This is a genomic window from Anaerovibrio sp. RM50, assembly GCF_000622005.1.
Lineage (GTDB): Bacteria > Bacillota > Negativicutes > Selenomonadales > Selenomonadaceae > Anaerovibrio.
Genome location: NZ_KK211383.1, coordinates 230,686 through 282,301 on the forward strand (window position 1 = coordinate 230,686; position 51,616 = coordinate 282,301).

Here is a 51,616-nt window from a genome sequence, read left to right on the forward strand (position 1 = left end):
GTGTCCCCTTTGCACTTTCCCAAGATTTGTACATGATGTCCCCATGGAATACGGAAAATTATTTCCATCTCAAAATCGTCAACAAGTTGTTGACGATTTAACGCAGTTGGATAAAGCTCATAAAAATATCGCATATACTTAAGATTCGTAGGAGAAAATGACTTCACATCAGGAAATAAATTCTTTAAATCTCCACTTACAGTATTGTAAAAGTCACTACCATACCCATTCTTCTGGCTTAACTGAACAATATCTCTTCCTACTGACCAATAAAATTGCAACATTTCACTATTGACTTTTACCGCAGCCCTAATTTGACTTGCTTTAAACAGCTTTGAAACATCTGTAATCCAATTCTTATATTCATTATCTATTTTCAATAAATTACTCATTGCAAAATTATACTTCCCCATATTTCTGCCAATTATTGGCAATAGTCACCGCAGCATATATAGCATCCAGCATACTCTCTTCATTGGCCCGCCCCTCGCCGGCCTTGCCATAGGCAGTGCCATGGTCAACGGATGTACGGATAACTGGCAAACCTATAGTGCAGTTAATACCACTCATGGAGGTGTACTGCTTGGTAACTGGGTTCATGGCAAATCCGCATAGTTTAAGAGGAATATGGCCCTGATCGTGGTACATTACGACCACCACATCCGACTCGCCGCCCATGCTTTTTACAAATACTGTATCCGGCGGAACTGGTCCAGTTACGTCATAGCCTTGCTCTCTGGCTTCATTAATAGCCGGGATTATTTCGTCAGCCTCTTCATGTCCAAATAATCCATCCTCGGAACAATGAGGATTCAGCCCAGCCACGGCAATGCGGGGATTTTCAAAGCCCAACAGCTTCATTCCCTTATCAGCTAGCTTAATTACCTCTACCACCCGGTCTTTCTTTACCCGTTCACATGCTTCCTTCAATGAAACATGAGTAGATACATGAATGACACAAAGCTTTCGGTCACTACGAATGCCGCTGGCCAAAAGCATAGCATATTTGGGAGTATTGGTGTACTCGGCAAAAATTTCTGTATGGCCACTGTATTTGTGTCCCCCCATGTGGAGAGATTCCTTATTTATAGGAGCCGTAGCTACAGCATCCACCTGTCTTGCCTTCGCCAGTTCAATTCCTTTGATAATGTACTGGAAAGAGGCATCCCCACAAAGAGCAGAGTTTTTCTTGTATTCCCAGCCATTTGGTTCCAGAAGGCCCAAATTTATAAAGTCAATTGTCCCAAGTAAGCCTTTAGCTTCCTTGGGTTCTTTTATTTCATTTAGTTCCAAATTCAAATTGCAAAAATCCAAGGCATCTTCAAGAGCAGCTCTGTCACCAATGACTATAGGGATACATTGACGATACACTTCTTCCCGCGTCAGTGACTTAACTATGACTTCTGCACCTATTCCGGCTGGATCACCCATGGTAATAGCTACTTTTTTACGGTCACCAAGCATGATACGCTCTCTAATTTCCGTGGTAGAAATACCCTTGGTATATGGAACATAAACTACATCCACGCCAACCTGGGCCAGTTCCTTTTCAAATTTATTCCAACGCTCAGTTCCCTTCCAGTCATCACCAATGAAAATAACATCAAAGTGATACTTTTCCCACAGCTTCATCTTATCCCGAAAACGGGTTATTATGGCTTCATCCACATCAGCAACTGCTTCGAGAATACGACGGCGACCATCCTCATTTATAATTGGTCGGCGATGCTTATAGCTCTCCACCACATCATCACCATGTACGCCAACAATTAGGTGCTCACATTGACTTTTGGCAGTCTCTATCATATTCAAGTGGCCTGTGTGAAAAAGGTCATAAACGCCATCGGTGTAACCTACTTTATATTTCTTTGCCATTTTCTGCCATTCCCTCCTGCTCTGACAATAATGTCAATTTGGAAATAGGATGAATTTTACGTTTATTTTCCGGCGGCAACTCCATGTAGTTGCCATACTTTACTGTCAAATAACCGTCATAGTCTGCCGCCCCAGGTAATTTCAATTTATCAAATTCATATTCAGCCAAATCATCATACCAGCGACGCTCATAGCCGAAGAAGCCTTCCCCCTTCGGAGTAGGGAATGTAAGTATCCGAACCAGTTCAGTTTGGCCATATTGACGACATTGATCAATAAAACTACTAAAGCTGGCTACCAAGTACTCCATGGGAACTAAATCCATCAAGCGAAAGCAGAGCCGTTGCCACCAGTGCTTGGCGGTGTCCTTGCCAATTCTGGACCAAAAAAACTTTCTGTAAATATAGCACCGCAAAAAGTGCCATTGTCTGGCGAAAGCACCATCAGGCACATTGTCAAATGGCATCAGATCAATGGATATTCCCATACCGTAGGGCATCTTTTCCTGATTAAGGCGAATGAACTCTGTGCCACACCGCCGCAGCTTACCATATCCCCAGCGATAGCCATTTGTATCCCGTAAATCCTGTATATAATACTTTTCAGGATCAAGTTCTGTTCTACATGCTTCCCGAAACTTCTCGTATTCTTCCCTCAAAAATCCAATATCCGCATCGTCATCCCAAGGAATATAGCCTTTATGCCGAATAGCTCCCAGCATTGTACCGCCAACCATGTTGTATCGAATATTGCATTTTTTACATATTCTATCTACTTCAGCAATCAATTCCATCTGTGTTTCCTGCAATCTTTTCAGTTCTGCCGGCGACATATGGTATGCCTGCTGTTCCATCACGATAAACCCTCACAATCACCAAATAATAAACTATTCCCCATAATATCTATCGAAAGGCTCCGCCTTAATATAAAGCTATAAATGCCTTGCCTTATACAATTCTATCATTCCCCAGCGTAATCCTGCAAAAACAAGATATTTCTTTCCAGCTGCGCCAAATTTTGGGCAAAAGAAAACTGCTGCACGCCTCTCGTGCAGCAGTATCACCACTCAATATAACCAAGTTCCCTCTACTTTCTGTATTTAACCGCCATGTTACTCGTCATTTCACTGACGCTAAAACACCAAACCGTCGCTGTTATACATAGTATAACAGCGACGGTGCAACATGAAAAGCATTTTCTTTTAATTTAGACTATTCCTTTATCTCCCAATAACCGCCACGAGCAGCACCATGCCTTATGAGGATACCTTGCTCACGTAAAACTTTTATATTCTTTTCAACCGCTCTTGATGTAATATTAAGCTTTTTAGCTATAGATATTGCTGAATTAGTTCCATCTACTTTTATTAGTGTAAGTATCTCTTTTTGAGTATCATTTAATGATTTTTCTCCGAACTTCTCCGAACTTCTCCGAACTTTATCCGAATTTTCTACAACATTATTACCTTCATAGTAGTTCAAATTATATAACGTAAGCAAGAAATCCTTATTATCCGCCACAAATTTCGGCATCAAATCTTCCCGTGAATTTTCCTGAAAATCATAGTCTTCAAGAATTTTCTTAAATCCACTGCCGCGGCGTTCCATAAGCTTTAGTCTACTAAATATATCCGCAAGAACCGGGTTACGTCTTTTTGAAGATATGTTTCTTAAATCTTTCCCTTCTAACGATGATCCGTCCACCATCCCACCAGGGGAATAAATCTCCAACCTGTCATCAAACATGTCAATATGGACTTCACTGCCAATTATCAAATAATCCCTATGGATAAGCGCATTAACAATTCCCTCTGTAATGGCACGTTCAGGATAATCAGGATATTCAATTCTTCTTGTAGCGGCTTTTCTCCATGCTTTCCTATTATTACGCATAATAAACTTAAGGCCATCCTGAAACAACGAAACAAGACCTCCTGAATATTCTTCATCATCCAAAGCATCCATGAGGCCAGATGCTTTTGTAAGTCCATTCCATCTTGTACAAAATACCCTGGAATGTCTAATCGGCGACTCATCTGCAAGCAGTGCTCCTGCGTTAGTAAGTTTCCCATTGCCATCAATAATTCCAAAGGACTCATAATCCGTGTTCTCAAAAGATTTGCCAGTTCTCTGCTTATATACAGAACGAAGCTTGGTAAAAGCCATATCTTCAAACTTATATTGTGACGGAAGGCTATCGTAACTCTGACCACTACCTCGTATCACTAATTCGCGTAGCTGCATTGGATTTGCTGGAACACTTTCATTGCCAATCCTCACAAAAGCTATTAACTGTCCTTCACCCGAATAATAATATGGAGTTTCATCACCAATCATTACTTCTACTACAAGAATTTCTTTCTCATCTATTACCTGAAATTCCAGCTTTATTTTGGGAATAGGATTCATGCGAGTTTTGATTATCTCACTAATAATCTCAGCATCTTTTCTGGCATCTTCCAAGCCTACTATTTCTTCATCATCCGCAATGCCAAATATGAGCTTCCCGCCGAAAGAATTAGCAAAAGCACTGACGCTCTTCAACCAACTTTTGGGCTTCTTAACTTCAAGTATCTGCTTTTTATCATATTCACTTGTCTCGCCGATCACTTCTCTTAATTGCATGATAACTACTTACCTCTCAGATTCAATAATATGTAATATTGTTACTGTCATACTACTGTACATGTTATTTTTCTCTATATGCTTGTTTGACTGCGTATTCGCTTGTCCGCTCGTTACCATAAATACAATTCTATCATCCTCCAGCGTAATCCTGCAAAAACATGATATTTCTTTTGGGCTGCGCCAAATTTGGGCAAAAGAAAACTGCTGCACATTTGTACAGCAGTTCTATAGCAATTCTTTTGTTTAACCATAAAAGATATCATTTTATAAATCTCAGTAAAAAATCTGCAATACCTATTATAGTAAATCCATTTTCATCGTATGTCTCGCTAATCGGCTTATTTATAACCAAGACCTTCTTAATCTGATCATTCAATTTTAAATATGGCCTTATTTCCCGGTCTCTGGTATCCGCATTAGAAATATCCGCAGTAACTTGAATGTAATATGCCCTGCGCCCCTTGGTGGCATAGAAGTCCACTTCATTGTTCTTCCTTATTGATTTATGATTTGCATCTTTTTCTACGGTATCAAACGCCCCTACATTTACAGAATAACCATGGTAACATAGTTCATTGTAAACAATGTTCTCAAGCATCTGTCCTTCATCTGGAAATGCAAAGTTTAATCTGGCATTACGCAGGCCAGTGTCACAAAAATAATACTTTCTTAAGGCTCCGATCTCTTTTCTTCCCTTCAAATCATATCTTTTTGCTTCTCTTATCAAAAATGCATCTTTGAAATAGCCTATATATTTTTCTACTGTAGCCTTATCTATTTTTTCATGCCTAACACTGGCAAATGTATTGGCAATTTTTTCAGCATTTAACAACGAACCTGTGGATGAACTTATAATATTGCACAATTCATCCAAGGCCTCTCCCTTATTCAGCTGGTTTCTCTCAACAATATCGCTGAAATATGTTGTAAAAAACAAGTTCTTTAAGTATTCTTTTCGTTCGTCTTCTATCTTCAATACAGCCAACGGCATACCGCCAAACTGCATGTAAGCATATATTGAATCTGTTGGCGAACCTCCTATGTAGCCATGATATTCCTCAAAAGATAAAGGGGACAAGTTTATATTAGTGGCCTTATCTCTAAACTCGGTGACAATATCAGAGGACAACATCTTTGAATTAGAACCTGTCACATAAAGGTCGATATTCTTTTCCCGTGAAAGTCCTAATACCACATCTACAAATGAAATAGTTTCCGAATCCTTAGCACCAGCAAGAACATGCACGCCACCAGTAAGATTAGGATTAACAATTGAGTAAACTTTCTGTATTTCATCAATAAAAACATAATAAGTATCTCTATCGGCACACTTTGCCCTAATATACGTTCCTAATTCCAAGGGATCACGATATCTGGCATTTTGGTCGTCATCAAGTTCTAATATAATTATTCTATTTTCAGGCACATTTTTAGATAGAAGATATTCCCTGAATATTTCTTTTAAAAGAAATGATTTTCCGCAACGCCTTATACCAGTTATTACCTTTGGGAAGCCGTTATTTTGTGAATTAATTAGTTGATTTAGATATTTGTCTCTCTTTATCATACAATCTCCTAAAATGTAGAATTCTACAGTTTTGCTGATTATATTTTATCATTATATCCTACATTAATTCAATAAAAATGTAGAAATCTACAGTTTTTGTGGTTTTCATGAAAAATTCTATCACCCTCCAGCGTAATCCTGCAAAAACAAGATATTTCTTTTGGGCTGCGCCAAATTTTGGGCAAAAATAAAACTGCCGCACATCGTGCAGCAGCTATCAGATTACCAATTATTAATATCCAGTTTTTCTGGGTAACTGCACAAAAAGCCTGCCAATAAACTGAAAGAACTTCTGTCAGATATCCTGTTTTTGCATAAAGACATCAGCTGCAAGTCCCGCCAATAATCCTCCCCCTGATTATTATCAACCACCAACAGCCTGTCCGAAATGTTTAGCAAACCCAATTCTTCCGCATGTTTCTCACACCAGGGAATATCATCTGAAAAAAGCAGGTACAAGGAAACTTCATGTGCCCGATCAAAAACACCTATCGTTTGCTTATAATACTCAGGTGCAACTGCCCAGCCCAAAGTAGCCATATCACCACGGCGAATATGAATTGCAGTTGGCTCACTGGCCATATTTATTCGTTCCTGCACCTGGCTATTACATATATCATCAAGAGGCGGGAACACTAAATCATTCTTTATGTCCTTTGTAATTTGATTATAAAAGCTATCCGTAAGCCAATACCCATGCCAATAGATATTTTCATTTATACCAACCTCCAGATTATCTCCCGTGGCAAAATCTTTTATGTCTCCACTAAAATTAATATTTGTAATCCCCTTTTCCCTTATCGCTCTCAAGGGAAGTCCATTCATTCTGAGCTGTTCAGGAATATCTAGGCCCTGCTGCCGCATATTAACCATATGCTCCCAAACATCAGGTGTGAACAATCGGCTTAAAAAGGGCAGATCCAAACCAAAAATACGCTCTAACTCGTAGCCATGATGCGGCACATCATTCCCCCAAAATTTGCCATCATCTATAACAATATTTACCTGAGGCAATAATTTACTATACCACCGATAAAAAATATACTGAAACAGTTGATTTCCCAATCCACCGTTCATGTAGATTATATGCACCAATAATCATTCCTCTCACATCCCAAAATACACAGGGCACGTGTCACCTAATTAATTCCGACCTATCAATACCTTCCTATTATTTTCGAATCACTAAAATCAGCAGCTTTCTTTTCCGGCAAAGTCAACAAATAGCCATCCACAAAGTCACTACCTTCCTTTAGCCCAATACCCTCAAACATTTTTTTCAAAACATTGAAGTGTTTACTAATCACTATAAGAATTCTCTTATCGGCCGGCAAAGAGAAAAAGACGTCAAAAATATTACCGCACTGTAAGTTAGTGGTCTCATCTTCACCGCTATCATAAAAGGTGCCAGATAGAAATGTTTCCACTTTGGAAGCCAACGTAGGGCTTCCAAATATTAATCTTTCAGGCTTTCTTAGCAACAACTTTAACAAATCAGCTCCATCAGCTAACTCCCGACAATTTTGGGCCAATTCAGACAAACTCCGCATTGAAGCAAATTCATTTTGCCAAGGAGTCTTGCATAAATAATGCCAAAAAAGGGTATCAAAGGTATCCTTGGTATCAAGTCTTAGTGCCCCTCCTGCATAATGAATAATAGCCTCACCGTTATACATATTCTGCAAACGGGCAAGATTTACCAATAAATTATACTCTATCGGCAAAAATAGGCATGATTTAGCACAAATACAGTTCAGAAAATCCTGATCAGGATATTCCAGATAAGCTTCATCCTGCAATAAAAAAGCAATCACATCGTCAGTTATATGTTGATGCTCCCTTAAAAATTTCATATCCATCAACATTACGCCGGAATTGAAGTATTTATCCTGCTGAACAAGCCCATTTTTAACCACTGGAGGTGCCAAATCTTGCGGCATCATGGCCATAACGCTATCAGGAACCGCAGCAACGATTGCATTCTCCATGTCCACATTCCACAACTTGGCAATATCCATGTGAACAATGGTATCCGCATCAAGATAAATAACCCGCTCTACATCAGAAGGCAAAAGTGCCCCCATTGCAAAACGGTAAAGCATTCCCTGGCCCCCTGGGGAATATATTTGCTCTAGTGGGGCTATAAAATCCCTAATTGATGGATTTAATAATATATTGTAAAAACGAATCTCCTGACCATAATGCTCTGTCAAAGCTATGAGCTTGCTTTTATTATCTTCAGTTAATGTATCATCATGTAAAATGTGTGCAACAATATGAGACTTGGTATTTTCATATAAAGAACATAGGGAAGTTCCAGCAAACTTGGTATAGTTTCCACTTATATCATTCAATGCGTAACACACATGAATTTCATTATTCATAATATCCTCTAAAAAAACTATTACAATACGCCATCAGCAATTTTTCTGCCATTATCAGGGCAATCAGTGATAATTATATCCACACCATATTCACAAAAACGCTTCATCTCTACCCGTGGATCAACAGTCCAAGTATTTACCTTTATGCCATGGGCGTGACATTTATCAATATATTCCTTGTCTATATGCTGGTAGTTCGGGTGAACCGCCTCTGCCTTCATCATTGTAGTATATCCAGGAACATCCACAAAATTCTGTCCCATCAAAAGGCCAATACGCGCCTCATGCACAGTCTCCTTCAACAGCTTAAGGCTATAATGATTAAATGAAGAATAAATAACCCTATCCTCCATTCCAAACTCCCTTACCAATGCTGCAGTCTTTTCCTCCAGCCCATCATAAAAGATAGCAGATGTCTTTAATTCTATGTTTAGCTCTTTACCCGTTGGAGCAAAAAACTCCAAGAACTCCCTTAAAGTAGGAATTTTCACATCACCATATTCCGGATGAGTCTTGGAAAAGGAAAACTCCCACAGTTCTTTTAGTGTAAAATCCTTCAGCCAACCAACGCCATCGCTGGTACGGTCAATTTTTTCATCATGGCAGATAACAATCTCCCCATCCCTTGTGAGCTGAACATCCAGTTCAACACCATCCGCCCCCATTGCAACGGCCTTTTCAAAGGCTGGCATAGTATTTTCAGGTGCATATTGCTTATCCCAGCCGGAAGCGCCCCTATGGGCATATATTTTTGTTTTACTCAATTACCTTGCCCTCCTCAATAGGTGTGGAAGAACGCCAGGCCAGGAATTTTTCCATAACCTCGGCGATAGCGATGGATTCAGCTCTTGTAAGCTTAAAGCCCCCCTTGGGATGGCCATTGATTGTGGAAACAAAATCACTAAGCTCATAGCGCAGCCCATCACCCAAATACTTGGTAAAGAACTTCTCATTTTGGTTAAAGTCCTCATAGCAAATTTCAAACTCCGTTGTCTTCCACCAAGGAGCCGGAACGAATATATAACCTCTGGTGCCGGAAATCAGCAAATGACCATCTGACTTTACCTTAATACCAGTCTTGGCTGTGGCCATACTGCTGCCATAATTAAAATATGCCTTGGCATAAAGGTCGATTCCATTTTCCGCCTTAAAACACTCAAAACGAACAGATTTGTAGTCCTTACCCAACAGCTTTATAATCGGCAGCAAAGTATAACTGCCAAATTCCGTAAAGCTGCCGCCATTTATGGGGTCAGTAAGCTCACGGGTATTCTTTTCCGTCATTATTCTGGTAAAGGCAGATTCCACATCACGAATTTCACCTATAACACCGCTCTGTATCATGGAAAGCAACCGAATAAACCCTGGGGTATAGGCAGTCTTTAAGGCTTCCATCAGAATAAGTCCCTTTTCTTCAGCTATTTTAAACAGTTCCTCCGCTTCAGCCTTATTTAAAGTTATAGGTTTTTCACATAAAACATGTTTGCCGTGAACCAGGGCATTCTTCGTATACTGATAATGAAATTGATGGGGCACACAGACATCCACCGCATCCACATGCTCATAGAATTCTTCCTCACTATCCGTGTAAAATTCACAATCCATTTCCTCAGCAAATTTTCTGGCACTTTCAATATGAGGATTGAATACTCCGGCAAACTCCATGCCACTTACATACTTGGCTTCCGGAATAAACCGCCGGGCAATACGGCCACTTCCAATGAGCCCCATACGAATAATTTTATTGTCGCTGAAACGCTTCATGGTACTGGAAACCCCCTTGGTCCGCTCCAGATACCGCACTTCGCAAAAATCCTTAAGATAATCAAATTTTCCGGTCCAATCTGAACCAAGGACAAAAATATCTACACCATACTTTTGTATATCCTCAACCTTTTGTCCCACATGGTCTTCCACTATCACTTCATCAGCAAAGCCTGTCTTCTTCACATTTTCAATACGGGTCATAAGGGAATCCACCACATTTAGCTTTCCTCTGGCCTCATCAAAGCTTTCGGTGGTAACCCCCACAATCAGATAATCCCCCAAGGCCTTTGCCCGTTGCAACAAACGATAGTGCCCCTCATGAAATAAATCATAAGTACCATATGTAATTACCTTAACCATAGCATCAACTCATTTCTCTACTTTGCCCTTATCTGTTCCATTACAAACTTGTATATCTTTTCTCCGGCTGTTCCATCAATATTTGCCGCAATGCTGGAATAGGCTGCCAGCTGCTGCTCTCTGTCAAACGGCTTACCATGTATTGTATCATTAAGTAAATCCTGCAAGGAATTAAAGGCATTCTCCATACAACCATACAAAAACCAGGCCGACATACGGTCATAGCCAATTTCCATCTGGAATTTACTTTCATCGTCAAAGGAAATCGATTCTTCCTCCCAAATATCATCATCCAAATTTACATGATACATCTTACGGGTAGGCCAATAAACAAACTTCAAATCCTTGCTGTTACATTCAAGACTTTCCCAAATAAAGCTGCCAATTCCCCACGTGTAAAGATAACCATTTGCCGCCTCAGTACTTGCCTCAAACGGCACATCCCACTTGGTTATTTCGCCAGTGGCCTTATTTAATTTCAAAAACTGATTGCCCCAATTCGGGACTATATATAGATAATCCTTGTTATAGGCCGGGGAACCAAGTGGCTGTATATCACATTCATAATGCAATCCCGGATGATAACAGGTAAATCCCTCAGGAAAATCGCAATATTTTTGTATGTTATTATTATTCGGGTCCCATTTCCAGATTTCCTGCCCCTGGGCAGCAAAGAGCCAAATATGCTCTCCATCAGGGAATAACACATTAAAACCACCCTGAGAACGCTTTGGCTCAAGCTCACGTACTTCAACAGAAAGAGTCTTGGGATCTATAATAAGTATTTTGGCACTGGTTATGGCCGAAATATACAACTTATCCTTGAAAACATAGGAACCGCCCGCCAGCCAAACATCGTTAAACTGCACGCTGGTTGTGCCCTTCAACCCCTCTATATATGAAACAGTATCATTATTGGTATCCAGACATACAAGGTCAGGATAACGCAACGGGAGCAAAAAAATCTTATCTCCCACCATACGTGAACCAGCAAACAGGCCCCCCTGATTTTCTTCTTCCCTCAATGGAATAGTTTTAATAATTTTGTGGTCCTGTATAACCAAGATATTCTGTATGCTTGAAGGGCACACATATACCTTATCATCCTTAACCCAAACTGTACTGTAATAACCACCATCCTGATCATCATGGAGACGGCAATATAATTCGTAGTTATAATCATGATTTGGTGAGTGAAGCAGGCAGTTGTTCCAGGTTATAATCCAATCCCCTATATAATGGGCAAATCCATTAACAGCCTTCCCCCGCCAATCCTCAGATCCCGGGAGCTCGTGTATCTGATTATCCAATGCAAAAATAGGCTTTCCCGCTACCCCAAACAGCGAAGTCACACTTGTACCAATATCGCCAATATACACGTCAGACCAGGCAATGGCCGTTTCAATAAGCGGTGTATCATCATAGATGCCAATATCGCGGCTAATAAAAAAGTTCAACAATTTCTCATATTCCGGAACTGCTGGCTGACGTATGGACTTTATAGTGGAGAAAAGCAAAGGATGGGGACGCCACAACAGGCAGGCATCTTTACGCTTAGCAAACATGTTAAATACATAGGCCATTTTTTGTAAAAAGGCCCCAGTATCTGCCATCAGTCCTCCCAAACTAGTATTGAAAAAATAAACCTTCTTCCCCCGCATCTTCTCCACCCACTCCTGAGGCGGTGCCGGTGGATTCTGACAATAATTAATCACTTTATCAAACTTAGGAGAGCCCAAAGGATAAATCTTGTGACGAATAGATTCGTCAAAAAAACCTATCAGGCGCTCCGCCTGAACAAAAATAGCCTCCACATTCTCATAGGCAGGAAGCATGGCCTGACTCTCGGCCATACCACCAGTGGTACTGTAATATGGAATATAATACAAATGCTTTGTGGCGTGTTTCAATTCCCGGGAACAATAATTACTGTCTATGGCCGCAACAAAATTGGCATCATCATATGGATTATGAATAAAAATTGCATCTGGCTGAAGCTCTTTAAGCCTCTCCAATGTATACTCATGCCAATCGAGAACCGGAACATAATCAGGGAACAAATCTGCTTCACAATGCTTTTCCCCAATCTCGCCATCAGAATTACGCTCATAATAAGGAATAGGCAACACATAGGCATTACAATTTTCTTTGTCTTCCACAGCTGCCTGCCACACGCTTTCCAAACTATCCCACATAGCTGCTTTGTATGGCAAGAAAAAGATTTCTTTTTTAATATGGACCTCATCCCGAAGATATTGCTGTACGCATTCTACTATCTCCTGACAAAGGCCCCGGCACTGGCCCAAATCATCAGAATCAAGCTGCTGCCAGTCAGTTTCCTCTATTATCTGCCCCAAGGAGCCAACCATATCATGGTACTGTTCATAACGTACAGCAGGCAGATCTTTCTCGCATTTGTCGTCAACACTCTGCAAAATATCCAGCACCATCTGGCGTTGTTCCCTATTTTGCCAGTCTATCTGCTGAAAAATCTGCAGCAAAGATGCAAGAAGCTCTATTAGTTCCTTTTGTACAGCCCGATCCATCATATACAACACGCCCTATCTAAGCTCTTAGCCGCTTTAATAACTCATCAGCCATATATTTCATTGCTTCATCATTTGGGTGCAGAGCCACACCGGCATGATTAACAATATATGGTTTACCGTCATCCCCATAGACAGTTGCCCCCATCCCCACACGATACTCGTTTCCTTGTATGGACTTAAGGGAAATATATTCAGCGGATACTAATGGGCATATTTTTTCCTTTATTTCGTCCAACAAATCATTTTTCCAAATATTTCCATAAACAAAAATACGTTTATCAGGGGAGGAGTTTTCACGGATGTAGCTCATCAATTCATAGAAATCATCGACCATCGCCTTCATATCCGTCAGTTCATTTGTATTTTCCCCCAGCTGGACAATTATAAATTCATACTTGCTAAAATCATATTTATCCAATAATTGCAAAGTTTCCTGACGGTCGTAGGATTGAATTTCCCAGATGGAAAACTGTGCTATTTCTGGCTCTATAGGAGTATCACCTCTAAAACCTTTTGCTATAAGATGCGCATAATCATTCTCTTTTCTTGAAGCGCCCATCCCCCATTCGCCATGCCAATAACTGCATTTTCCATGATAAGCTATTGAATTGCCAATAACCAAAAATTTTCTTGCTGCTTTTCCCGAAGTCAGCCCCCAAAAGTCGTTTATTTGCTGCTCCATCAGAAGATTAATATCATTCTTTTGCTGCCAGCATTTTGCCCATTCCACAGTCTTGGCGATAGCCTCGTCAATGTGCCACTTTGGCTGCCAATTTAATGCTGTCTTAAACTTCGAACAGTCCAGCTTCAGGAAATTCGCCTCATGGGGCCCTTCCACATGCACATCCTCCCAGGATGCTCCCTTGCCCCATTTTCTGCAAAACAGCGAAACAAGTGCGCCTGTGTTAACACAGTCACACTCATCAGGTCCCACATTATATGAATCCGCCAACTCCATGTTATCATATTGCATTTTAGCCAGAAGCAGGTATGCATATAAAGGCTCCAGCACATGCTGGTACGGTCTGGTGGAAAAAGAATTTCTCACCGAGATAGTTTCATCATTGTACATAGCCCGTACACAATCAGGAATAATGCGGTTTATCGAAAAATCACCGCCTCCAATAACATTGCCTGCCCGGGCAGTGGATATGGCTATTGCACGATTAGCAAAGAAGCTCTTTTTGTAGCTGGAGGTTACCAATTCAGAGCAGCTCTTGCTGTTGGAATAGGGGTCAAATCCGTTAAGGGGCTCATCCTCGCGATAGCCCCATGCCCATTCTTTATTCTCATAAACCTTGTCCGTGGTAATATTAACCACAGAACGCACACTTTCTGTCTGGCGAATACATTCCATCAGATTAACAGTGCCCATAACATTGGTGCTGTAGGTACCCACCGGGTCCTTATAGCTTAGAGTTACAATAGGCTGAGCCGCCAAATGAAATACAATCTCTGGCTGAAAATCCTGAAAGACCTTATGCAAGGTTTCCAAATCCCGCACATCGCCAACAACTGTCTTCACACGACCGCCAAAGTCCAGACTATCAAATACTCTTTTGCCTTCTTCTGTGGGAAAATCAATAGAATACCCCAGCACATCAGCCTCCAGCATTGAAAGAATTTTGCAGAGCCACATTCCCTTAAAACCAGTATGACCAGTTATTAATACCTTTTTATTTTTATAGAAATTATCCACTACGACACGACCTCCCATGAAAGATCCTAAAGCTCCAAGGATTCCACACAAACATAAAAGGATAAACTATCGATACCAGCTTCCTAAAGGAGTTCCGTAGGAAATACCAGAAATAAATTTTGCGGTAAAATTAATTTTAAAATTTCTTTTTCTTTCCATTCATAATTTTCAATCATTTCCGACAGGTGTAAATCTTGCGGTACACTTCGAAGCAACATTCCAGAAACACCTCCTGTCAAATTATACGGAGTATCCTTTATTGCATTCCAAATATCAATTCCAGAACGTGCCGAAAAAGAATCCGCCACAACATCCACCCCAGGGTAGTCACTGCTATTAGAATAAGTTAAGTTAATATTGAACTCCTTGTGAATACATAAAGCAGCAGCTTCTCTCTCCAAGCAATCCGGGATGAATTTTCTTCCAGGACTCACCAGCTTTACAAAGCCTTTAGGCGTTACATCATCATTTAACCCCACAATTGAAATTCTGCTGTCAAATGTTAAAAGAGCTTTCTTTACTTCTTCATCTATATCATCAGCAGCAATTATAACAAGCTCCCACTTCTGCAGGGTTTGATTTAGCAGACTGCCTACAGTATCCACAGCAGCATCAACATCCAGACTCAACGGCATAATAAAAGCCTTCTTCCATCCTCCTGCGGATATAGTTGTTGCAGAATATTTCATTACATTAGTCAACCAACCCACAGCATTTTTAGACATATACTGCCCCTGACTTCTATATGGAAAATGAGCTAATATGAAATCAAAAGATCTCGGGGAGGGCACTATGTGTTCCGCTCCATTATCTGCTTTTACTATTAATCCGTGCTGTCCCTGAATCAATCGTACATCTTGATTTCTGACAAAGCTCCCCCTAACCATAATCTTGGTCATAGCATTTTCGGTTTTTGATCGATTGCACAATCTATTTAGTAAAAATACATCTCTATCATGCTCTGTATCGACCAATTCATGCTCCATCCAATTTAAAGATATGACATCCTCTGTAATCTCTCCGATAATAGAACGGCAATCAGCACCATCCCTTGGAATTAAAAATTCATCTATATCAAAAGGCAAAATCCAATCAGCATCCAATTCATTGGCAGCTACTTTAACAAGATTAGTCATTACCTCAGCTTGAATATACTCAATTGAAGAAAATTGGTCAACAATTAATGATGGATATTCTGATTGTAATTCACCAAGTATTTTACCTGTTCAGATACAGCCTAAAAAAAAGAAGCAAAGGATTGATCCCCTAAACCATAAAATCAATAAAAAAGCACGTATCCAAAGGATACCTTACGCAAAGTTGATTTTCCGCCACTTCCTTAAACTGGTTGCGCATATCCAATGTGGCATTTGACCACTACAGATCTCAGTTCATTCATTTCGTTATAACCAAAGTACCATTTACATCCAACAAAGGAACCTTTGGTAATATGCATTTCATAGCTTTCTCATACTTATCAACAGCAACCTCTACACCCAAACATCTGCTGGTGTAATCATGTACAAAAATATACCCACCATGGACAAGACGTGGATAAAAGTATTTTAATCCTTCAAAAATAGAATCCTCTAAATCAACATCAAGTGACACAAAAACGAATTCATCTTCCAAGCCCTCCAGCGATTGAGGAAATACTCCTTTTTTAATAACAATGTTGTCTGGTTTAACCATCTTTTTTAAGACATTATCGACAGAAGTATCTTGGAATAAAGTATACAAATCATCATTTATATTTCCAACGGCCATTTCTCTTTTTGCTTCATCTACATCAAAACCTTGAAACGTGTCAAATAAATAGCACTTTCTGTCAGAAAATGCGTAATGTATATATTGAGCAAATTCACCGCGAAAAACGCCTAATTCCGCAACTGAACCGCTTAAATTCCGTTTTTTTATTTCTTTTACTACTAGTTCAAGAGATTTTAATCTTACGAAGTCATATTCTGAAATAGTGCTAAACAATTTTTTCTGTACATTTGAAAATGCATCAACGCAGTCATCTTGATCATCCGCACTCCACGATGTAGGTGGTGGAGGGGTAATCAGTTTACATTGTGATTGCAAACGTTGTGCTGCTTTATGCCCAATGATTTTCTCAACAAACGTATAATCCTTGTTTTTATCCTTCAGTAAAAAATTATGATGTAGGTATATGAGCTTGCTTATATCTATTCCTTCTCTTATGCATTCCTTTTCTATTTCTTCTGTTTCACATGGCGTAACCAAAATAGCATCATAATCCTTTTCTTTCATCTCGTGAGGACGATATACTTTTTTGTCCCTATATGTTCCTTTATTTGAATAGGTATCTATGTACCCTGCAACATGTGCTTCATCGATAAAATCATCAATATATGTAGCTGTAAATCTTCCTATCCCCCAAACATATACTTTACATAACATATTAAACCCAGTCTCCTTTAATGTTCCTTATAAAAATTTACATTATTATGTACTAAAAAATAAAAAAGAAATTCGTTTCCACAGTATCCTCTGTCATTTCCGCAAACGGAATTAATTCCCCATCATGTAATGTATAACAGGAATATCCCAATGATTTCATGTACTCAATTATCTCATTAGGATGATAAGCAAACCTTGCCGCATGTTTACGCAACATTTCACAATAAACGACAGGGTGGTATTTTTTAAGCACATCTGCCCCCCCCGATAGGACATTCTTTTCATTACCCTCCACATCTATTTTGATGAAGTTTACTCTGCCAATATTGTTTTCTTCTACATACTCATCCAAGGTTGTGACCTTACATTCAACCTTATCCATTTTCTTAACCCCGGTGTAATGACCGTCCACGCTTTCCTGCATATAGAAATCATCCATATTAGGCTGCATGGAAGCAGCCTCATTCTCTCCTGGTAAGAAAAAATCAAATGTTCCAACCTTATCTGACATCCCTAAATTCACAGGACATATTTTCTCTGGCAGTCCGTTTAATTCGAGATTATGCTTCATTTTGGCAAAGGTGTCCGGCAATGGTTCGAAGGCGTATATTTTACCTACTTCTGGCTGAGCCTTCAGTAAGGAAATACTAACCAAACCAACGTTAGCCCCAATATCCAACACCACATCACCAGGCTTGATTAATGAACTTATATAGTCAAAATCCTCCTGCTCAGGGTTTCCACCAAGGGCTAAAATCCCCTCTGCACGGCAAAAAGTTTGGGAAAAATCAAAAGCAAGCTTTATCCCGTCCCTGGTAAGTATAATATCATTTCTGTTAATTTCTACAGAACAATCATCACCGGAATCTTTTATGCTCTTTTGTAACTCTATAAGTGGCAAGAAATGCTCCCTTAGCATGCGCCAATATAGCTTCTTTTCAATTTTGCCTTCTTTATAGGCCTTGCGTAATTCAATAATAGTCATACTTTCACTCATTTCTTTCCTTCAGAAAGCTATATACCTTGCTAAATCCCTCTTTAACATCAAAATGGCATTTCCATCCCAGCTTCTTGAGTTTGGCTGAGCTAGGGCAATTTTCAATGTTATCCTTGTTTTCCACGTATTTACTGTCTGACCTCACGCCTTCATGTACTACCCGCAGATTAACATCCTGCCGAAGGTTTACCATTACCTCTGCCAGTTCATTCATGCTAATAAATTGGTCCGTATTGCACACATTGTAGGCATTTCCTGGTTCTCCCCGCAATAGTATCAGCAAATACGCTGCCACCCCATCGGCGATATAACAAAATGGCCGTTTTGCAGTGCCATCACTCCGCAGTACAATATCCTTTCCTTCACAAACATTTTTCATAAACGAAGAAAAAACTCTAGGATCATTTGATATATCCATCGTTGGCCCGTAAGTGTGCCCTATTCTGGCTATTGTCGTTGGAACACGATATTGCCTGAAATATGACGCACAAAGAGTTTCCCCCATGCGTTTACTTTCGCTATAACAGCTATGTGGCTCCAAAGGGTCAGTTGTTCCCATTTCCTGCTCAGAAAATTCACCTATTCCCTCCGGCATCCTACCATAAACATCACCAGAACTAAAATACAGAAATCTTTTCACCTTTTTGAGACGAGCCAATTCCAATAAATTATATGTACCAATAACATTTGGTGCCGCCACGTCCACAGGGTTGGTTCCATAATATTGGGGACTGGCAAGGCTGGCGGCATGGATAATATAATCTATATCCACATCTATACTAAGTGGCTCCAAAATATTATCCATACGTAGCTTAAAATAATCCCGCTCCAAATATTTCCCGAATCGTTCCTGACATTTATGCTGCTTGCGAGCCAATGCAATAATGTTAATATTGGCATCTTGAACTTCATTTAGCCAAATTAGGAAATAAACAACATAAGATGCCAACATACCAGTCGCACCTGATATTAATATGGTCTTTCCATACAATTCACGTAACGGAATATCACGCTGAAAAATGTCTTCCATATCAGTGGTGATATTTTTATCAGCCAAAACATCCTTAATCTCAATGTTTCCCATTTTGAAGCCCCCTAACATCATTCCTTAAATGAAAGCTTCTCAACCGGAAAACCATATAGTTCATCTTCTGGCTTATTCTGCAATGGCAAAGCACAATCATCACAAAGGGGATGGCCGGATCCACAAGTTTTTAGCTGCATAACACGAAAATCATATAATTTTTTCCCATGCCAAATATCATAAAGAGATTCCTCCATAATGTGACCAATATTTGTCATTCCGGGCCAATCCATGCAGCAAATAACCACTTTACCGTCTGCTTCAACTATGCAGTGTGTAAAAGGATAGCGACACACATTATTTCTTTTGCTTTTATTTTGTGTGTCTTCATACTTCTTTCTGGCTTTTTCTCCTTCATCCGTTCCACCATAAAGTTTATCAAGGGCTTTTTCCTCTGTTCCTGCCAAATCCCATGGAACATCCACAAGGGTCTCATCAGCTATATTTTCATACATTTTCTTGAATATATTATTTTCATCACCATGGGAATCCATTATTTTTGCACATATAAATGGCTTTTTAGCACCCTTTTCATCACGATATTTCCGTAAATACTCAATATTGTTTTTTACTGTTTCCGGGGTAACCGAAGTTTGTGTTATCCGTTTTTGATTTTCAGGTATTACAGAATAAATGGATGCCCTAAAATAATCTAATCCATATTCCACAAAGGTACGGGCTAAATCCGGCGTCAGCAATGAAGCATTTGTCGTAACTTCTGTGCATTCAGCGATATCCGCTTCTTGTGCAATTTTCAGCATATTGCCAATTTCAGAATGCAACAATGGCTCTCCACGAAAATAAAACTTTAATAACTTCAGTCGTTTCCCGGTTTTAGACTTCATTTCCTTTAAATCAGCAATAGTTTTTTCAAATACTTCCATGCTCATATTCATAAACGGTGTTGCACATTTTTTAAATTCTTCCGTACTCTGCCAACACATTAAACATTTGAAGTTACAAATATTGCTGGGTTCAATAGAGACACATAGTGGCATTTCAAGGGGAACTTTATCAAAGAGCTTTACCCTATTATTTATATATGCCTCAGAAAATGGTACTTCACCAACCACTTTTTTCTCGTTCTCGGTCACCATAAAGCCTCCACCTAATACCTGCTACACATCGAAAATACTTTCCGTTACGAATTCAATTTGCATTTTACTGCCCACTGAAAGTTTTACGTCCCTGAACATATCCTTAATTTCCTCATTTAGTTCATCCCATTTGTTATCCGGGTTAAGGGTTGGTAATGATGGATCTGCATAGCTTTCGTTGTACATGGTCTTAAATCCGTCAAAACCAGCCAATGCCACATCATTTACACCTAAACGTCCCAAAAATCTCAAAGCGCAAATTACTGCATTATCAAAATGCACCCAACCACGCTTTATAGCATGATTAAAGTTGACAATAAACTCTTTTTCCTTGGCCTTGGTATGTATATTGGAAAGAACAATCTTCTTTACCTGAGCAAAAGTCTCTGCATAGGCTTCTCTTGCATAGTCATACCTAATATGATTTACAAATAATACATAGTCATAATTGTACTTGGTATTAATTGCATTAACACCTATAACCACAGGCTGTTCCCTTGTAATGAAGTCTTTCACCTTATCTTCACAGTCATTTATGGATTTACCAGGTGCCAACAGCAGGATCTTTCTGCCCTTGAATTCTTTTTTAAGACCACTCATTACTGCTTCATCATCAATCTGGCGGTTTTGATTTTCCATATACCGCTGTTCCAGCAAATCATAGTCATAGTGACGACGTTCCTCAACACTAAGGGAAGAAATAACATTTCTCATATCACGGGCATTAGTGCGATGGTTTTTCCGCAAATAAGCGATATTATTTACATGGCACTGATACATACCAGCAATAAAATAAGGTGTAGAATATCCCCAGCTATATTGCTCCCTGATTCCATCAATATACATATCTATGGCATCAAGAATAGCGTTCATATCATAATTACCATGCTGCTTTTCGTTTAAATAATTAGCCACAAGCTCAGTAGTGGCGTTACCGGCACCACGGCCCATACCGGACAGGCTGGCATCAACCACCACACCACGACCGCTATTTTCCAAAAGCTCCACAAAGCGCATGGTTAAGGCGAAGGATAATTGCTTGTTGTTATGGGAATGGAATCCGAGCTGAATAGATTTGTCCAGCCGCTCATCCAGGAATTTTACAATATGCTCCAAATCAGTAAAATACATGGCACCAAAGGTATCCACTACTGATAAAGCAACAGGTTTAAAATTATTTGCACACTCAGCAAGTTCTTCCAATTCTTCATCAGAATAGCCAAGGGTGTTGGCAGCCTGCAAATACACCTGATAGCCCTTATCACGAATCTTTTGGCCCACTTCCATTCCTTCCTTGGCTTTACCACGGGGAAACACTACACGTACAGCATTAATAGACTTATGATCACATTCCGGCAGAGCAGTGGTATCATAACGATCCCAGTCAATCATGGCAACATACGTATAACGGTCGCTGTGGTCCAAAAGATACTGCTCCATATCACTTGGTACATGATAATAGGAACTGCCTTCCTCATGGGGAGCATCTTTAAGCCAACCACACTCGATTATGTCCACGTCAGCATCCTGCATTTTTTTGATGATACCTTTTAATGCTGGCACACCAAACTTTGAGCTATTAATATAAGCCCCATCCCGCAATGTACAATCCAATAACTTAATTTTTTTTGCCATGGTTATTCGCCCTCCCTGTTATTTATACTCTACTGCATATTTTGCCAACCCGTAAAGAGTCTCATCTTTTCCTACGCTAAACTCAATACCTGTATGGTAGTTTTTCAAAATCCTTTCTCGTATAAACGATATTTTTCTGGCTATCCCCCCAGAAAAAACAATCTTTGTGACGGTGCTCTCCTCCGGCATAATTCGTCTGGCAGCCATCATAAAGTTATCTGCCATCTGACGAAATAATGTCCCGAAGAGATTTCCAATATTGAAATCATATTCGCCTATATTATTAATACTTCCTCTGGTTCTATTGGTAATTGGATTTGCAAAAAAGCTTAAATCACATTCCATATCGGAAATATTACTTTGTTTAACATTATCCAAAATCCATTCCCATATTGTAACATCATCAACATCAGGGCAAAATCTGGTGGCTGTTTCCCTCACAAATCGGAAATATACATTCAATGCTCGTCCCGATGGCAGATGGGGAATCGTCTTTATATATTTTCCGGCGAAAAATGGACGAATCTGGTATTCACCAGAATAATCCAAACCATCAACCAGGCAACTCACCTGAGCCCCTGTCCCTAAATTAAAGGATATTTCATTTTTTTCCTTTAATCCGGCACCTAACAAGGCCGCCTGTTGATCTCCAACTGCTGGCAACGCATAAACATTGACGCCTTCAAAAACAAAGGTGATTCCTCCCGTACCTACCTCCGGAAATTGAATTTTGGTTCCAGCTGTCAAGGAAACCATTTTCTTATTCCAAGTACCTGTCTCCAAATCCATCAGCCCAGTGGCAGCAGCATTAGTCGGATGACAGTAACTTATTTTCCCGGATAAACCATATAAAATGTAATCTCCCAAAGTAAAGAACCGCAGAACACCTTTCTTTTTATCCCATGGCAAATTATGCTGCAAATATAAAAGATTTACATTAGGCAGACCAGCCCTTAACGGCATACCGCTTTTCATGATCTCATCACGATATTTTTCAGCAGACAACATCTGTAAACTGGTCATACCGTTTTTCCCGGCTAAGGGAACATTGCCAAACTCCATCTGCCAGGAAATATAATCCGTATACGGATTATCATCTTCATCTGTCAAAATAAATCCATGCATCTCGTTGGATATACACAAAACCACCTCATTATACCCCCGAGTCAGTTCACGAAACATAGATCTGACTGCATCCATAAGGTAATTGATTTGCGTTGGTACATGCCAATCATTTGTATTAACTTTTGGAGCCTGACGCTGTGTTTTTTTTACTAAATGTTCGTCCTCAAACAATGCACCTTTTAAGAAACTGGCACCACAATCAATGGTTATAATATTCATGAGTATCCTCCAGATACTGATGGAACATAGCACGCAGCTTTTCGTCAAGAGCCATTGGATATACCATCAAATGACTTGGCTTATCCAACATAGCGAAACTAAGAACATTGCCCTTTACTTTTTTATCCGTTTTTATTATGTCAAAAAGCTTATCCGGCTCTGCTATTTCTATTTCTGTTGTAATAAATGCCTTCTTTATCAGGGCCTTAACATCCAAATAATATTCCGCAGATATTAATCCTTCTTTAACAGCGATGTAATTCACAACATCTATGCCCCATATTACTGCAGTGCCATGAGGAATTCGATTATCAGTATAGGCTTCTAAAGCATGTCCGAATGTATGTCCATAATTCAATACCCGACGTAAATCCGATTCAAATTCATCAGCCTCAATAACCTTCTTTTTCTCAAAAAGTCCACGATGAATATACTCAGCAATTTTACTGCATGGAATATACTGATTTTCCCGCTTTAAGTCATTGTAAAACCTTTCATCACTGGTCAATGAGAACTTAAGCAGCTCACCCCAACCGTTAATATAATCACCTTTAGTCAGAGTATCCAAAAAACGCACATCAATAAAAATTTTCTTTGGTGGATAGAATACTCCAATCTGATTTTTTATATGCCGATAATTAATACCACATTTTCCTCCTATACAGGAGTCACACATGGAAAGTAACGTAGTTGGGAAAAAATACCAATCAACATTTCTCAAGAACAAATTGCTGGCTATAGTCGTCACATCCTGAGTAATACCACCGCCAAAACAAACAACCTTCCAATTTTTGCGGACACCCAGTTCTTGCAGAAAAGTAATGATTTTCATAACAGTGTTCATATTTTTTTCAGATTCCACAGCATCCATAAAAAATATTTGATTCTTGGGTAACTGCTTGAATCTGTCTTCATATAAATCATATACATTTTTATCAATAACATACGCTGTCGTATCGCTAAACTCCCCTAATTTATTGGAAAAGTCCTCCACGAACTCCACAGTATAGTCATATAAACTGGAATGAATATTGATAATATCCACTGCACTTCCCCCTATTCCTCACTTATTAATGGTATATACATATTCTCTTTCAGTTCCTCCCGCGGCAGGAACGGTGCCAAATCCTCCAATGGAGGCGATATCAGCCGCCCATCCGGCATTCTTTTGGTTGCCGACTTTGGTTCAAACTTCTGCTCAATAGATACAAAAACTTCACAAAGGACAATACCCTTCATATCTATAACCTGTTCAAGTTTTTCTTTAAGTTCTTCATTGGATTTTATGGCCACATACGACATTCCAAAGGCATTTGACAGCTTTTCAAAACTTGGAAAGCCCAAATCACCACTCTCCGGGCCGACGCCGATAAGCCCTTCATTGAACATATTATTCTGAGTCTGTCGTATCTGGTGATATCCTTGATTATTAATAACAAAAATCTTTATAGGTAAACCATTCGTTACAATAGTCTGTAATTCCTGCAAATTCATCATAATACTGCCATCACCGGCGATGCAGTATACAGCACCATTCCCCGTCCCCACAGATACACCGATTGCCGCCGGCAGATCATATCCCATAGAAGACACTGCACAATTTAATATAAAGCGGCTTTTTTCTTTAACAAACCATGTCTGGCTTCCTACCACACTTGCAGAACCATTGGCAACTACGGTAGTTGTACCTTCTGGCAATAGACGACTCAACAAATCCATAAATGCATAAACATTTACCTTATCTTTCTGCTTGTACTGGCCTTCGCTTACCACCGGATATTTCTTTTTCCATGTTCTGCACTGATTCTGCCACTCATCCGGAACCTCCATATCTGTTGTAATCAGCGCATTCAATTTTTCCAAAAACACCTTAGCGTCAGCACAAATCGGTAAATCAATACGTATTGTTGGCTTCTGTAGCTCTGCTTCATCTATATCCACCATCACAGTATAAGCTGCTCTGGCCCATGTTTTAACATTGTAGCCTACCTGCAAAATATTTAATCTGGTACCGATACACAGTAAAAAATCACTATTTTGCACAGCAAAATTTCCTGATCTGTCTCCCATAATACCACCCCGGCCGCAATAATCAGGATGATCTGTTGCAATAATATCCACACTATTCCAACAAGTAACTACAGGAATACGCAAAGTATTTATTAACTTGAATAGAGGCTCCATGGCCTTGGCAATACGAACACCGTTACCAACATAAAGAACAGGACGTTTCGCCGTTTTCAAGTGCTCAATAACAGATTGCATCACTTTATCCGAAGGCACAGTCTCCTTACAAGACAACTCAGATGGATTAAAGCCTTCCAATTCATCAGTTTCAATAATGGCGCCCTGAATGTCCAATGGAACATCCAACCAGCATGGCCCTGGACGGCCATTCCGGGCAATATACAACATTTTTTCAAGATAATAACGAATTTTCATCGCATCATCTATCATTTCTGCAAACTTCGTCATTCCTTTAACCGCAGAAACTATATCAAATTCCTGGCTCCCCAATGACCGCACGGGCAACTTGGTGTAGCGTGTTGTCATCTCCCGCTTCATCTGTCCTGAAAAAACCAACATTGGAATAGAATCCATATAGGCCCCAGCCACACCATTCATGGCATTAATACCACCAGGACCGCTGGTTACGCACAATGCAGCCATATTCTCATTAACCCTTGCATAAGCCTCAGCAGCCATGGCTGACGCCTGCTCATGGTGATTATAAATACACGTAAGGCGTGGATGGTGACCAAAGGAATTGTTCATATGCATGGCGCCGCCACCAACTACGGTAAATATATTTGTAATCTGATTATCAGCTAAAAAATCAGCTATATAATCTGATACCTTTACTCTCATTATGCCTGTCTCCTCTCAATCAATTCAAGCCAATTGCCCTCAGGATCTTGGCAAAAACAACATTTATTACCATTTGCCATTATATGAACAGATGTTTTTTGCTTACCACCCATTTTTTTTAGGCGGGATAGAGTTGCATCCATATCATCTATTCCAAAGCCCAAGTGCATAACGCCAGTTTTATATATTTCATAGTCTACAGAGTCTTTATATGGTGAATTTGGGTACTCCACCAATTCAACCATGTCACCTGATCCGGTCAGTTTACCATGCTCAGTAATAAGTTTTGTTATCCTTACGGATTCATGAACAGATAACAATTCATCTATTAATTCATCTTTTTGCTCAACATCATTGCATATCTCATGCATATTAAATACCTGTCGATAAAATTCTGTTTCTCGTTTTAAGCTATGAACATATATACCCACGTGACGTAACTGCACCATAATATTTCCCCTATTTCAATGAAGCACCGCCATCTACAGTAACAATACTTCCAGTAATATAATCTGCATCATCTGAACACAAAAAAACAGCCGCTTTGGCAACATCCCCTGCTTTTCCCAAACGCCCCATAGGAATCTGATCTTTTACCCATGAAAAATCCCTATTCAAATAAATAGGTGTATCTGTAGGCCCTGGGCAGATACAGTTCACTCTGACGTCATCAGCATAATTAAGTGCACATAGCTGTGAAAACTGTATAACTGCTGCTTTAGAAGCTGCATATAAATACTGGCTCCGCCCTGCAATATGCCGCTCCAAACCACCTATGGAGGACACATTAACAATATTCCCCCTTGCTTCCTTTAACAGCGGCATAAAAGCCTTGGTCATAAAAATAACTGAAGCCGTATTGGTTTTGAATATCAAATCAAATTCATCGTATGTAACGTCTTCTAACCTATGAGTATGCCAAATCCCGGCACAATTTACCAAAATGTCCAAGTGACTATAATTCCTTTTTACATAGGCTTCTAATTTACTGATTCCATCTTCTTTACTTATATCTGACTCAAAAAAAATTAATCTGCTCTCATAATCTTTATTAGAAAGCAAATCACCAACCTTGCTTTTATCCCTACCAACACAGATTACTTGAGCACCCTCGCTGAGAAAATGCTTCACTATACTTTTGCCAATACCTGAAGTACCACCAGTTACTATTGTTGTCTTATTATCCAGCTTTCCCATATTAATTCCCCACAATACATTAGTATATTTCCCTTGGGAAGTCAGCTAATTTCACCATAGGATATATTGCTGATTTCCAATCACCAAATCCATAGGTCACACCGATGAAATCAACACCACATTCCTCAGCAGCTATGGCATCACCAGAGGTATCACCTACCATTACCACTTTTTTCTTATCCGTCACTTCTGAGAAATCCATCGCCTTTTTTATTAGGTCAGCTTTTTTGAGCATGCCTTCCATATCTGCCCCGCATACCACTGGAATAAAACCTTCCAAATGAAAATGCTTCACCAGGTTTTGAGCGAACTGCTCCGGCTTGTTGGTTGCAATTGCCATCTTTATACCATCATCTTGTAGTTTTTGGCACAAGGAAACAATGCCATCATATAGATTGGCATTAAGAATTTCTCCCTTTTTATATTCCTGCCGAAAAGCTTTAACCATTTCCTCAGCTTCATTAGCATTTACATCAGAAAGGGACTCAAAGGATTTTTTCAGCGGTGGTCCAACAAAAGCCTTTAAGACATCATCCTCAGGAATATATTTATTGAACAAATTTAAAGTATAACGGATTGTTTTTAAAATCCCCGGAGAACTGTCTATCAAAGTACCATCCAAATCAAAAACGTATAATTCGTACTTTGCTTCTGCCATTTCATACCTCCCCCTCGTTATATTTGCGCCATCTACATAATGCTTATTGATTCACAGCTTCAACAATAACCTTAGCCATATAATCAATCATTTCGTCCGTCATGCCAGGATATACACCAACCCAAAAAGTGCTGTTCATAACAAAATCTGTCACTTCCAGACTTCCAGCTACCCTATAGGCGTCTGTGCCCCGTATCTGGTCAAAGGCCGGATGTTTAATGAGATTGCCGGAGAACAAGAGTCTTGTCTGAACCTTATGAGCTTCCAAATATTTTGTAATATTATTTCTGTCTAAGCTGCTTTCAGGGCGAACAGAAATCAGGAAGCCAAACCATGATGGGTCGCTATTTTCCGCAGGCTCTGGCAGAATCAACTTGTCCTCTACGCACTCCAAGGCTTTTCTGAGTCTCGACCAATTATGCTTTCGCCTTTCGATAAAACCAGGGAACTTCTTTAACTGCTCACAGCCAATAGCCGCCTGCATATCAGTAACTTTAAGGTTATAGCCGAAATGACTATAAGTATATTTATGGTCGTAGCCAAATGGCAGCTCTCCAAATTGCTTGTCAAAACGATGACCGCAGACTCCATCATGACCAGAAGGACAAATGCAGTCCCGCCCCCAATCGCGATAGGACAAAATGAGGCGATGCAGCAACGGATTATCTGTGTATACTGCACCACCTTCACCCATGGTCATGTGATGTGGCGGATAAAAGGAAGATGTGCCAATATCCCCCCAGGTACCAGTGAATTTCGTCACACCATCAATAGTATATTTAGTACCCAATGCATCACAATTATCCTCAACAAGCCAAAGATTATGCTTATCACAGAATTCCTTAACAGCTTTCAAATCAAAAGGATTGCCTAAAGTATGGGCAATCATCACAGCCTTGGTTTTATTGCTAAGAGTTGCCTCAAGTTTAGTCACATCAATGTTGTACTGGGGAACAGTCACATCCACAAATACCGGAATAGCACCATACTGAATAATTGGTGCAACGGTGGTTGGGAATCCGCAGGCAACAGTAATAACCTCATCCCCGCGTCTTATCTGTCTATCGCCTAATTCAGAGGCTGTAAGCACAGAAAAAGCAATGAGGTTGGCAGAAGAACCGGAATTTACCAAATGAACATACTTAGCCCCAATCCATTTTGCAAACTCCTTCTCGAACTCATCGGAAAATCTGCCAGTAGTGAGCCAAAAATCCAGCATGGCATCAGTAAGGGCCTGCATTTCCTTTTCGTCAAACACCCGGGAAGCGTAGCTGATTCTGTCCCCTTCCTTAAATGGTGTCTTATTCTCCTTAAAATCATGGTAGTATTTTGCCACCATGTCTTTTATTTGTTCTCTGGCTTCAGCCTCATTTTTCCAGCTCATTACTTTGCCTCCAAAATTTGTTTACTCCCAAACCTTCCAAGGGGCCTGACCGCTATCCCACAGCTTTTCCAGCAACCGTTTTTCCAGCAGGGTATCCATACACTGCCAGAATCCTGTATGTTCAAAGCTCTTTAATTCACCCTGCTCCGCCAGCTTTTGAAGCACATCCGTCTCAAAAACTGTCTGATCATCTTTTATATAATCAAAAACCCCGGGCTCCAGCACCATATAACCGGCATTAATAGGAGCCCCATCATCAGCTGCCTTTTCACGAAAGGCCCTGACTGTATTATTAAGTCCAATATCCAATATACCCTTTTGCTGGCGCTGTTTTACGGCGGTCAGTGTAACCATGCCCCCCATTTTCTTATGAAAATCCACCAGCTCAGAAATATTTACATCGCAAACGCCGTCACCGTAGGTCATCATAAAAGATTCATTTCCTATATAATCCTTTATGCGCCTTATACGGCCACCAGTCATGGTTTTATATCCCGTATCCACCACCGTAACCTGCCAAGGCTCAGTCTGACGATTATGAACTATCATCTTGTTGTCATGGCGAAAATCAAAGGTAATATCCGACATATAAAAGAAATAATCCGCAAACCATTTCTTTATCATGTGCTGCTTATAGCCGGCACAGACAATAAAATCATTGTATCCATAATGGCTGTATTCCTTCATAATATGCCACAGGATGGGCATGCCGCCTATTTCCACCATAGGTTTTGGCCGATAATCAGATTCCTCAGATATTCTTGTCCCCATACCTCCAGCTAAAAGTACAACTTTCATAGGTTATCCACCCCTAGTCTTTTCCATCAAATAATTCGCCTTGATCTCCAAGGTCTTCCTTGATACGAGGATCCAAGTCCTTCAAAATTTCTGCCAAATTAGATCGAGCCTCCTTATAGTACGGTTCACTGGCATAATATTTATCAAACATAGGCAATATGGCATTACCACCCCACCGAACCCTCTGGTCAGCCACAAGCTTGCTCCAAGTTAATAAAAAACTATCATACAATTTCATTTTATCTTTATGGATAGTTTCTTCTGTAAGTCCATAAGAACGGTAGTAACCCAAAATATCATAATATTCTTTTATAAAAACTCTGCCTATATCAGATAACCCAGTATCCATCCCCTTCTGTAAATGAACCTCCGGCGTCACAAAAACACTGTCCCCGGTGTCAGGTGTGAAAAAATTACCATGGAGACACATAAAATTAGGCAATTTATGCAATACTTCAAGCTGTAAAGCAATTTGTTGTAACCTGTATTTATCAAAGCCAAGGTCTTTCATTTTTTTGCGATATTCTTCTATATTCAGCAAATCCGTTTTCAAAAGGAAACCAGAAATGTAAGTAATCAAAAAAGAAGCTTCATTAACGTAAGCATTGATTCCTTCACCAAGTTTATAATCTAATCCTTCACTGCCACCAATTTCTATTCCTACAGATATTTGGTGATTACTGCTCAATACCTTCTTCCAATATTTCATGACCCCCGGCAAGATATAATCATCATCACCAATTAAATTTATATACTCACCACTGGCATTATCCCACAGATATTCATAATTGCCATTTGCACCAACATTTTTCTCCTGCCTTACCACCCGCAGATTAGAATACTTCTTCTTATATCTCTCCAGAATCTCCTGGGTATTATCAGCCGAGTTATTATCCGAAACCAACACTTCAATGCTGTCATCATTGCCAATGTCGTCAAGAATAGCCCCCAGACATCTGTCAAGATACTTGCTGCGGTTATAGGTTGGAATGCCAATGGTCAAAAGAGGCCGTTCCCGCTTTTTGGCCGGGGAATTGATAAAAATATGTCCGCCGTAGTCAAGACCATAAATAATTTTCGCATCCATCTCAGACAGGAAATCCACCACCACCGAGGATGAATCATCCTTGGTGGTAATAAATGTATCTATCAGTTTTAACAGTGCTTTACTGATTACGTTGGTATTTGGATGGGTAACAACTATTGGAGCATCAGGCCCACGGTCCTCCACCATTTTGGCCATTTCGTCCAAAAACGCCTCATTCCCTTGTCCTATTATTTCCACCACCAGCAATACCTTATTATCGTCGGAGAAATTATTCAAATATTCCTTTAGGACACTGCGCCACACCGGATCAGATATGTTAAAGTCCGCCACCATATAGTAAATGTAGTAGCCATCTTCTTTTAAAGCCTGCAACGCCTGAACCGTCTCATCCGCATTATCATCAATGTTCAAGTCCTTGCTTTCTGCCAGAAAACGATCCATGTCCTTCATCAATGGATACTTGGCCTTTATCTGTTCTGCTGGCCAGTACCACCACTTGATTTTTTGCAGCCGCTGAATAACCTCCGGCTCAAAACGATATTTGATGACCCTGGCAGGATTGCCCACCACAATGGAATAAGGCGGTACATCCTTGGCCACAACGGCTCCGGCACCAATCACCGCCCCGTTACCAATATGCACCCCTCCCAATATAATAACATCACAGCCAATCCACACATCATTGCCAATAACAATCTGATTTTTATTGGCCTCATCAAAATGATTTATATTAACAGGATCATTTATCTTTATGTCATCAAAAGGGTAGGTTGTGGCATAGCGGTAATCGTGATTAAGCCCCACCTCAAAGGTCACCCTGTGAGCTATGGAGCTATATCGTCCTATCAGCACATGACATTTTGTGCTACCATATTCAGCACTGGCATCCCCTACATAGGAACCATCTCCCACTGTTGCTGCAACTATTCCTTGTTCTTTGGCAAAACTTACCGTTCTTGTACCCGCTCCATACAACAGAGAAAATCTGTCAATCATATTTATCCCCTTCACTCTTTAAACTCTTATTATCAATGCCTTATCATTTCTATTATGCCTGCCTGTAGGGCTCTTCTTCCACCAATGCCCCATCACAGTGTTCAACCAGCAAGTCCTTTAACCTTGAATAATCGGGGTAATCCAGTATTGTATTTGATATCAGCACGGCCTTATACTTTCCCCCGAGATTCCTGGCCCCTTTAAGCAAATCATCACATAACTTAATATTGCAATGATGATGCATTAAATCATAATCCAGTTGATTGTCCGTCAGATAGTCAATTTCCAGATTTTTCCTCTGAAACATTAAGTAACAAATATACGCCAATCGATTTCTGGCCACAATAAGCACCCGCTGTTTTTCCTTTACGTAATTATCCAAGGCAAATAATCCCTCAGAATAATCCTTATATTTTTTATCCCGCACCTGCCATTTTTCTTGGAAATACGCAAAATTTCTCTTTAACAAAGCCATGAATTTTTCAGTGTGGGCCCGTTCCTCCTCCGGTGTGCGTTTTTTCACGAAGGTCCCATTGCCATAATGATGAATAAACGTATCACGGCACAGTAGAAGCTTGTATCCCTCTTTCATTATGCGGAAGCAATAGTCATCATCTTCGTAATTTCCAGGGGTAAACCGCTCATCCAGACCTCCCAAATCGTCGTAAATTTTTCGTCTGAACATAAGACAAAACCCCACCAAGGTAAAATGCATGGTCCATAAGGAAGGATTGCTGTGATTATATTTTTCGGCAAAATCCAGCAACACATCTATATCCATAGTTTTGTATGGCACAGGAATCTGCTGAAAGTTAGAGCATGCACTGGTCACGCAGCTCACTGCTCCCACATCTTCACTGCTATAAAGAGCCTTTATCATCTGCTCATGCCAACGGGGTGTCACGATAACATCACTATTCAGCAGCATTATCTCCGTTCCAGTAGCAATCTCCATCCCCTGATTACACCCTTTTGGAAAGCCCACGTTTTCCTGGTTAAAAATGCATTTTAGGTCTTCCTGCTCCTTCAGCCATTCCACGGAACCGTCTTTGGATCCATTATCCACTATTATAATTTCATATTGCCCTTCCTGGGTAAAGGCCCTGATACTCTCCACACAGGCCTGAATAAAATCTATGGTATTGTAATTTAAAATTACTATACTGGTCTTAAAATTCATTAATCGGCCTCCAGTCCGTTATCAACCATAAGACGTTCAATAGCCTGCACCACCTGTAATGGTGTTATAGCTTTGCTGCATTCAAACTCTCTGTCGGTCCCCAGATGATACGGGCATCCATCCTTCCATCTGACCTTTAAATCATTGTAGCATCCATGACAAACATACTGGTTGTATATACGATATGGTGTGTCAAATTCAGCAATAGGCAAGCTGAATCCGCTAATCAGCACCACTGGGATTCCGCAGGCATGGGCCAGCCAGGAGAGTCCACTGCCCAGACCTATAAAAAAGTCAGCGTAAGCCAATAAATTTATACGTTCCATCAGTGGTTTCCGCCCAGTAAAATCCTCAGCCCCGTCCGGTTTTCTCACCTCATAGCCCCGCTCTATCTCTGCCACATAGGCATCAATACACAACACCCGATATCCCAGACTCTTTAAATATTCCACCACAATATCCCAACCCTCGGGATATAGCCACCGCTTCATTATGCCGGAAGCCTGAACGGCAATGCATACGTATTTTTCCTGTATTTCCCGGGGTGCCGTTGGATAATAATGAATATCCTCCGCCTTTTCATGGAGTCCCAATATGACCTGGGCTGAACGAAATGGTGGCCATTGGCGGGAATCATCTGGTATAAGATATGGTGGATAGTCAAATACAGCCAAACAATATGAGGCATAGCAATCATCCGGGATTTCAGTCTGCACCGTCACCCCCGGCAAATATTCACCGCACAAATCCCTAAAGCTGTCTGGGGGAAACAATGTAATATCCGCATGATATTTATCTTGCAGCATTTTTACATAAGGCAAAACGGAAACAGTATCTCCCAGCACACCATTTACCATAAATATATATAATTTCTGATTGTTCAAATCCTGCAAATGCTCAAAAACCTTTTCCCCGTCAAGCCAAGCTTCTATATACCAATGAACATAGTATTTCTCCAGAGAAATCAGCACTTGTTCAGAAATTTCCCCATCAAACCCCACCATGCCAGTATCAAAATCTGATACTTTTATATGCCAGTTTCCGGCAGGAACCTCTACCCTGGCCCCTGCATTAAAATCAAATTTCAGCCCGGCAACTCCAGTTTCCTGCTTAACATCACCAACAGCCTTTTCAAACAGCAGCAGCCGCTCGATTTGATCAGGCATTATACTGTCCTTTCTTATGGAAAAATAAAATAAAGGATACTTGTGCATATAAAACCTCTTTCTTGCCTTTTCCACAAGGCTCTAGTAAGATAAATCTAACAACCTCATCACCCAGCCTTCCCCTCTGGGGAAGGTGGCGAGCAAGCGAGCCGGATGAGGTATTACAAAGGAGATAATACCATGAGCAGGAAAATCGCCCTTTTTGGACTTGGGAATGAACTTCACATTGATGATTGGTCACAGGAAACCATCGTTGCTGTTGGAACCCTTTCCCTTGATAAATCAACACCCCCAAAAATTGAATTAAATGGCCGGCAGCTTCCGGTGGTAACTGTTGAACAGCTTGGAAAAACAGCCTTTGATTTCGTTATCATAACCGACACAAGCCAGTTTAACAAAATTTATAAGGCCTGTGCCTTGGCTCAAATCCCCCAATTTAAAATTATTTCCTATGACACCTATATTTACCATATCCGCAATAAAGTGGAGTACAACGTGGATGACGAACAGTCGCTTCTGAAAATTATAAAGGACCAAAATATCCATAGCCTTCTTGATGTGGATTTATATTTTGCAGACGGTGTCAGCACCACCCGAAACCGTACCCACTATGCTGAATTAAAACCCTATAATCTGCCAATACCAAAGGACTTGGAGCTTATTGGCATTGAGACCGGGGATTATTGGCCAATATGGGACAATATCTACAGTAGGACATTTCATAAACTGGATGATATCTTGCTCCAGCACTTTGATATGCTTCTTATAATGAAGATCCGCCAAACGGATGACTATATCCAGCTCATTAACACCACCTATGGCTCCTGGAAATATGCCCTTATTCAGGTTGAAACAAATTCTCTGGCTCATAAAGCCCTAAAAAATCTGGATTATGCAGCCCTAAATTTAAACGCCAAATGGTTGCAGGCACAAAACACTTCATGGCTCCTGTTGGAATATAACAAGCAGGACACAGAAATCTTTGTTATATGCCATAAACCTTACAATCTGCCAAAACTTCCACCCATCTATCACCCTATCCATGCAGGAAAAAATGGCGGTGAAGGCTTTGGTCTCCCCGGAGATGATACAAAGGAAAATATTTCCTTTTTAAATCCTTATATCAATGAGCTTACTGCCATTTACTGGATGTGGAAAAATACAACATCTGAGATTATCGGCACCGCCCACTATCATAGATTTTTTGTAAATGAAAAGGCCGACAGCTATATTTCAGATAGCCACAGCTTTCTTGACGAACAAAAAATTAAACAATTATTAAGAAACCATGATATTATTCTTCGCCGCAGTGTTCCTTACGGAAATACTGAGGACTGCTTCAGAAAATTTTTTGGCTACGACTTCTACGAAGCCATCAAGAAAATTTTTCTGGAAGTTATAAGGAAGGTTGCGCCAGACTATGAAGAGGCCTTTTTATTTGCCTTGTCCCGTCACAACTCCGGCCATGCCTTCAATATGTTCATCACCCATCGTCACGTATTTGACGCTTATTGCAGCTGGCTGTTCCCAATAGTATTGGAAGCTGCCAACCGCATCGATTTCACTCAGATAGCAGAGCCACCCCATAGCCGCGTCATTGGCTTCATGGGGGAAGCACTGCTGATGCCGTGGCTGATGAAGCAACGGCTGAGAATAAAGGAATTGCCTGTAACTGAGCTGGGATATAACTAATCATCTTCCCAAAACAGAAACCATTTCCATAATGCCCGCAGCCCTGTTCACCCAGCGATGGTTTGCGCTGGCCTTGCCATAGGCACTTATGGCAGTGGAGAGGCGCAGTGATTCATTATTAAGCAATTCTTTTACTGTCTGCACCTGACTGGTGGTATGTTTCCAGTCAAAAAGGAAAATGTCCTTATTGACCTCAAACTTTTCTGCCAAATAGGTGCTGTATTCACTGACCACCGCTGCACCGTGCAGCATTGCCGTAAAGACTCTGTCATGGCCTCCGTTGTTGTATTCAGCCTGATCCTGGAAAACCACCTTGGCCTTGGAAAATGCCTCCAGCACTTCCTCATAATCCACCTCCCCATGGAGATTCAATTTATTGGCAAAGGGAACATTTTCCCACCCCTTGCCGTACACCTCCACGGGAATATCCTCTTTTGTAAGAATTTCCAAGGCATTATACCGCCGGCGATGCTTTACAAAGTGGAACAGGCTGAAAAGATGTGGAGTCATCTTCTGGACATAATCATCCCCGTACAAGCCTCTGGACTCAAGCACTGCCCGCAAGGCAGTTAGGGTACTTACAGGATTTGACAGCATATAATCTGCCACATCATCCAATATGCCTATAATATAGGGATTCTGTTCATATTCGTGCCAGCCCGGCTCAAAAGTGCCCCCCTTATACAGGGCCGCACTATATACTACATCCAGAGGCCTTTCGGAACTAAAAATGTCCTCCTCATGTTCACTGCTGCTCCCTCCCAGTGGCAGCAGCATGCTTCCTGCAAACTTTTTGTCAGGATAGCACAGCTTCAATGCCTCCAGATGGGTTTTATCCAATACACATACAAAATGATTTTTGCAGGGGAAACCAATATCCCCAGTGGCAACATTGTAGGGAGCATCCAGCATAATGGACACGAAGGGCGTATCCAAATACTCATATACGCAGCGATCTTCTGTATCCACCATTGTCTTGGCACTATAATTCACACCAACACTACAGGCTATCTCCCCATTCAAAAGTAAATGCCGGGCTCCCAGCATTGAGGAGCCATCATTTAAATCCGCCAGCACCACTTTATAACCCAACTGGGAAAATCCCTGAAGGATATCATTGGTAATCCGCTTCATTGATGGGTGGCCCATACTTGTTACGTATACCAAAATCTTAATCCGGTTATTCATGGCAATGACCCTTTATGGCCTTCAATAATCCGAAATCCATCATTGGCAAAGCCTTGGCAAAAGCCAGGGCTTTTTCCTTGTCCTTCATTGCCACACAAACATAAGCAATATTCCGTAACACAAATGGGTCACGGCTGTCAATTTCCAATGCCTTCTTCAAGAGCTTTAAGGCCCCGTCATAATCATCATTCAAATACAGTCCGGAGGCGTAGTTGTTAAGGCTCTGAATTTTTTCCCGCAATGATATATTGCTGCTCATCACCTTATTCATGAATTCCGTCGCTGACTCAGCTCCTTCCTTGACAGCAGTAGTTTTAGCTGTTTTATTCTCATATACAGTTGTAGGAATATCTTCAGTTGCTGGCTCATTAACCTTATTTTTCTCCTGCATTGGCTGCTTTTCGGACTTCTGTCCTTTGCTCTTGTGTAGCAGCTCCTTCAGACGATCCACTGCAGCCTTTGCCTTACTTGCCCCGCCATTTCCAGCAGCTTCACCGGTTGGTACCCGTTCCAGCAATGTTGGCAATTTTTCGCCATCATTGGCTTTAAAATATTCAAATAGAGAAGGATGCTTTTCCAATTCCCCACCTATGTTGTCATTGCAATATTTTAATATTCCCAGTAACTGTTCCTTATCCTTTTCAGTCATTGCAACCTTCTGGTTCTCCACCACGAAGGTCAAGACATCAAACCCCTGCTCTGTTTTACCCTCAGTAAGGCACAGCCGCCCCAACAAAATTCTGGCCCCTACATTCTGTGGGTCATAGGACAAAGTGTTATTTATCCATTTGGTGGCCCGCTCATTATCTCCGGTCATAAAATAACATGCAGCTCCCATAAACATAATCTCAGGGTCCATCTTTTTGTGCTCAGCAATCTCTGCCATGGTGTCCATGGCTTCCACGTACTTTTTTGCATCAAATTGTTCCTTCATCTGCTTTTTCAGATCTACCAATTCCTTCAATGCAATGCTTTCCTGCTGCTTTTTCCTCTTATTGTTTATTTTATGCTTAAAGCTGCTCATATCGTTAACCTCCCTTGTTTGAACACCTCATCAACCCTACTGGCACCGACGGCGAAGCCTAGTACCCGAAGGGTGCTTCCCCAAAGGGGAAGGCATTTATTCTAGCTACCATATACATTTCTACTAAAAACATTATTTTCCTGCAAAAATGGATATATATGCTTCCTCCAGCTCATTTATATATTTTTTGCTGTCCATTATAGGGTGGGATTGCATCATGCTCCGCAGATTTTTATGGAGTACATCCAGAAGCTCCACATCACCGGCCAAGCCCACAGCTCTGTCAATGTAATCCCTCACATTGGAAACAGCCAGTTCACCCAGCCCTGTATTATTTAAAATACTCAATCCAAAACGGGAGCCACGCCTTTCTCCATATCTGCTGACTACGGGTACTCCCATGTAAAGGGCATCACAGGTGGTGCCACCACCCGGATAAGGATAGGTGTCCAAGGCAATATCCACATCCAAATATCGATTCATATAAGTATTAGTAGCCGGCTCCAAAATAATTCTGCCCGTATCCAATCCCAGCTTATTAAGCCTATCCAACACCAAATCCCGTGCCGATTGACTTACCAGAATCTGGCACTTTAACAATAATCTTGAATCAGGCACCTTTTCCAATATTTCCTTCCAGGCCAACAGCATTTCATCTGTCCATTTGCAATAATGATTAAACACGCCAAAAGTCACATAGCCCTTTTCTTTGCATGGTGTACCTTTAGGAACAGCCACGTCATTACGTCCCGTATAACAGAACTGGGATGTAAGATACAGGGGCCTTTCCGTTATGTTCTTTAAATCCGGGTCAATATATTTATCAGTAATAAGAGAATCAACGCAACCAAGTCCTGTGCTTTCCATCCATCCCAGGCCGGAAATCTGCACCTTGGCAACTCCATCATAAAATACCGGCAAGCCATTATCTGCGCTGTGTCCGGCCAAATCCACCAATATATCTATATTTTCCTTCTTAAGCTGTTTTGACAAATTAGGCCATGAAGCTTCAGGGGCATCTATCCAATTATCCACCAAGGTCTTTAGATGCTCTGTAAAGCCGTCAGGCTTCTCTGTTAAACTTATACATGTGACTTTAAATTTATCCCTGTCATAACCATGGAGCATGGTGTAATAAAAGGAAAACATTACGTGCTGACGAAAATCCGGAGATATATAGGCAAGGTGAATTTTATTTTTTCTATCTTCATGAGACAAGGTCTCTCTCTGGGAACCACCTATCTCTACCATCAATCTTTCTATTTCCTTCAGCTTTTCCTTTACTGCCTCCCCATCTTCACAACGGCACAAAAAAGCCAAAAGAGCTGAACCCTTTAAATTGAGCTTGCCATAAATATTATCCACAAACTTGGCTGCCTCTTCATAGGCCTCCACTGCTTCATCCACAAAGCCCATTTTATAGCTTCGGGAGGCATAATTGGTCCACAGCCGTCGCTGAAATTCCTTGGTCCCCATGTCATTCTCCAAAGCAAGCAAATCCAGGGCATGCTTACTTTCCTCCAGGGCACCGACAAAGTCCAGTTTTCCCTGCAAAATATCACTTAGGAGACTGGTGGCTTCCACCAAATACTTTTTCTCTATGTCTCCTTTGATGACCTGACGGCACCACGCTTCGGCCTTCTCATAATCCTCAGCCTTATAGCAGTCAAAGCTATAATTCAGGGCCTCTTTAACGGATGGGCTCTCCACATCTGGCAACTTTGCCACATATTCAGCCCACACTTTACAATATGCCGATTCCAGCTCCTCCATATACAGCCTTCGGTCCATCAACGGAGATTTTTCCATCATATTACGCAATCCAATATGGAGATTATTTATTATTTCCCCAGCCCCGGCCAAAGCCACAGCCAAATCGAAATAAGCCTGCTTGCTGTCAACTACAAATTCCGATAACCCAATATTGGAAAGCAGGCTCCTTCCGAACCGTTCTCCGTGACTGTTGCCACTAAAAGTAATAACCGGCACCCCCATATAAAGAGCATCACAGGTGGTGCCACCACCAGGATATGGGAACGTATCCAGAGCAATATCTATATCCCCATATTCCTCTAAATAATCCCAGGAAAAGCCCCGAAGCTCAATGCGATTCTTCCACTCCTCAGACTCGATATCCACACCGAATTTTTGCAATCTCCCGACAAAAAGCTCATAGCCGTATTCATCATCAAAAACTGAGCATTTAAGGATAAGATGAGATTTCGGCACTGCCTTTAAAATATCTGCCCACAGCTTCATCACCTCATCATTGACCTTACGGACATGATTAAAGCTCCCAAAGGTAATATAGCCATTTTTTACACAAGGAGCTTCCCCTGTTGTCGGCAGCTCTCCCAAAGGAGCATAACAAAAATGGGAATGATCCAGAGTGATAATATCCTCCACAAAACATTCCTTTTCCGAAGCCAAATATTTATCTGAAATAAAATAATCCACCGTCTTTAATCCGGTGGTGGCAAAATAACCTATGCCGCTGATTTGCACCGGTGCCGGCTTATAGGCCAGAACCATCAGGGGATTATTTGATGTATGCCCCGCCAGGTCCACCAGTATATCTATTTTATCCTTGTAAATAACCTCTGCCGCATCTTTAGCACTCATGCCACTGATATTGCACCAATTATCAGTCATGGTCTTAATTTCTTCACTATATTTATCCTCATTTGGATTATTGTGATAGCAATAGACCTCAAAATGCTCCTTATCGTAGTTTGCCAGCATTACCCAGCAGAAACGAAGCACCACATGATAGCGCAAATCAGGGGAAATATATCCTATGCGGATTTTCCCCACTGGTCTTCTCTCTATTGCTTCCAGTTGGTATTTTTCCCTATGGTCATATCTTGGAATATCATTAAATAACTCATTATAGCCAACATGGGCCTTAAAATATTCCTGTGGTTCATTATGAAGAAAATGGAGGGTATATAAATAGTTGCTATATTCCAGAGCTTTTAACTGTAAGGTATCAGCCGCCTCCACTGATTTCCAATAATAGTCCAGAGACTCCGCAGTTTCACCATAATTGCTGAGAAGCTTTGCCAAAAGGTTACAAATCTTTTCAAACATAACTTTAGGAGTAAAAGCAACGTGACTCTGGGCGTATTCGTAAGCCTCCCGTCCCATTGCCAAGGCCTGGCGATTTTTCTTCTGCTGCATCAAAAGCCGGGCCTGAAGGAAAAGTCCATAAGCCGTAGTTGGTTGTTTAGCCAATTTATCCGCCAATATCTGGGCATGCTCCAGCTCATTATGCTCGATGGCAATAGCCAAACGCATTTCCAGAGCATTGCTCAGCAGCTTCTGCCACCCTTTTTTCTCTGCCTCCTTAGCCAGTTTAATAGCTAAGGTGTCCGCCTCCTGATGTTTCCCCTCATCAAGCAGATTGTATACCTTGTCCATTAAGGACTGCCCCTGTTTTATATTCATACCCTTATACCAACCTTGTAATTAATTCCATTGCTTCCTGGTAGGCCGCAAAATTTTCTGCCTGCTGCAAATATTCGTTATTGCGGAAGCTGTTCTTGTATTCATTATATAGCACCATCAGGGCCTTTTGGTAACTTTCCCCGTCTTTAATAAATATTCTCTGCTCGTAGTAGGAAGTAATGAGCTGCATCCATTCCAGACGGCTCAGCAAGATAATTTCCCCCCGCTGCCCCTCCTGTTCACCGTGACGGCGGTAATAGCTGAGAGGATTCTTAAACACTATGCAGTGACCTTTCTCCAAAAGCTCACACCACATGGCCACGTCAGAAATAGTCTTATACCCCTTGGCTTCCGCCTGCCAGTAGTGATGGTGCAAATCCTGCCGACGGAACAGCACAGCAGATGGTTCACCAAGGAGATTTTTTGAGGTGAGCAACATTTGCCCGGCCAAATCCTCCCCGTAATAATACCCATAATCTTCCCCTTCAGGTATAGGTAAAGAAATAACCTTCTCCTGTTCCGTTGGCTCATCATGCTCGTCGATTATTCCCCGCAAAGAGGTTACCAGGCTTATCTTCGGATTATCCCGCAGAACCGGAACCATTTTTGATAGCTTATCTGCCCCCAGCAGATCATCATCCATACACCACTGGAGATATTGACCCTTGGACTGTTTTTCAAAAGGAGCAAAATTTTCAGCCTTGGTCCTAGCTTCTTTATTGCGAAAATAATGAAGATTTACTATTCCTCTGTATTTTTCCATCAAAGTCTGGGTTTCATCATTGGTACTGTTGTCATTTACCAATATTTCCACATTTGGATATTTTTGATTTATGGCACTCATAAGGGTCCGTTCAAAAAGCTCCGGCCTATTATAGGTGGGAATCATTATGCTGACCAGTGGCATTTTATCTGTGGGAAAACTAATTTTATCCAGTTCAGATCTTACACGATAATCCTTTAACCTATTCAATACAGCACCAACACTGGAATTACTATTCAGCAGTTTTTCCTTATATTCCCTGCCCAAAAGGACGTCCAAATACCCATCATTCGGGTATTTTTCCATATTATGGGCACTCAATACCCCCAGCTGGGCCAATTGCTTAAATCGTCGCCCCAGCTTGACAGCTCCGCTGTCATAACGGCCTCCTGCCATAAATACATAAGCTTCCTTAAAGTCTGTTACAGTCTTGCCATAATAGGCCAAAACCCCATTGCTGGCCAGGCCCATTAAGGAACGAACCAAATAGTCCCCATCTTCCCGGTCATAAACGGAATTTAACAGCTGTATCAGCTCCACATCATCAACGCCGGCCAAAATACGACACAGCCCCTGCAAAGCATCTGTTTGTTTTTTATGGTATTTCAGGGCCAGCAAAAAATAATCGGCAGCTTTCTTATAATCATGCTTTAACGCGCTAAATTTCCCCAGCCGTTCATAAACGTAAGGAACGAAGCCCCGTGCGGTATCCGGCTCGCCGCTGCCCCGGGCTATCTTTTCTTCTATTACCTGCCGCAGCTTCAACCCCTGAATTGCCGCCTTTTCCGAACCTATCAGATCTCCATCCCGTTCCATAACCATGGATCTTACGAAATGAAAGAATGGATCATCAGGAAAGGCTTTTTCTGCTTCCTCCAAGGTTTCCAGTATCTCATCAGAAGATTTTCCTGCATTATACATGGACATGGACATTATTTCGTAAAAATGTCCCGGTGCCCCCACCATCCTGTGACCATTGGAAATACATTCCCGGGCATAATAAAGAACCTTCTCATGGTCGCCCAAAGTATTATAGGCATCCATAAGATATGGGTAGAGACGACGACGGTCCTTGTCAGTGGTGGCCTTCTCCAATTCTGACAGCATTATTGGCAAATTGCGCTCAGTCTTTAATTTTACTATGCTGCGGGAATAACCAGTATGAATAAATTCCAAATTTTCCGCATAAATCATTTTAAGGTTACCCTTGCTGTTAGTAACCTGTTCATGAATAGCCCCGGAATATCTTATGTAAGGTGTATGGCGAAAAATACGGGGCAGCATCCCCGTATTAAAAACCCTGTTGTCATTATCCGTATCCACATCCAGCATGCGGACCAGCAAGCAGCCTGTCTGCTTATCCTTATGAAACTTTTCCAGCTCCTGACGCAGCACCTTGCGGGAAGCCGTGGTAAGTGTCTCATCTGCATCGAAAAATAAAATCCAGTCACCGGTGGCCTGCTCAATGGCATAATTTTTTGCAGCCGCAAAGTCATTTATCCACTTAAAATGATATACCTTGCCTACTGCCTTTTGGGCAATATCCACAGTGGCATCGGTGGAGCCTGTGTCCACCACAATTATTTCGTCTGCCACCTCCTGCATGCATTTAAGCCAGCTGGGCAAATTTTTCTCTTCATTTTTTGTTATGGTACAAGCAGATATTTTAATTGCCATTTTCCATCGCCTCCCGGCACCAGATGATATAGGACTTTACTATCTCACTTTGCTCTGCCCGCTGGAAGTATTCCAAGGCCTTGGCATACTCTTTTTCCCTGAACAAGCAGAAGCCCACATTTTGATAGTAAACACTATCCGCCTTGGATGAACCTTCCGGCAACAGCTGGTAAAGCTCCAAGGCCTCTTTTTCCCGATGATTCTTCTGGAGCAGGCCAGCCACCTCTAACAGTTGCTTTTCTCTTTTTTCCTCATCGGTGGCAAAATAATCCAAGAACCCCAGATATTTCACCAAAAGCTCCTGAGTGCCAAAATCCATCACTGCCTTCATAAAGGAGCTATAGTCTGCGAAGCACTCCTTTATTTCACCAGCAACTGGTTTTCCATGTAAGTAGTTCACCAGTATTTTAAGATTATCCGGCAATAATTTTACATATTCCTCATTATATTTTTCCAGCAAACACACAAATAAGGCAGGGAGAATCTCTGCCATTTCCTTCATTGATTTGTTATAAATTTCACTGTAGTCTTTATCATTAATTAGTGAACATTTTTTCACTTTAGAAAAATACCCGGCCAACTCAGGAAAACCGTTTACTGCATAAATATCAGCCAATAACTCCCGGCTATTTTCAATATCAGCGTATATCGCCTCAAGGGAAGCAATAAAGTCTTTAGCTGTACGTCCCTGGTAAATATCTGCCCAGCCACAAAGAGCTGTTTCAGTCCAAGGTTTTATTTTAAGGGCTTCACGATATTTTTCCTCAGCCATGTCACTATAGCCGGTTCTGTACAGGCATCGGCCCCAATCCGCAAAAAGCAGATGCAATATGGATCTGAGGTTGCTGGCATTGGTATGTACAGCTTCCTCGTCGTATTTTGCCATTTTAGCCCAAGCCATATTAAAGGACTTTATTGCTTCGTGATAGTTTCCGGCTTCCATTTGAACCGAACCTTTGCGAGCGTAAAAATCCGGCAGCTCAGGCAAAAGTCGGATGCCGCCTTCAACAATGGCCATTTTGTCTTCAGGGGAATAATCCAGCTTCTCCATGGCATTCAGGGCCAGCCAATACATATCCCCCTGATGTCCCATAGGCTGATAGGCTGACTGGATAGCCAGCAAGGCCTTGTTCAGGGCTTCTGCATAGTTGCCCAAAGCATAATAGCTTTCTGCCAAATACTGGTAAAGCTTTTCAATATCCTGACCGTCCTCAATATCCTTCAGTAATAGAGTAAGATTTCTTTGAGCCTTGCTCTCATTAATTCCGGTGGAATATCCCGTGTGCTCCATAAACAGCCGTTTATCAGCCCAAACTGTGGCCAGATTATCCGGTCTCCGGCCGCCTATGGTAATCATCTCATGGATACGCCCCTCATAGCAAAGTCCTTCTTCACGGCGAAAAATTCGGGGCACACTAAAGGTGTTTATTATATTGTTGTTATCGTCCCTGTCCACATTGGCCATTGGCACCATAATAACCTGGGTATTGCCATTTATTTGCTCCCCAATAACACTTCGCACTTTTTCCGGTGTCACAAAGGTCTCATCTGCATCGGTAAAGACTATCCAGTCGCCGGTGGCTTCAGCCAGACATTGATTTTTGGCAAAGGAAAAATCATCCTGCCACTGGGACTCAATAAGTACCATGGCCAAATCAGGATTTTCCTCACTGAACTTAGCAATAAATTCTTTGGTTCTGTCCTCAGAACCCGTATCATTTATAATTATTTCATCAGCAAATACACTGACATTTTCCAGCCAGCCATAAATATTATTTTCCTCGTTTTTTACTATGGCACAGGCCGATATGGTTATTTTGGACTGTTTTTCGGCCAGTCTGGTTATTTCCCGTTTCCGCTGTTCCATTAATGGTTTCATCTCCGGTGTTAATAGACATGGCTCCAAGCCATCATAATTTTCGCACAGGGACAGGGCCAACTCTATTTCCCTTTTGGCCTCCCTGTATCTTCCTTGCCTATACAGACATTCACTGTATTCAGCGTGAAAATCCGGCAGCTCCGGAAAGTCTTTCACGGCCTTTTCTACCCATTGAAGATGCTTTAAGCGACCCTCTGAACTGGTATCCTTGGCATAATAGCTTATCAAGCCCCGATAGCTGCGGCTGGCGTATGTTATGGACTGCCTGCCCCGGGCCACATCCATCTGGGCGTAGTACAATGCCCTTTCCATATTCCCAAGGGCCGAATAGGACTCAAAAAGGTTGGTATAATACCGCTCCGCCGGCTCCCCATCTCTAATAGCCGCCTCCATGAGACGAATGTTGCGCTGATTCTTTTCCAGGGAAATACTGGCGGTATAGCCTGTATGATCAATGGTCAAAAGCTTAGGGCTAACCCGTTGCCATCCATGGAAATAGTCTTCACCTATATACATCATTTCATGGATTCTGCCCTTATAGTTAAGACCTGGTATGTTACGCACAATCCTCAGGGCGTAAAATTCATCCAGAGCCTTTCCCGTATCCTTGTCATAGTTAATCATATTTATCAGCAGGCCATTGGTTTCAGCAGAGGCCTGGGCCAGCACAGCCCTAATATTCTGCCGAGTTTCCATGGAAAATGATTCATCTGCATCCAATATGATAATCCAGTCCCCCGTTGCCTTTGACAAAGCAATATTACGGGGAGCAGAAAAATCATCTGCCCATTTTTCATGATACACCTTTCCCCCATAAGACTCAAAAATCTTAACTGTCTCATCGGCAGATCCTGTATCAACCAAAACAAGCTCGTCCACTGAAACCCTGATAGAATCCAGTGAACGAGCTATATTGTGTGCCTCATTCTTGGCAATATACACTGCGGAAATCTTCACGTCAAACATACCCCTAACCTCAGCTTTTTATTACTGCAACAAGCCAAGTACATCCGACGAGTTGTGATTAAATTGACTAAGCATCGCCGTAGTTGCCTGGGACAAAATATTGTACTTGGCCCAATCCATGGCACTCCTGGACATATCGGCATCCCGCATCACAGATTCGGCAGCTGTAGTATTCTCAATAACCGTTACCAAATTGGCATCCGCATTTTCCATGTGATTGATCTGGGCACCAATAAGGGTATTGGCATCAATCAGATACTGCAGTCCCTTGTCCAAAGCTCCCCTGACCTTGGTTGGTGTATCCCAGCCCAAAAGCATTTCTCTCTTTTCCGAGGTAAGTACGCTGTAATCATCCAGGGATCCGGCCCCTATTTTGTAGCCAAATATGTGGTCCATGGTGGTCTGAGGAATAATAACATGAATATTGGCAGAGGATTTGTCCGTATGCTGAATAACCAAATCATTGGCATATACATAGCGATAATCTTCAACCACATTGTCCATTATTCCATCGGCAATCTTGGCACCCTGGGCCGCATGTGGGTCAGTATCCAGCACGTGATAGCGACGGGTATCATAAATAGTAATGGTCCCATTATCATAATCCGCTGCTATCTGGAAATTTTGACCAGTACGACTTAAGAAATCATTAAGTCCCTCTGGATTTTTATCCCCATCACCCTTGTAAATAGTTGAAATAAGGGATTTTAAACTGGTCACATCGGATACATCTACCACAAATGTGGAAATATCCAAATCACCGGTGCCACTGGCAGGACGGTCATCATCATTTGGATTAACACCATCCACAAAGAGAACATTCACCCACTTATTTGGATTTGAGGCATCATAAAATCTGAAGCCCTTTCCATCCAGTCCCCCGGCCCCCTGAGAGCTAAACACTGAGGAAAAATCAATAGTATAATCCCGCAAATCTCCCTGTTTGAAGGAAATGTACTGGTTATTACCTTCATCACCGGGAACTGTGGCATTGATTTTAATACCAGTTACCTGATTTGAACTGTTTTTCACAACCTCTGCCACAGACCCCATACGGGAAGCCACCAAATTAGCAAAGGCCTCCGCCAAGGTCTGGCCACCGCTTACAGCGTTTCTTACAGCATTCAAATCAATAACGTTGGCCCCATCCAGCTTGGAAACGCTGTCAATGGTTGGGGATTTGCCAGAATCAACAAATTCATAGGTGGTACCAAGCCCACTATGGGAAAAGCCCTTCCCCACCAGCTGGGAAATAAAGCTTTCTGTAGTGCTGGAGCTGGTGGTATTATAAGATGACAAATTCCAGTCCCAGTGGGCTGTAAGACCATTCTTACCCACCTGTTTATTGGTGAACATGGTTGATGGCAAGGCTCTTGTAGCAGTATAGCCATCGCCACCTGCCAGAGCAACTCCATACGCATTATACTTGCTTATATCATTTGTCTTAGTGCCTGTATCAACCGTAGTAAGCTCAATAACCCTTGCTCCAGTGGTTGAACTGCTATAAGACACATGCATAATGTTTTGCAATCTGTTTGCTATTATTGCGGCAATCTGACTAACTGATTGCAGGTGACCATCAATTATATTACTGCTACTAATTCCTCGATATTGCTGGCCACTGTAATTTGAAATGACAAAGGTTTCTTCGCCATCAGGATATATTACCTTAAAAGAAGTATCATACAATGTGTCACGGATAGTATCATCGCCCAAATCAATAACCAACTTATTAGGGTCATTTGGCGTACCACCGTGAAGATTAGACTTGGTTGCTGTAGTTGTGGCAGCTGTATCATATCCTGGAACAGCAGTGGCACTTATTGTTTTTACATTATAACCATCATTTGGCACCTCATCGGTGGAGGCCCCGAAGATATTAAAAGGACCTGTCTGCCCGTCCAGGGTGGCAATGCTGCCGGAAATAATTCCCAAGCTATCACTGTCCTCCAGTGTCTCTGCATGATCCAGTTTATACCAGCTTTTAACCGATTCCTGAACCTTGGTCCCCAATAAAAGATGCTTGCCATTAAAGGTAGTTTCCGCGGCAATATCATTTATCTCATTATAGTAATTTGTAATTTCCTTTTGAATAATCAGCCTGTCAGCATCAGTATTGGTATCATTGTGGGCATTAATAACCCGCTCCTTGACAGTGCGAAGGAGATTTATCTGACTTTGAATGGCTCCCTCTGCCACCTTCAGCATGGAAGCACCATTCTGCACATTGGCATCTGCCTGATTCAAGGCACGGATGGATACCCGCATTTTCTCAGATATAGCATAGGTGGAAGCATCATCTCCCGCATTGCATATCTTTTCCGCCAATGCCAGCTGCTGGGTGGCCTTTGATTTATTTTTTACATTTATATTTAAATGTCCCAGAATCATATTGGCTGAAACATTACTTGTAATCACCATTTAGTCTCACCACCTAAAGCATGGTTATCCTATAATAATAAAGCTTAAAACACATTTCATACAATACATCGGAATTAATGGTGATTTTCTAAAGGGTGTTGAAGAAAAAATGAACAGATAAAAAAGGACCGCTCCGGGGAGCGGTCCAAGATTATGGTTATGTTTTGCTTTAAACGCTACTGTCCAATTACTGGAGTAAGCTGAGTACGTTGGAACTGCTCTGGTTAGCCTGAGACAGCATGGACTGTGCAGCCTGGAGCAGAACGTTGTTCTTGGTGTAGTTGGTCATTTCCTTAGCCATATCAGCATCACGGATTACGGACTCTGCACTGGTTACGTTCTCACTTGCAGTGGTCAGGTTAGCCTGAGTGTACTCGAGACGGGATTCAGCTGCACCGATGGTGGTCTGCTGATCCAGAGCCTTCTGAATAGCTGCATCAAGAGCGTTAATAGCTGCATTGGCCTTCTCCTGGTTGCCTACAGACAAGGTGGAACCATCCTTACCCTGGAGACCCAGAGCAGTTGCCTTCATGTCAGTAAGACCAACATTGATGGACTGGGCTGCCTTGGTACCAATCTGGAGAACGATGGAGTTGTCCTCAGACTTGTTCTGGGCGCGGATAGACTCGTCAAATGCATCCAAGGAAGCATTAGCGGACTTGTTTACATTACCCTTGTTGTCGGTAATGTACATGGTGAAGCCGGCAATCTGACCATCAATACCACCGGATACGGAGTTAATGGTAACGGCACTCTGACCGGAAGCTGTGTAAACAACATTGCTGGAACCATCAACACCAATACGGGAGCTGGAACCGGAAGCTGTTATATTGCCGGAGGTCAAGGTGGAAATAGCACCTGCCAAAGTAGTACCAGTACCTACCTGCATGGAAGAAGTATAAGTCTTGCCATCCTTTACATAGGATACAGTTACGGTATCGGTGCTGTGAATGTTCAGGTCATCACCATTACGAGCCTTCAGGGCTGTCAATGCAGTACCAGTTGCAGTCTCAGTGGACAGGCTCTGGTTTGTCATTGCAGTGGTGGTCTGGGTGGTCTTCTTGTTGTGGGAACCATCTACCAGATACTGGCCATTGAAGGTAACGTTTGCATTGTCATTGATCTGGTCAATGGACTGGTCAAGCTCCTTCTGGATAGTAGCGCGGTCGGAATCAGTGTTGGTGTCGTTTGCTGCGTTAACTGCCTTTTCCTTCAGAGTCTTCAGGATTTCAACAGTGGAGCTTACAGCACCTTCAGCAACCTTCATCATAGAACCGCCGTTCTGAGCATTCTGATTTGCCTGATCCAAGGAACGGATCTGAACACGCATTCTCTCGGAAATAGCATAACCGGAAGCATCATCAGCTGCGCTGTTTATCTTCATACCGGAAGAAACTTTTTCCAGACTCTTCTTCAGAGCGTTAGTGTTCTTGTTCAGAGTGTTCAGGGTGTTAATTGCGGACATGTTGTTTTTTACTACCATAGCCATAATAAATTCCTCCTTGATCTTTAAACATTTCAGGCGTCCTTGCCTGTATTTTACTTAATGAGCTCTAATATTTTATTTGCTTGGCTCATTTTCATCTATCTGACAATAATATCGGGGGCGGGGTAGAATTACTTAAGCAAAATTTTTAACTTTTTAATATTTTTTATTGATTAGCAAGAAAAAAGGGCCGGTCCGAAGACCGACCCAAAATGGTTGTGTTTAATTTGCAATCCTACTATCCAATTACTGGAGTAAGCTGAGTACATTGGAGCTGCTCTGGTTAGCCTGAGACAGCATGGACTGTGCAGCCTGGAGCAGAACGTTGTTCTTGGTGTAGTTGGTCATTTCCTTAGCCATATCAGCATC

The 51,616-nt window shown here is 41.4% G+C and carries 37 protein-coding genes (1 of these 37 cut by a window edge); 1 reads left to right on the forward strand and 36 read right to left on the reverse strand.

Going from position 1 to position 51,616, the window contains the following annotated elements; translation table 11 throughout:
- The 28 genes from T525_RS0112415 to T525_RS15245 form a co-directional block, all read right to left on the reverse strand.
- Window positions 1-392 carry the 5' end (the start) of a YhcG family protein gene (locus tag T525_RS0112415; RefSeq protein WP_027407442.1) on the reverse strand. Its footprint begins 658 nt before the window's first position, so 392 of the gene's 1,050 nt are visible here — the first part of the coding sequence; it begins with the start codon at window positions 390-392; its stop codon lies beyond the left edge, outside the window.
- Between the two features lie 7 nt (window positions 393-399).
- Window positions 400-1,875, reverse strand: a complete 1,476-nt coding sequence (gene pdxA, locus T525_RS0112420; protein ID WP_084277088.1) for a 4-hydroxythreonine-4-phosphate dehydrogenase PdxA — start codon at window positions 1,873-1,875, stop codon at window positions 400-402.
- The gene (locus T525_RS0112425) at window positions 1,859-2,728 is read right to left on the reverse strand and encodes a phosphorylcholine transferase LicD (protein ID WP_051533589.1); all 870 of its coding nucleotides are present in this window, start codon (window positions 2,726-2,728) and stop codon (window positions 1,859-1,861) included. Before T525_RS0112425 ends, pdxA begins: the two co-directional genes overlap by 17 nt.
- A gap of 358 nt (window positions 2,729-3,086) precedes the next feature.
- Complete coding sequence (locus T525_RS0112430) at window positions 3,087-4,499, reverse strand: helix-turn-helix domain-containing protein (RefSeq protein ID WP_027407445.1); 1,413 nt, start codon at window positions 4,497-4,499, stop codon at window positions 3,087-3,089.
- Window positions 4,500-4,761: 262 nt separating this feature from the next.
- On the reverse strand, window positions 4,762-6,069 hold the full coding sequence (locus T525_RS0112435) for an ATP-binding protein (RefSeq protein WP_037325658.1): 1,308 nt from the start codon (window positions 6,067-6,069) through the stop codon (window positions 4,762-4,764).
- A 222-nt stretch (window positions 6,070-6,291) separates the two neighbouring features.
- Entirely contained in the window at window positions 6,292-7,146 is an 855-nt protein-coding gene (locus tag T525_RS0112440; protein WP_156945801.1) for an alpha-1,2-fucosyltransferase, read from the reverse strand.
- Between the two features lie 80 nt (window positions 7,147-7,226).
- Window positions 7,227-8,453, reverse strand: coding sequence for a glycosyltransferase family 8 protein (locus T525_RS0112445; protein ID WP_027407448.1), 1,227 nt, complete (start codon window positions 8,451-8,453; stop codon window positions 7,227-7,229).
- A 20-nt stretch (window positions 8,454-8,473) separates the two neighbouring features.
- Window positions 8,474-9,217: a glycerophosphodiester phosphodiesterase gene (locus tag T525_RS0112450; RefSeq protein ID WP_027407449.1), complete on the reverse strand. Its 744-nt coding sequence runs from the start codon at window positions 9,215-9,217 to the stop codon at window positions 8,474-8,476.
- Window positions 9,210-10,580 (reverse strand): Gfo/Idh/MocA family oxidoreductase, encoded by a 1,371-nt coding sequence (locus tag T525_RS0112455; protein WP_027407450.1) that lies wholly within the window; start codon window positions 10,578-10,580, stop codon window positions 9,210-9,212. Before T525_RS0112455 ends, T525_RS0112450 begins: the two co-directional genes overlap by 8 nt.
- Window positions 10,581-10,597: 17 nt before the next feature.
- Window positions 10,598-13,129 carry a hypothetical protein gene (locus T525_RS15765; protein WP_051533590.1) on the reverse strand — a complete coding sequence of 844 codons (2,532 nt, stop codon included), beginning with the start codon at window positions 13,127-13,129 and terminating at the stop codon, window positions 10,598-10,600.
- Between the two features lie 16 nt (window positions 13,130-13,145).
- A complete protein-coding gene (rfbG, locus tag T525_RS16815) occupies window positions 13,146-14,828 on the reverse strand; it encodes a CDP-glucose 4,6-dehydratase (RefSeq protein WP_072031660.1) in 1,683 nt (560 codons plus the stop codon).
- A gap of 83 nt (window positions 14,829-14,911) precedes the next feature.
- Complete coding sequence (locus tag T525_RS0112470; protein WP_027407451.1) at window positions 14,912-15,964, reverse strand: hypothetical protein; 1,053 nt, start codon at window positions 15,962-15,964, stop codon at window positions 14,912-14,914.
- A gap of 259 nt (window positions 15,965-16,223) precedes the next feature.
- Complete coding sequence (locus tag T525_RS15770; protein WP_051533591.1) at window positions 16,224-17,252, reverse strand: TylF/MycF/NovP-related O-methyltransferase; 1,029 nt, start codon at window positions 17,250-17,252, stop codon at window positions 16,224-16,226.
- A 52-nt stretch (window positions 17,253-17,304) separates the two neighbouring features.
- Window positions 17,305-18,249 carry an FkbM family methyltransferase gene (locus T525_RS15220; RefSeq protein ID WP_051533592.1) on the reverse strand — a complete coding sequence of 315 codons (945 nt, stop codon included), beginning with the start codon at window positions 18,247-18,249 and terminating at the stop codon, window positions 17,305-17,307.
- Window positions 18,242-19,333 (reverse strand): NAD(P)-dependent oxidoreductase, encoded by a 1,092-nt coding sequence (locus tag T525_RS15225; protein WP_037325659.1) that lies wholly within the window; start codon window positions 19,331-19,333, stop codon window positions 18,242-18,244. Before T525_RS15225 ends, T525_RS15220 begins: the two co-directional genes overlap by 8 nt.
- 17 nt (window positions 19,334-19,350) lie before the next feature.
- Complete coding sequence (locus tag T525_RS0112490; RefSeq protein ID WP_051533593.1) at window positions 19,351-20,430, reverse strand: radical SAM/SPASM domain-containing protein; 1,080 nt, start codon at window positions 20,428-20,430, stop codon at window positions 19,351-19,353.
- A 21-nt stretch (window positions 20,431-20,451) separates the two neighbouring features.
- Window positions 20,452-22,065, reverse strand: a complete 1,614-nt coding sequence (locus T525_RS0112495; protein WP_027407453.1) for a hypothetical protein — start codon at window positions 22,063-22,065, stop codon at window positions 20,452-20,454.
- An 18-nt stretch (window positions 22,066-22,083) separates the two neighbouring features.
- Window positions 22,084-23,409, reverse strand: a complete 1,326-nt coding sequence (locus tag T525_RS0112500; RefSeq protein WP_027407454.1) for a sedoheptulokinase — start codon at window positions 23,407-23,409, stop codon at window positions 22,084-22,086.
- Entirely contained in the window at window positions 23,390-24,454 is a 1,065-nt protein-coding gene (locus T525_RS0112505) for a 3-dehydroquinate synthase family protein (protein ID WP_027407455.1), read from the reverse strand. The genes T525_RS0112500 and T525_RS0112505 overlap by 20 nt, the downstream gene beginning before the upstream one ends.
- Window positions 24,455-24,465: 11 nt before the next feature.
- A complete protein-coding gene (locus T525_RS0112510; protein ID WP_027407456.1) occupies window positions 24,466-26,277 on the reverse strand; it encodes a thiamine pyrophosphate-binding protein in 1,812 nt (603 codons plus the stop codon).
- The gene (locus T525_RS0112515; protein ID WP_027407457.1) at window positions 26,277-26,726 is read right to left on the reverse strand and encodes a VOC family protein; all 450 of its coding nucleotides are present in this window, start codon (window positions 26,724-26,726) and stop codon (window positions 26,277-26,279) included. Before T525_RS0112515 ends, T525_RS0112510 begins: the two co-directional genes overlap by 1 nt.
- Window positions 26,727-26,736: 10 nt before the next feature.
- Window positions 26,737-27,474 carry an SDR family NAD(P)-dependent oxidoreductase gene (locus tag T525_RS0112520; protein WP_027407458.1) on the reverse strand — a complete coding sequence of 246 codons (738 nt, stop codon included), beginning with the start codon at window positions 27,472-27,474 and terminating at the stop codon, window positions 26,737-26,739.
- 19 nt (window positions 27,475-27,493) lie between these two features.
- Window positions 27,494-28,132: an HAD hydrolase-like protein gene (locus T525_RS15230; RefSeq protein WP_051533594.1), complete on the reverse strand. Its 639-nt coding sequence runs from the start codon at window positions 28,130-28,132 to the stop codon at window positions 27,494-27,496.
- A gap of 43 nt (window positions 28,133-28,175) precedes the next feature.
- Window positions 28,176-29,516 carry a lipopolysaccharide biosynthesis protein RfbH gene (rfbH, locus tag T525_RS0112530; RefSeq protein ID WP_027407459.1) on the reverse strand — a complete coding sequence of 447 codons (1,341 nt, stop codon included), beginning with the start codon at window positions 29,514-29,516 and terminating at the stop codon, window positions 28,176-28,178.
- 21 nt (window positions 29,517-29,537) lie between these two features.
- Window positions 29,538-30,314, reverse strand: coding sequence for a glucose-1-phosphate cytidylyltransferase (rfbF, locus tag T525_RS0112535; RefSeq protein WP_027407460.1), 777 nt, complete (start codon window positions 30,312-30,314; stop codon window positions 29,538-29,540).
- A 13-nt stretch (window positions 30,315-30,327) separates the two neighbouring features.
- Window positions 30,328-32,358, reverse strand: coding sequence for a glycosyltransferase (locus tag T525_RS16750; RefSeq protein WP_072031661.1), 2,031 nt, complete (start codon window positions 32,356-32,358; stop codon window positions 30,328-30,330).
- A gap of 52 nt (window positions 32,359-32,410) precedes the next feature.
- Window positions 32,411-33,538 (reverse strand): glycosyltransferase family 2 protein, encoded by a 1,128-nt coding sequence (locus tag T525_RS15240; RefSeq protein ID WP_051533595.1) that lies wholly within the window; start codon window positions 33,536-33,538, stop codon window positions 32,411-32,413.
- Complete coding sequence (locus tag T525_RS15245) at window positions 33,538-34,704, reverse strand: autotransporter strand-loop-strand O-heptosyltransferase (protein ID WP_198022698.1); 1,167 nt, start codon at window positions 34,702-34,704, stop codon at window positions 33,538-33,540. The genes T525_RS15240 and T525_RS15245 overlap by 1 nt, the downstream gene beginning before the upstream one ends.
- A 180-nt stretch (window positions 34,705-34,884) precedes the next feature.
- Here T525_RS15245 and T525_RS0112555 point away from each other — a divergent pair, with 180 nt between their 5' ends.
- The gene (locus T525_RS0112555; RefSeq protein WP_027407461.1) at window positions 34,885-36,396 is read left to right on the forward strand and encodes a DUF4422 domain-containing protein; all 1,512 of its coding nucleotides are present in this window, start codon (window positions 34,885-34,887) and stop codon (window positions 36,394-36,396) included.
- Here the strand turns inward: T525_RS0112555 and T525_RS0112560 are convergent, their stop codons facing one another.
- The 8 genes from T525_RS0112560 to T525_RS16820 all read right to left on the reverse strand — a co-directional run.
- Window positions 36,397-37,584 (reverse strand): glycosyltransferase, encoded by a 1,188-nt coding sequence (locus T525_RS0112560; RefSeq protein WP_027407462.1) that lies wholly within the window; start codon window positions 37,582-37,584, stop codon window positions 36,397-36,399.
- Window positions 37,577-38,608, reverse strand: coding sequence for a tetratricopeptide repeat protein (locus tag T525_RS0112565; RefSeq protein ID WP_027407463.1), 1,032 nt, complete (start codon window positions 38,606-38,608; stop codon window positions 37,577-37,579). The genes T525_RS0112560 and T525_RS0112565 overlap by 8 nt, the downstream gene beginning before the upstream one ends.
- A 132-nt stretch (window positions 38,609-38,740) precedes the next feature.
- Window positions 38,741-42,028 carry a hypothetical protein gene (locus T525_RS15250; protein ID WP_051533597.1) on the reverse strand — a complete coding sequence of 1,096 codons (3,288 nt, stop codon included), beginning with the start codon at window positions 42,026-42,028 and terminating at the stop codon, window positions 38,741-38,743.
- Between the two features lie 31 nt (window positions 42,029-42,059).
- Window positions 42,060-44,495 carry a glycosyltransferase gene (locus T525_RS15255; protein WP_051533598.1) on the reverse strand — a complete coding sequence of 812 codons (2,436 nt, stop codon included), beginning with the start codon at window positions 44,493-44,495 and terminating at the stop codon, window positions 42,060-42,062.
- Window positions 44,485-47,340 (reverse strand): glycosyltransferase, encoded by a 2,856-nt coding sequence (locus tag T525_RS0112580; RefSeq protein ID WP_027407464.1) that lies wholly within the window; start codon window positions 47,338-47,340, stop codon window positions 44,485-44,487. The genes T525_RS15255 and T525_RS0112580 overlap by 11 nt, the downstream gene beginning before the upstream one ends.
- Window positions 47,341-47,361: 21 nt before the next feature.
- A complete protein-coding gene (locus tag T525_RS15775; protein WP_051533599.1) occupies window positions 47,362-49,761 on the reverse strand; it encodes a flagellin in 2,400 nt (799 codons plus the stop codon).
- 187 nt (window positions 49,762-49,948) lie between these two features.
- On the reverse strand, window positions 49,949-51,250 hold the full coding sequence (locus tag T525_RS0112595; RefSeq protein WP_027407465.1) for a flagellin: 1,302 nt from the start codon (window positions 51,248-51,250) through the stop codon (window positions 49,949-49,951).
- A gap of 243 nt (window positions 51,251-51,493) precedes the next feature.
- Window positions 51,494-51,616, reverse strand: a 123-nt coding sequence (locus T525_RS16820; protein WP_255346652.1) for a flagellin, incomplete at its 5' end; no start/stop codon positions are given.

What these genes read in the sequence shown, in the direction of transcription:
- T525_RS15245 (WP_198022698.1), bottom strand. Translation starts at nt 34,704, where the DNA reads ATGCCTGATCAAATCGAGCGGCTGCTGCTGTTTGAAAAGGCTGTTGGT.
- T525_RS16750 (WP_072031661.1), bottom strand. Translation starts at nt 32,358, where the DNA reads ATGATTGACAGATTTTCTCTGTTGTATGGAGCGGGTACAAGAACGGTA.
- T525_RS0112555 (WP_027407461.1), top strand. Translation starts at nt 34,885, where the DNA reads ATGAGCAGGAAAATCGCCCTTTTTGGACTTGGGAATGAACTTCACATT.
- T525_RS15225 (WP_037325659.1), bottom strand. Translation starts at nt 19,333, where the DNA reads ATGGGAAACATTGAGATTAAGGATGTTTTGGCTGATAAAAATATCACC.
- T525_RS0112560 (WP_027407462.1), bottom strand. Translation starts at nt 37,584, where the DNA reads ATGAATAACCGGATTAAGATTTTGGTATACGTAACAAGTATGGGCCAC.
- T525_RS15220 (WP_051533592.1), bottom strand. Translation starts at nt 18,249, where the DNA reads ATGAGTGAAAGTATGACTATTATTGAATTACGCAAGGCCTATAAAGAA.
- T525_RS0112440 (WP_156945801.1), bottom strand. Translation starts at nt 7,146, where the DNA reads ATGAACGGTGGATTGGGAAATCAACTGTTTCAGTATATTTTTTATCGG.
- T525_RS15770 (WP_051533591.1), bottom strand. Translation starts at nt 17,252, where the DNA reads ATGTTATGTAAAGTATATGTTTGGGGGATAGGAAGATTTACAGCTACA.
- T525_RS15240 (WP_051533595.1), bottom strand. Translation starts at nt 33,538, where the DNA reads ATGAATTTTAAGACCAGTATAGTAATTTTAAATTACAATACCATAGAT.
- T525_RS0112495 (WP_027407453.1), bottom strand. Translation starts at nt 22,065, where the DNA reads ATGGCAAAAAAAATTAAGTTATTGGATTGTACATTGCGGGATGGGGCT.
- T525_RS0112510 (WP_027407456.1), bottom strand. Translation starts at nt 26,277, where the DNA reads ATGAGAGTAAAGGTATCAGATTATATAGCTGATTTTTTAGCTGATAAT.
- T525_RS0112445 (WP_027407448.1), bottom strand. Translation starts at nt 8,453, where the DNA reads ATGAATAATGAAATTCATGTGTGTTACGCATTGAATGATATAAGTGGA.
- pdxA (WP_084277088.1), bottom strand. Translation starts at nt 1,875, where the DNA reads ATGGCAAAGAAATATAAAGTAGGTTACACCGATGGCGTTTATGACCTT.
- T525_RS0112470 (WP_027407451.1), bottom strand. Translation starts at nt 15,964, where the DNA reads ATGACTAATCTTGTTAAAGTAGCTGCCAATGAATTGGATGCTGATTGG.
- T525_RS0112425 (WP_051533589.1), bottom strand. Translation starts at nt 2,728, where the DNA reads ATGGAACAGCAGGCATACCATATGTCGCCGGCAGAACTGAAAAGATTG.
- T525_RS0112565 (WP_027407463.1), bottom strand. Translation starts at nt 38,608, where the DNA reads ATGAGCAGCTTTAAGCATAAAATAAACAATAAGAGGAAAAAGCAGCAG.
- T525_RS0112500 (WP_027407454.1), bottom strand. Translation starts at nt 23,409, where the DNA reads ATGAATATTATAACCATTGATTGTGGTGCCAGTTTCTTAAAAGGTGCA.
- T525_RS15230 (WP_051533594.1), bottom strand. Translation starts at nt 28,132, where the DNA reads ATGGCAGAAGCAAAGTACGAATTATACGTTTTTGATTTGGATGGTACT.
- T525_RS0112455 (WP_027407450.1), bottom strand. Translation starts at nt 10,580, where the DNA reads ATGGTTAAGGTAATTACATATGGTACTTATGATTTATTTCATGAGGGG.
- T525_RS15765 (WP_051533590.1), bottom strand. Translation starts at nt 13,129, where the DNA reads ATGATGGATCGGGCTGTACAAAAGGAACTAATAGAGCTTCTTGCATCT.
- T525_RS0112515 (WP_027407457.1), bottom strand. Translation starts at nt 26,726, where the DNA reads ATGGTGCAGTTACGTCACGTGGGTATATATGTTCATAGCTTAAAACGA.
- T525_RS15775 (WP_051533599.1), bottom strand. Translation starts at nt 49,761, where the DNA reads ATGGTGATTACAAGTAATGTTTCAGCCAATATGATTCTGGGACATTTA.
- T525_RS0112595 (WP_027407465.1), bottom strand. Translation starts at nt 51,250, where the DNA reads ATGGCTATGGTAGTAAAAAACAACATGTCCGCAATTAACACCCTGAAC.
- T525_RS15255 (WP_051533598.1), bottom strand. Translation starts at nt 44,495, where the DNA reads ATGGCAATTAAAATATCTGCTTGTACCATAACAAAAAATGAAGAGAAA.
- T525_RS15250 (WP_051533597.1), bottom strand. Translation starts at nt 42,028, where the DNA reads ATGGACAAGGTATACAATCTGCTTGATGAGGGGAAACATCAGGAGGCG.
- rfbH (WP_027407459.1), bottom strand. Translation starts at nt 29,516, where the DNA reads ATGAGCTGGAAAAATGAGGCTGAAGCCAGAGAACAAATAAAAGACATG.
- rfbF (WP_027407460.1), bottom strand. Translation starts at nt 30,314, where the DNA reads ATGAAAGTTGTACTTTTAGCTGGAGGTATGGGGACAAGAATATCTGAG.
- T525_RS0112520 (WP_027407458.1), bottom strand. Translation starts at nt 27,474, where the DNA reads ATGGGAAAGCTGGATAATAAGACAACAATAGTAACTGGTGGTACTTCA.
- T525_RS0112490 (WP_051533593.1), bottom strand. Translation starts at nt 20,430, where the DNA reads ATGGTGACCGAGAACGAGAAAAAAGTGGTTGGTGAAGTACCATTTTCT.
- T525_RS0112430 (WP_027407445.1), bottom strand. Translation starts at nt 4,499, where the DNA reads ATGCAATTAAGAGAAGTGATCGGCGAGACAAGTGAATATGATAAAAAG.
- T525_RS0112580 (WP_027407464.1), bottom strand. Translation starts at nt 47,340, where the DNA reads ATGTTTGACGTGAAGATTTCCGCAGTGTATATTGCCAAGAATGAGGCA.
- T525_RS0112435 (WP_037325658.1), bottom strand. Translation starts at nt 6,069, where the DNA reads ATGATAAAGAGAGACAAATATCTAAATCAACTAATTAATTCACAAAAT.